Raw genomic sequence first — 51,776 nt, 5'->3', positions numbered from 1 at the left:
GACTACTTGAGTCTTCCAATTTAGGCGGCCTGGCGCAGGGGTCCCACCTCTTCCCATCCCGAACAGAGAAGTTAAGCCCTGCAGCGCCGATGGTACTGGGGTTACACCCGGGAGAGTAGGTCGCCGCCTCATTTATCAAATGCCCCTCTCAAAGGGGCTTTTTTTATGCCTAATTCCTTGCTTCTCCTTCCAGCCTAATACAAGCTTACGTAAAGTTTATTTTTCATTTTTGGATTATTGTTGCAGTTTTGCATCAAATAAAATTCGGATGGCTGTACTCTTCCAAGGATTGACATGGGTTGATAAAGGAAAATCTCAAAAAGGGGACTTTCTATTTGATCAGGGTCGACTTTTACCCCTTGACTCATCAAGAGATTTCAAAGGATTGGAAATAATTAACTCAGAAGGTTGGATTGCCAGCAAAAGTTGGGTTGATCTTCGAGTATCAGCTGGTGAACCGGGCTTGGAACACAAAGAAACAATTCAATCTCTCTGTGATAGTCTTTATGTATCGGGTTTTTCGGCTGCTGTAATTATGCCAAATACTCAACCGGTTATTCAGAACAAAGGCTTGGTGGATTTTATTAAAAACAAATCAGCATCCAGTTCTGTCGAATTGATTCCTCAAGCAGCTGTCACCATTGATTTAAAAGGGGATGATTTTACAGAAATGCTTGATATGCATTATCAATCCGGCGTAACTGTTTTTGGTGAAGGTAAAGAGCCACTATCAAATAGTGATCGATTTTTGAAAACCATCCAATACCTGCAAAAGATCAATGGAGTTCTTTTTGACCACTCTTATGATCCTCTATTAGCAATTTTTGGTCAAATGCATGAAGGTGATGTCTCAACCAAATTAGGATTGAAAGGGATTCCCAGGCTGGCAGAAGAGGTTGCCATACAAAGAAATTTAGAATTAATTCGATATGCTGGCGGTAGGGTTCATTTTCAAACCATCAGCTCAGCAAAATCAGTAGAATTAATCCGGGAAGCTAAGAAAGAAGGATTAAACGTTACAGCAGATGTATCAGTTTTCCAGCTTATTTTTTCTGATGAAGATCTTGTGGAATTTGATACAAATCTGAAGGTTTTACCCCCTTTTCGAGGAAAAGAGGATCAAAATGCACTTATCGGAGGTCTTAAGGATGGGACAATAGATGCAATAGTTTCAAATCATCAGCCGGAGGATTTTGATTCCAAGTTTATGGAATTTGATTTGGCAGCTTTTGGGATGGCTGGTTTACAGACTTTTCTTCCCGCAATGACTCAGCTTGAAAAGAAGTTAGGTTGGGAATTGCTTTTGGAGAAAATCACGGATGGTCCACTATCAGTTTTGGGAAGGTCAGAAGTTGAAGAGATTACAATATTTGATCCTAAGGAAGCTTGGACCTATGATCATGAGAGTAATCGATCGCTGGCTTATAATCACCCTTGGTTTGGGAAAGAGCTAGTGGGAAAAGTGAAATATCGAATTGATAAAGGGTCTTTAGTAAAAATCCATGATTAAATATTTTGGTTCTGCCTATCAATTCGGAACACTTGGAGGAGTCCTTGGATTAATTTCATTTGGCTTTTTATCTTGGTTGGTTCCTGATCCAACAAACTTGAATTTGATTTTTGGATATATAATAACCCCCATTTCCTTATTTTTAGCTCTAAAATTTTTTAAAGAATACACAAACAACGGATACCTGTCATTTGCAGAAGGAATGTCGGTTGGCTTTGTAACCTACATGATCATTGCTTTAATTTCCGTTATTGGCATTTGGGCGATTTTCGAAATTTTCCCTGAGCTTTTCGAAACTGTAAAAGCTTCTAAGCTTCAGGTGATGGAGACAAACCGAGAAACAATCATTTCTCAAGTTGGAGAATCTTCCTATCAAACTACAGAAAGTAGTCTTATGGAAATGAATCCTTTGGATATTGCCTTGAATGATGGCATTTGGAAAATAGTGCCTGGACTGTTTTTTACTATTATTATTTCTATTATTTTGAGGAAAAACCCTAACTAATTTACTATGGAAGAACGTCAAACTCCCGTTCAAGCTGCCATAAGACCAGGTTTGACAATTGGTCTGATTTCTGTCGCCTTGACTTATGTTGCTTATTTTGTGGATTCCACGATGCTCGCATCAGGCTGGTTTGGTTTGGTAGCGCTAGTGTTGTTTTTTGTATTGATCATCTATTTTGGGAGACAATATCGAACAGAGATTGGTGGTTTTATGAGCTTTGGTACAGCCTTTAATTTTGCCTTTATCACCATGATTGTTTCCGGTTTGGTTTCCTTGGTGGGGCAATTATTGCTATTTCATGTAATTGACCCTGCATTGCCAGGTGTCCTTGCGGATCAATCCGTGGAGAACACTCTTGAAATCATGGAGCGTTTCGGTGCCTCTGCTGATTCCTTACCTCCGGAACAATTGGATGAAATCCGTACCAGAACTATGGAGAATTTCTCATTAACTGGGCAAATCAAAAATTTTGGAATCGGATTAATTATCTACGCAATCATTGCTTTAATTTTGGGCGCAATCCTTAAAAAGAGAGACAAATCCCTAGATTACTGATATGCTTCAAATTTCGGCGGTTGTTCCTGTTTTCAACGAGGAAGAATCACTTTCTGAATTAACTCAATGGATTAGCCGTGTGATGAATCACCACGGCTTTTCTTATGAAATTATTCTTGTCAATGATGGGAGTACAGATGGTTCATGGGAAAAAATCGGAAATCTTGCCGAAACGAACGGAAATATCAAAGGGATAAATTTCACTCGTAATTATGGGAAATCTGCCGCCTTAGACGCGGGGTTTAAAAAAGCTCAAGGTAAGGTAGTGATAACATTAGATGCTGATTTGCAGGATAGTCCCGATGAAATTCCCGGACTTTTTGAAATGATTGAAAAGGATGGGTATGATGTGGTTTCCGGCTGGAAAAAGGAACGTCATGATCCTATTTCAAAAACCATCCCTTCGCGATTTTTTAATGCTGTTACACGGTGGATATCTGGGATCAAACTCCATGATTTCAATTGTGGATTGAAAGCCTATAAACTGAAGGTTGTTAAAAACATCCAAGTTTATGGAGAAATGCATCGATACATACCGCTACTTGCTAAATGGAATGGATTTGGGAAAATCGGTGAAAGGGTAGTTCAGCATCAAGCCCGAAAGTATGGGTATTCCAAATTTGGAATTGAACGCTTTTTAAATGGATTTTTGGATTTGATTTCAGTTTCTTTTGTGCATCGGTACAAAAAGAAGCCGATGCATTTTTTCGGATTATTGGGGACCTTGTCTTTCGTATCAGGTTTTTTGATTACGTGTTGGTTGATTTTTGAAAAAATATACGGTTTGAAAAAAGGGCTTCCTGTTCGGGAAATTGTTGATCAGCCGCTTTTCTTTTTGGCTTTAGTGGCTTTGATTATCGGTGTTCAACTTTTTGTAACAGGATTTTTAGCCGAATTGATGACATCCAACCAGTCTAAGGAAACCGAGTATAAAATCGACGAGGAAATCAACTTTGAGTATTGATGTTTTTCTCGATTATAATCCCTGTTTATAATCGTCCTGATGAATTAAGGGAGCTTTTGGAGTCTTTAAGTCTACAGGATAATTCCCATTTTGAAGTAATTGTAGTGGACGATGGGTCTGAATTGAAAGCAGATCAAATATGCCAACAATTCCAAAATTCCTTGGATCTTCATTATTTCTTTCAGGAAAATACGGGGCAGGGTTTTGCAAGAAATCGGGGAATGAAAGCAGGAAAAGGTGATTTTTTTGTGATGTTTGATTCAGATGTAATCGTCCCCCCGGCTTATTTCTCGAAACTAGAAAATGCAATAAAAAATCGCGGTTTAGACGCGTTTGGTGGGCCAGATGCTGCAGCTACAGATTTTTCCACGTCCCAAAAAGCAATGGACTTTGCGATGACATCTTTTTGGACGACAGGAGGGATTCGTGGAAAGATGAAAGATCCTGCAAAATTTCAAGCACGCGGATTTAATATGGGTGTTTCTCGTGAAGTTTTTGAAAAGATTGGAGGCTTTATTGACCCAAATCAAGGAGAAGACATTGAATGGAGTTTGCGGATAAAAAAAGCAGGTTTTAAACTTGAATTGGTCCAGGAGGCATTTGTTTTTCATAAAAGGAAAAACAGTTTGTGGAGTTTTGCCAAACAGGCTTTTTCATTTGGGAGAAACCGAATAAACGTTTCTAGATTTCACCCGGAAGCCATTCAGGTTGTTCATCTTTTGCCCTCTCTTTTTGTGGTCTTTTTGATTAGCCTAGTATTGAGTGGGATGTTAGGTTGGAAATTGTTTTATCTCCAATCCGTGGTATTTGGTTTTTGGGTGGTAGGTGTTTTTCTTTCAGTAACATTCCAAACCAAATCCCTTCCTGTTGGGATTTTGGCAATTTTGGCTTCTATTCTTCAGCTCTCAGCATATGGAGTTGGCTTTATTTGGGAGTTTTTGATAAAGTTATTTAAGGGTTAATTCCCTTTTCGACAAACAAAGACAATCTCATTAGGAGGAAGGGCATATTTTATTATTTGCTCTTCGGGTAAACTTTCAACAAAGCGATTTTCTTCGATAGCCAATCCCGATTCCCGGAGTCGGGCCGCGTAATCCTTTCCGTACTTTCGTACATGATCCCGCTGCCCAAATAGTTTTTCACGCTCAGCTGGGGCAGTCACAGTGGGATCTTCCAAAGTTTTTTCTAGATCATAGATCGGGGATTGAATTACTCCCCATCCGGAAGGCTTGAGTACCCGATTGAATTCGGAACATGCTTTTAAATCACTTTCTACATGTTCCAATACATGGTTACAAAAAATGACATCAAATGAATTCTCTGGAAAGGGGATGTCATGCACATCCATTTTTACTTTGGCTAATGGGGATTCTAAATCAGCAGTGACGTAATCCAAATTAGGAAGCGCTTCAAACAACTCTAGAAAACAATGCTCCGGTGCAATGTGAAGTACGCGAAGCTTGTCCGTAAAGAAGTTGGTTTTCTCTTTTAAAAAAAGCCACATTAACCGATGACGTTCCAAAGAAAGGCAAGTTGGGCAAAGAGCGTTTTCTCGAGCTTGCCGGCCATAGGGTAAAAACTGTTTGAATTCAGAATGGCAAATGGGACATTCGACTCCTTTTCCTTTATTTTTCCAAGCAAAAAACTTCATTACCAAAGGGCTCACTCGTTGTAAAAGTGGCCTTGGTACATATCGAATAACAAAGGAAATGGTTTGTTTGATCATGGCGATGCAATTTAGGTATCCTGATTTTTCTGTCCATTTGTTTTAAGAAGAGATTTAGGAATTTTTCACACCTTTCTATTCCGCTCTTGTTGGTTGATGGAGGTACTATCATTAATTTAGTTGAATTATTTTCAAAATTTAGATACCTATGAAACGCTTTTCGACTGTCATCATTACTCTTCATCTTTTCGGCTTATTTACTTTTGAAAGCTTGGGGCAAGAAACAGTGAGCTATACATTATATGAAATGGTTCAACGTGCAAAAGATCGGTCTCCTGCCTCTCTCCGAGCCAAGACCCGCCGTGAAAATCGCTATTGGCAATACCGATTATTTCGATCGAATTATAATCCTCAGCTCCGATTAAATGGAACCATTCCAAGCTATTCCCAGTCATTTAATAGCATTACCCAGCCAGACGGTTCTATTGAATTTCTCGAAGTTCAGCAAAATTTTATGGACTTGGAATTGGGGCTTCAACAGGTGATCTCTCCCACAGGAGGCGTTATTTCCGTCAATACATCAACCAATCGGTTTGATAATTTTTTGGCTGGTCCTGATGATATACAGACACGATGGTCAGGGGTTCCGGTAAATGTTCGTTTTCAACAACCTTTGTTTGCTTATAATCCCTACAAATGGGATAAAAAAATTCAACCCCTTCTATTTGAGGAAAGTAAACGGGAATATGTGCAAGAAATGGAAGAGGTATCCTTTTTCGTGAGTCAATTGTTCTTTGATTACCTCCTAGCTCAAGTTAATGTTGGAATTGCACAGCAAAACCTAACCAATACTGAGGAGATTTTTTCAATCGAAAAAGCACGCTATGAACTTGGGACGACCTTTGAAGATAAGTTGCTCCAGGTTGAGCTACAGGTTTTACAAGCTCGGCAGGATTTGGCTCAGGCTAAGTTGGATTTGGAGAGCTCCGCTTTGGCTGTAAAATCATTTATTGGCTTGGATCCAAATACAGAAATTGAGCTTGAATCCCCTGAGGAAGTCCCTTTTTTTGAGGTTAATGTGGATGACGCGATTGAATTGGCTTTTCAAAACAGGGCAGAGGCATTAGGTTTCCAGCGGAGAAAGATTGAAGCTGAAGCATTGATGGCTCAGGCGAAAGGTGAGCGATTTGCCGTTCAGTTGAATGCAAGTTATGGATACAATAATGCAGCCTTTGCTTGGAGGGACATTTACCAAAATCCCAATACGCAGGCCTTGGTTAGTTTAGGGTTTTCTGTCCCCATTTTAGATTGGGGGAGAAATAAGGCAAGATTGGCTCAAGCTGAAGCTAATCAGCAACTAGTTGAATATACCGTTCAGCAAGATGAAATTAATTTTGAGCAGGAGATCTTTACGAAAGTGAAGAATTTCTTAATGATCCGAGAGCGACTTCAGGTGACCAAAGTTTCTGACGAGGTAGCTCAAAGGAGATATGAAATCGCTATTAAGCGCTATCAATCAGGCAATGTGTCGATCACCGACCTTTCTATTGCTCAAAACGAAAAAGATACCAACAGAAGAGCCTACTTCAGTGCTTTGAAGGATTATTGGCTGGCCTATTATGAATTGCGAGCCCTGACATTATTTGATTTTGAGAATCAAGAATTGTTGTACAAATCAGAATAAAAAAGGCGGTGTTACCCGCCTTCTTCATATTCCTTGATTTGTTCTTTTAGTTTTTCAATTTCTTTTTCCAGCTTCTCTACTTGCTTTTCTTGCCTTTGGATCGATTTAGTCTCGCTCGAAACTTGTTTTGGAGAAAGCTTTCCGGCTGTGTTGGACTTGTTAAATTTATCTCGACTATTCTGAAGCTTTTTCTTTGCCTTTTTTAGCTTTTCCTCATTCTTAGCTAATTTTTCTTTTGCCTTTTCATACTTTTCAGCTGCTTTGGCATCTTTAAGTTCTTCTTTGGTAGGTTCAATGCTTTGTCCTGACGATTGGTTTGGTGTCAGAAAAAACACAGCCACAAGAAGAAAACCTCCGAGTCCGATTTTTAAATATTTCATAATTGGAAAGGTTTGTATAAAATTATGAAAATCAAATAGATAAGAAAAGAAAGTTGGGTTTATTCAGAAAGGTCCTCTTCACTTTCTCCTTTCTTTGGAAGCCGATTGGCTTTTTTCAAAGCTTCTCGAATAATCCATTCCAGCTGTCCATTGGTACTGCGGAATTCATCGGCAGCCCATTTTTCAATAGCTTTCATGGTTTCTTCGCTGATCCGAAGCGCAAATGCTTTCTTTTTACTCATTGAAATCTTCCTCCTGCCAATAGTTCAAAAAGGCTTTCAATTCTGCGTCTTTCTGAGTCCCGATCATTATTTTCTTTTTTTCACCGGCTAGAATAGAAAGCCCCTTATCTCCAATGATACTGTATGCTTTCGTGGTACGGTTACCCTTTATTCCCCAGCCTCCAAAATCACTGATAGGTGAGTAGCTGATGACTTCTATGGATCGGATTTGGCTTTTGGGAATGGTCCGCCACTTGTTGATAAATGGAATAAACCGATAATGAATGCCAACTTCATCGATCCTGCTGTCTAATCGGATATTCATGAGTAGCAGGAAGGTAAGCCCAACAATTCCGAAAATCGCTGCTATGGCCATCGCCATTTCTGTTGGATCTGAGTTTTGGCTTTTCATAATGGTGAAAACCAAGATAACCATGGGAATTTCGGTCATCAAAATCAAGTACATGATCCAGGTGCCTCGGTATGTTTGGCTCTCATTGAATACCTGCCGTGCCATTTTTATTGATTTAAAGTACCTACATTCAAGACTGGGTTTGCACTTTTATCCGAACAAAGAACTACCATTAGGTTGGAAACCATGGTTGCTTTTTTCTCTTCATCAAACTCGATGATGTCTTTTACTTTAAGATCCTCAAGAGCCATCTCTACCATTCCTACAGCACCCTCAACGATTTTCTGACGTGCAGCTACAATAGCAGTAGCTTGCTGACGCTGAAGCATGGCTGAAGCAATTTCAGAGGCGTAAGCCAAGTGAGAAATCCGAGCTTCAATCACTTTGATTCCTGCATGGTGCAATCGTTCTGAAATCTCCTTTTCCAGTGAATGGTTTACCTCTTCTACCCCGGACCGAAGTGTAACTTCAGCATCCTCATCTTCAAAATTGTCATACGGATACAAACCAGCCATTTTTCTGACTGCGGCATCTGATTGTAAGTGTACAAAGTTTTCGTAGTCCTCTACATCGAAAGTGGCTTTGAAGGTGTCTTCCACTTGCCAAACTACGATCGTTCCAATCATGACTGGGTTTCCAATTTTGTCGTTGACTTTAAGAGGCTTGTTTTCAAAGTTTCTTACTCGCAAAGAAATTTTCTTTTTGGTCATAAATGGGTTAACCCAGAAAAAGCCGTTGGCTTTCACCGTGCCCTTATAATCACCAAAGAGTAACAAGACCATAGCCTTATTTGGCTCGACAATAAAGTAGCCTGGTATGAGCAGGATGAAGACTAGAACGCTGGCTACTCCTAAGATTGGGAGTCCATTCAAAAATGAATAAGGTACCAATGGGATCATAATAAGATCCAAAAGGAGAATCAGGTACCCGGACGATGGTTTGATTATTTTTTCCATATTGATATGATATTAATTTGATATCATATTGAATTACGGAAAAGAAAATGAAAGGTTCAAGAATTTTCAAAAAAAAATCCCTGCAGAACAGGGATCTATTTGTGAGTGTCAGAAGAGATTATTTTTTCGAGAAAAGTGAGTCTACGAATTCCTTTCGATTGAAAATCTGTAAATCGCTCATTTTCTCTCCCACACCAATGTATTTCACGGGGATTTTAAATTGGTCTGAAATTCCGATCACTACTCCACCTTTGGCAGTACCATCTAATTTGGTGATGGCTAATGAACTTACTTCGGTTGCTTTTGTAAATTCCTTTGCCTGTATAAAGGCATTCTGTCCTGTTGATCCGTCTAATACCAATAAGATCTCATGTGGCGCATCAGGAATAAACTTCTGCATAACGCGTTTGATTTTTGAGAGCTCATTCATGAGGTTGACTTTGGTGTGAAGTCTCCCTGCTGTATCTATAATGATCACATCTGCTCCTTGCTCTTTTCCGAGCTTGACAGTATCAAAGGCAACGGAAGCCGGATCAGTATTCATTCCGTGTGAAACGACAGGAACTCCAACTCGCTCTCCCCAAAGAATCAATTGATCTACGGCAGCGGCCCGGAAGGTATCGGCCGCACCTAGGATTACGGATTTGCCATTGCTTTTGAAAAGATTAGCTAATTTCCCAATGGTTGTTGTTTTTCCAACTCCATTGACACCGACAACCATAATGACATAGGGCTTCTGATCCTCAGGAATATCAAAATCCAAAAAGTCCTGTGAATTGTTTTCTTCCAAGAGTGCGATAATTTCTTCTCGAAGGATTGTATCCAATTCTTCAGTGTTGAGGTATTTATCACGGGCAACGCGCTCTTCGATCCTTTCAATGATTTTAATGGTCGTATCAACCCCTACATCAGATGTGATAAGGATTTCTTCAAGTTCGTCTAAAACCTCTTCGTCTACCTTTGATTTTCCAACGACAGCTTTACTGAGTTTGGAAAAAATAGATTGATTGGATTTTTGTAAACCCTGATCCAGGCTTTCCTTCTTTTCTTTCGAGAATAATCCAAAGATTCCCATGATGTGAATTTTTGATGGAAAATAATAAAAAAGTCCCTACTGACCGAAGTACAGAGGGACTTAAATGCATTACGATGCCGTTGGCAAATTATTTTTTCAAAGTTTCCTGAACCATTGTGGTAGGTACCATTTCTTCTTTGAAGGTATAAGCGCCGGTTTTATCAGATTTAACCGCACGGATTACCTTGGCGTAAGTCACACCGCCTTCTTTTTTCAGGGTTGCTACTACTTTCTTAGCCATATCTTCTTTCGTTTACGGATTACTCCGGCTTAGATTATTTAATTTCTTTATGAACAGTGACTTTCTTAAGGATAGGATTGAATTTTTTCAATTCCAATCGCTCGGTCGTGTTCTTTCTGTTTTTAGTGGTGATGTACCGAGAGGTACCTGGCATGCCAGAGTCTTTGTGCTCTGTGCACTCCAAAATCACTTGTACTCTATTTCCTTTCTTAGCCATCTTTCTGAATGTTTATCGCCGAGACTTTATTATTTGATTACGATCATTCCATTATCCTGCGCTTCTTTCAATACCGCAGAGATACCTTTTTTATTAATCGTCTTCAATGCTTTGGTGCTAACTTTCAATGTAATCCAAGCATCCTCCTCTGGAACATAGAAGGTTTTCTTATGAAGATTTGGGTAAAATCTACGCTTGGTCTTGTTATTAGCATGGGACACATTGTTACCTACTTGAGGTCTTTTTCCGGTAATGTCACAAACTTTTGCCATGATTCAGTATCGTAAATGTATGCGTTTCACTAATGAGTCTGCAAATATCGGAACTTTTTGGGAATTAACAACAAAGCCCTAGAAAATATTGCCTGAGTTTTTACCCTTTTGGATAAGGGCAATGCTTACACCCGCTTCCACAGCAGTATCCTCGCTTCCGATGATATTTTTCAGTAAATACCATAAGCCCTTGCTCGTTGAAATAATAGTCCCCAGGTTCTAGCGTTGGAAGCTTCCCGCTATTCTTTTGGCTTTTCATAAGAAGGGCTGTAAGGCAATTGTTATATTTGCGAGAGTCAATTTTAACAGCCCAAAATTACAAAAATTCATGGAGACTATTACTTCTAGCCATCAAGCCATTTCTCTCGAAGACCAATACGGTGCACATAATTACCATCCTTTACCTGTAGTGTTGTCCAGAGGCGAAGGGGTTTTTCTTTGGGATGTAGAAGGAAAGCGATACTATGACTTTCTTTCTGCTTATTCCGCGGTAAATCAAGGTCATTGTCATCCTCGCATCCAGAATGCCTTAATCGAGCAAGCTGGAAAATTGACGCTAACCTCCAGGGCTTTTCATAATGATGTATTAGGTCCATTTGAAAAATATATCACGGAATACTTTGGCTTTGATAAGGTGCTTCCCATGAATACGGGAGCAGAAGGTGTAGAGACCGCAATCAAAATTGCAAGAAAATGGGGCTATGAACGAAAAGGAATAGCCGAAAACCAGGCCAAGATAATCGTTGCTGAAAATAATTTTCATGGTCGAACGACTACAATTATTTCTTTTTCAAATGATGCAAACGCCAGGAAAAATTTTGGGCCTTACACAGAAGGCTTTGTCCGAATACCTTATAATAATATTGATGCCTTAAAAGAGGCTTTGAAAGATCCTTCCGTTGTAGCTTTTCTCGTGGAGCCTATTCAGGGAGAGGCAGGGGTTTATACACCGGCAGATGATTATGTTCGGAAAGTGAAAGAAGCATGTGCTGAAAAAAATGTATTGTTTATTGCGGATGAGATCCAAACTGGTATTGCCCGAACCGGCTCTTTGTTGGCGGTGTGTGGCAATTGCACTTGCGAAGGACACTGTGAGCGACAAGAAACCTATACCAAACCGGATATGCTGATTTTGGGGAAAGCCATTTCAGGAGGGTTTTATCCTGTATCTGCCGTCTTGACGGATAAGGAAATCATGGATGTCATAAAGCCTGGCCAACATGGGTCCACTTTTGGAGGGAATCCATTGGGGACGAAAGTAGCGCTCGCTGCTTTAGAAGTGGTGCGGGATGAAAAGCTCGCACAAAATGCACGCAAGCTGGGGAAGTTGTTTCGGGAGCGGATGCAAAAGATGGTTGAGAAGTATGCAATTGCAAAACTTGTCCGTGGAAAAGGACTGTTGAATGCCGTGGTCATAAATGACAGTGAGGATAGTACTACAGCTTGGGACATTTGTATGAAACTGGCTGAAAATGGACTACTGGCAAAGCCTACTCATGGAAACATTATTCGTTTCGCACCTCCTTTGGTGATGACAGAAGAACAACTGCATGAATGCTGTGATATCATTGAAAAAGTAATTGCGGAATTCAATTAATAGGATTTAATCATTTTGAAGAGGTCGCTTTTCTAAATTCAGGTAAGCGACCTCTCTATTTATTATCAGATGGGAAAAGCTGTAATTTTCGATATGGATGGGGTGATTTGTCATACCAATCCTTTTCATTCCAAAGCCTTTCGGATTTTTTTTGAAAAAAGGAATCTATTTCCGACCGAGGAGGAGTTTGCTCAGCATATGTATGGGAAAAGCAACTCCTATATATTAAGCCATTTTTTGGGGAGAAAGATAGAAGGGGAAGAGCTTTTAATTTTAGAAGATGAAAAGGAAAGTCTATTTCGAGAAATTTACCAGCATCATGTAAGTCCCATTGCGGGTTTCGATTCATTTTTTAAAGAGTTGAAAAAATTAGGATTACGGACTGCCGTAGCTACTTCAGCGCCTTATGCCAACCTAGAGCTAATTGCCGGAAAGCTCGATCTTTTTCTGCATTTGGACTCTGCATTAGCTAGTGAGCATGTTACAAAACACAAACCTGATCCTGAGGTATATCTGAAATCCGCTGAAAATTTATCAGTTTATCCCGACAATTGTATCGTTTTTGAAGATTCTTATTCAGGTGTGATGGCTGCAAAGAATGCAGGCATGAAAGTCGTGGGGGTCTTGTCCTCTCACAAAAAGGAGGAACTTCCAGTCTGCCATGCCTATATCCATGATTATGTGCATTTAAGTCCAGAATTTTTATTTGATCTTCTATGATTTAATAAATCATACTTAGTTCAAGTAATGATTTGTTAACAATCCCTTCATCATAAATAAACGATAAGATTGGACATTTGCATCACTGTACATTTCATTACCCATAAGAAAAACTTATGAAGCGATTTCTGCTCGCTTCATTGCTATTCTATTTAGGAATGGTGATGACGGCTCCTCATGCAAGGGGGGAGCAAGAAGATTCTTTGCTTAATTCTGCAAAGAAGCAAACTGTTGTGCCCAAGGGATGGTATGAAAACCTCCGAATTAGAGGCTATGCTCAATTACGGTACAATGGTTTATTTGAAACCAATCCGGATTTAAAATGTGACCAATGTGATAAATCTTGGGGTGGTGACGGTGGAGGATTTTTCTTTCGTCGAATTCGGATCATTTTTTATGGTCAAATTCATCCAAGAGTGTATTTCTATATCCAGCCTGATTTTGCCTCAGGAGGAGGTAATTTCGGACAAATTAGAGATGCCTACTTTGATGTAGGTTTGGATTCAAAAAATGAATTCAGATTAAGGATTGGTCAATCAAAAGTTCCATTTGGATTTGAAAACCTTCAGTCCAGTTCCAACCGATTGCCCTTAGATAGAAATGATGGGTTGAATTCTGGGATGCCCAATGAACGGGATTTAGGAGTTTTCTTTTACTATGCTCCAACAGAAATTCGGGAGCGGTTCAGCTATTTAACCTCGTCAGGTTTAAAGGGCTCTGGTGATTACGGAATGTTTGGATTTGGGATTTTTAATGGCCAAGGGCCAAATAATCAAGATAAAAATAAAAATGTCCATGTGGTTGGGAGATTTACCTACCCTTATCAGTTCAGCTCAGGCCAAATTTTTGAAGCCTCCTTCCAAGCTTATACCGGAAAATATGTAATCACTAGAAATCCAGCTACCGATTTCACTCAAACCGAGTTTGAAGAATATCGCTATGGTCCTTCACTGATTTTATATCCTCAACCTTTTGGTTTTCAAGCTGAATATAATTGGGGAAGGGGGCCTGAATATGATCCTGCCACAAATGACGTGAAAGATGCACCTCTAAACGGTGGGTATGCTATGTTGAATTATAGAATCCTATCGGGGAGCAAGGTTTTCATTCCTTTTACAAGGTATCAATATTATAAGGGAGGTAAGAAATTTGAACTCGATGCTACAAAACATCGGGTTAAAGAATTAGAGATCGGAGTGGAGTGGCTATTTAATAAAAATTTCGAATTGGTAACGATGTATACCTTTTCGGACAGAACCTTTGAAAACTCTCTGAATCCGGATAATAGACAAAAAGGAAGTCTTTTAAGATTGCAGGCTCAAGTCAATTTCTAAAAAGTTGATTTGATTCTGATTGCTAAAAAGGTGAGGGCCATACCTCACCTTTTTTGTTTTATTTATTTGATAAAAAGGATCGAAGCTTCATTTCTAAAATTCAAGAAGGAATCAAGGCATGGTTTACTATTCCTCAACTTTTGGAGACGGCAAAACCGGAAATTGATTTTGTTAAAATTCATAACCTAGGTACATCAGAATTTCATAAAATAGGGATTATGAAGGAAAAGAAAAGTAGGGGAAGCCATTGAGAAGAAGCATTTCTTGAAATCTCTTTCGATTGGAAGTAGTTCATTGTAACTTTGATTCACATTATTAAATGTTATGAACAGAAGACCTAGGAGAAATCGAAAATCTGAAGCAGTTCGAAACCTTGTTCAAGAAACCAAGGTGGGAGTGGAAGATTTAATCTTTCCCCTTTTCCTTGTTGAAGGTGCTGGAAAGAAAATAGAAGTAGATTCGATGCCAGGTATATTTCGATTTTCTATCGATACCATGCTTCACGAGATCGAATCTTGTTTGAATCTCGGAATTACCACTTTTGATGTTTTTCCAGCTTATCCTGAGTCTTTAAAGGATCCTTTTGCAAAAGAAAGTTATAACCCGGAAACATTTTATCTAAAAGGGCTGCGTGAAATCAAAAAGCAATTTCCTGAAGTATGCTTGATGTCCGATGTAGCCATGGATCCCTATAGTAGTGATGGTCATGATGGTATCATTCAAAATGGAAAAATATTGAATGACGAGACATTAGAGATTCTTGCCAAGATGTCATTAGCACAAGCTGATGCCGGAGTGGATATATTGGGTCCGTCGGATATGATGGATGGGAGAGTGGGGTTTATCAGAGAGGAATTGGATCAACATGGATTTACAGAGGTTTCCATTATGTCTTATACAGCAAAATATGCAAGTGCATTTTATGGACCTTTTAGGGATGCTTTGGATTCCGCTCCAAAGTTTGGAGATAAAAAGACGTATCAAATGGACCCCTCAAATGTGCAAGAAGCCTTAATTGAGGCAGATTTGGATATGGAAGAAGGAGCCGATTTTTTAATGGTGAAGCCTGCCTTGGCTTATTTGGATGTCATAAAATTATTGAAAGATAACTATCCGCTTCCTATAGCAGCCTATAATGTTTCAGGAGAATATAGTATGATCAAGGCTTCCGCTGCGAGAGGGTGGATTGATGAAGATCGGGCTATGATGGAGACACTTACGGCAATAAAACGGGCTGGCGCAAAGATCATTTTAACCTATTTTGCAAAGGACTTTGCAAGCTTAAATCGATAAAATTTTATGAAGGTGAATACCTCATACAAAAGACCCAGATTCTGGGTCTTTTTTTTAAAGTTCTTGTTCTCGTTCGAGCATTAGGATTGCTCCTTGGGAAACAATGTAATATTTTTCTCCTTCATACATCACTTCATGTGCTCCAGACAAAAGGAATATCGCTAAATCTCCCTCTTTTGCTTGTAATGGTACATATTTAACTTTTTCATCATTATCCATCCAAGGCTCATGGTCTTCTACAGGCATTGGGATGGGATAACCTGGGCCGGTTTTTATGATATACCCTTGCTGTACTTTCTCTTTTTCCTGTACTCCAGGAGGAAGATAAAGTCCCGTTGATGTTTTTTCGTTGGGTTTCTTAAGCCGGATAAGTACCCGGTCTCCCACTACGATTAGCTTTTTCAGCTTATTGTCAGGGGTCAATTGCATGGTTTCAAAATCAAAAGTGAAAGAAAGAAAGCCAAGATTCCGATTAGGGAGTCTTGGCTTTTGAATGCCAAAAGCACCCGAATAACTATCGGGTGCTTTGATTATTGGTTTAGCAAAATTACTTCTTGTCTTCGCTAACCTCTTCGTAATCTACATCAGAAACTCCGTCTCCGCTATCGCTAGCACTTGAAGCACCTGCATCAGCTCCTGGCTCCGCTCCAGCTCCTTGTGTAGCGTTGTAGATTTCCTGAGAAGCTGCTTCCCAAGCTTTATTCAATTCTTCCATTCCTGAATCAACCCCAGTCAAATCTTGAGACTGGTGTGCAGCTTTCAATTTGTCCAAAGCTCCATTGATGGCAGTTTTATTACCTTCAGAAAGCTTGTCACCATAATCTTTCAACTGCTTTTCAGTTTGGAAAATCAAGCTGTCAGCTTGGTTAAGTTTCTCGATCTTTTCTTTTTCTGCCTTATCTGCCGCAGCATTTGCTTCAGCTTCTTTCTTCATTCGGTCAATGTCCTCTTGAGAAAGTCCAGAAGAAGCTTCGATCTTGATTTTCTGCTCTTTACCAGTTCCTTTATCCTTTGCAGATACATTGAGGATACCGTTTGCATCAATATCAAAAGTTACTTCGATTTGAGGTACTCCTCTTGGTGCAGGTGGAATATCGGTCAACTGGAATCTTCCGATGGTTCGGTTATCCTTCGCCAAAGGTCTCTCACCCTGTAGAACATGAATATCTACTGCTGGCTGATTGTCGGCTGCAGTGGAGAACACTTCGGATTTCTTGGTAGGAATGGTAGTGTTAGCTTCAATTAATTTGGTCATTACTCCACCCATGGTTTCTATACCAAGAGACAAAGGAGTTACATCCAAAAGAAGCACATCTTTCACTTCCCCAGTCAATACACCGCCTTGAATCGCAGCGCCGATGGCAACAACTTCGTCAGGGTTTACACCCTTAGAAGGCTTTTTGCCGAAGAATTTCTCAACTTCCTCCTGGATCTTTGGAATTCGTGTGGATCCACCTACCAAGATTACTTCGTCAATTTCAGAAGGGTTTAATCCAGCATCCTGAAGCGCTTTTTTACAAGGCTCCATGGTTCGCTTCACCAAATTGTCTGATAATTGCTCAAACTTCGCTCTGCTTAAGTTTCGCACCAAGTGCTTAGGACCCGTCTGCGTAGCAGTGATGTATGGCAAGTTGATTTCAGTAGAAGAGGAGCTGGAAAGTTCGATTTTGGCCTTTTCAGCTGCTTCTTTTAATCTTTGAAGAGCCATTGGATCTTTTCTAAGGTCAATTTGCTCTTCTGCCATGAATTCATCGGCAAGCCAGTTGATGATTACTTGGTCAAAGTCATCACCTCCCAAATGAACGTCACCGTTGGTTGATTTCACTTCGAATACACCATCACCTAATTCAAGGATTGAGATATCGAATGTACCACCACCAAGGTCATACACAGCGATTTTCATATCCTGGTTTTTCTTGTCCATACCGTAAGCCAAAGCAGCAGCGGTTGGCTCGTTGATGATACGCTTCACTTCCAATCCGGCAATTTGTCCGGCTTCTTTGGTTGCTTGGCGCTCTGCATCATTAAAGTAGGCTGGAACGGTAATAACTGCCTCTGTTACTTCTTGACCCAAGAAGTCTTCAGCAGTGCTCTTCATTTTCTGAAGAATCATTGCAGAAATTTCCTGTGGGGTATAGGAACGGTCACCGATTTTAATAGCTACGGTGTCATTTGGTCCTTGCTCCACTTTGTAGGAAGCGTGCTTTTTCTCTTCGGAAACCTCAGAGAATTTTTTACCCATAAATCGCTTAACAGAAGAAATGGTATTCGCTGGGTTGGTGATGGCCTGACGCTTGGCAGGGTCACCTACTTTACGCTCGCCATTTCCGTTGTCAAGAAATGCAACGATAGACGGGGTAGTTCTTCTTCCTTCACTGTTTTGGATGACTACAGGCTCATTTCCCTCCATTACGGCTACGCAGGAGTTGGTGGTACCCAAGTCAATGCCTATAATTTTTCCCATGATTATAAATTTTATTTAGTTTCAAATTCAGTTATTTCCTACGCTTCAATGCTTATGCCAGCCGATATTTTCGATTTTTTTGTGTCACAATGTCAGATTCAATGGCAGTTTGAGCTTTTTATTCCTTCAATATGGCACCCTGGGTTTTTGAAAAGCTGAGATTGTGGCAGGATTTTTTTTGATTTGAATGCAACCTTATGAGCGTTTCATTCATCTTTTTGATATGAGAGAATTTTTTGGCAAGAAACGCAGTCAAGACCGGTTAAAATGGACCATGATCTTACTTTTATTGGTCGTTTTTGGGATGATGTCCCGAATCGGTTTTGGACTTCTGCTTCTAAAACAGTGGTTTTTTTAAAACAATCACCCCACAGCAAATCAATATTCAGGGTAGACAGGTTAACTTGCTAACCTTACTTTTATAAATATGGATCTACTTATTATTAAGGATATTTATATCTATCCCATCAAATCATTAGGAGGAATTCGTTTAGAAGAAGCAATGGTGGAGGAAAAAGGGTTTCGTTATGATCGCCGTTGGATGCTGATTGATGAGGAAGGGGTTTTTGTGTCCCAGCGTTCCTTTCCAGCCTTGGCTTTACTTCAGGTAGCACTTGCCCCGGAAGGGCTTTCAGTTTTTCATAAACAGAACGCGAAAAAATCAATTTTAATCCCCTATAACTTAGAAAGTGATGAGGCGGTGTCGGTGGTTGTGTGGGATGATACGATGACTGCCAAATTGGTTGATGCCAAGTTTAATCGGTGGTTTTCCGAATTTTTAGGAAAAGAAGTTCGACTTGTAATTATGCCAGATTCCACTCGAAGGTTAGTCAGTCCTAAATATGCAATCAACAAAGAAGCCGTCAGCTTTGCAGATGGCATGCCCTACTTGCTAATTGGTCAGGAATCTCTAAACGACTTGAATAGAAAGTTGGAGGAACCGGTATCAATGGACAGATTCCGACCCAATTTAGTTTTTTCGGGTGGAGAGGCATTTCAGGAGGACTCTTTAAAAAAGATTAAAATAGGGGCGGTCGAATTTCAGATAGTAAAGCCTTGTGCGAGGTGTGTGATGACTACTGTAGATCAAGAAACTGGTGAAATTGGCAAAGAGCCACTCCGTACCCTCTCCTCTTATAGAACCAAAGCAAATAAGGTCCTTTTCGGACAAAATATGGTTGCTTTGGGTGAAGGAGTTGTTAGAATAGGTGATGCTCTTTTTCCAATTGAATAATCGGCTTAGCGAAATTCTTTCACGGTCTGGATAAAGACTTTGACCATCTCCGGATCAATATCAGGATAAACTCCATGTCCCAAATTGGCGATGTGTCGGCTTCCTCGAAACTGCTTCATCATATTTTGAGTAGCCTGTCGTACTTGCTCAGGAGATCCGTAAAGAGCTGCTGGATCGAGGTTTCCTTGAAGGGTTTTGTTAGCTCCAATCAAGTTTCGGGATTCAGCAACTCCCATATTCCAATCCAAGCCGATTGTCTCACAATTTAATTTACCCATAGCCTCCCGTGCAAAGAAGGCACCCTTTGCAAAAACAGTTTTTGGAACCTCTTTGATTGCATCACAAATCTGTGAAATGTATCGAAGGGAAAATTCTTCATATTGATCTGGGCCTAGAATTCCAGCCCAAGAATCAAAAACTTGAATCAAATCGGCTCCTGCTTCAATTTGAGCTTTTAGATAGTTGATCGTACTATCGGTAATCATTTGAAGAAGGCGATGCGAAAAATCTGGTTGTCGGTAAAGCATAGCTCTGGCTTTTGAAAAAGTCTTGCTTCCGCTTCCTTCAATCATATAAGCAAAAATCGTCCAAGGCGCACCTGCAAATCCAATTAAAGGGACCCTGCCATTTAAATTTTTCTTGGTGATCTCGATAGCCTTGATCACATAGCTTAAATCATTCGCGCCGTCTGCAATCCGTAATTTTTTTAGATCCTCTTCGGAAGAAACCGTGTTTGGGAACCAGGGGCCTCTTTTTTCAACCATTTCATAAGGTAAACCCATGGCCTCTGGAATTACCAGGATATCGGAAAAAATAATAGCGGCATCTACTCCCAAAAGATCTACAGGTTGAATGGTTACTTCAGCCGCCAATTCAGGGGTTTGGGCTAATTCAATAAATCCTGAAACTGATTCACGAACGGCGCGATATTCTGGGAGAATACGACCCGCTTGTCGCATCAGCCATACTGGCGTTCGTTCTACTTTTTCACCTTTTGCTGCTCGAAGCAGTAGATCATTCTGGAGTTGCATGCTGCAAAGATAGGAAGCAAATAATATTTGGAATGAAAAAAAACAGGATTGAATTCATCGTTCAATCCTGTTGTAGTAAATAGTTGGTTTAGTAATGTGGTATTTAATTTTTTGATTTAGGTTTCAAAGGGATAAAATCCTCTTCTTCTAAGCCTAGTAACTTGGTTACAGCTTCGTAATCCGAGAAGTCAATACGGGAACCAGCAAAATCTGCCGGTACAATTACGATTCGAAAGAGTTGATTGTCTGTCCAATCCGAAGCGAGAAGACTATAATCTATCGGCCCGTCCAAAAAGACTGAGAAGTCAAATCGTGTAAAGTCATAATTGTACATCAAAACACCTTCTTCAAAGAAAATAGTTTGTGGAAGTGGTCTCCAGATAGGCGTATTTCCATCTTGTTCCCATCGAAGGTAGATCAATACCACATCACTTTCTAAAATGGCAGGATCAAATTCAAACAACTCACGGTAATCGTTAGCTTCAGTAAAATCCACGTCTACTTCAAAGGCTTCCCCTACAATAGTGACGCCGTCTAGTCCATCTTGTCCTGGAGGGCCCGGAGGTCCAACAGGGCCTTCACAGGCTTGGAATGCAACCATAGTTGCGAAACCAAATATTGCAATTAGTTTTTTCATAAAATTTTATTTGGCTTAGTAATAATTAATGTCACGAAAATTTCAGAAATAGGTTTGGTTAAAAAATGTAAAAAGGTTTTAATCTTTCATAGGAGCAATCACATGTACCTCATTTTCAGAGACTATCTTATCAATAAAAATTTCAGATAATTCCAGATTTGCAGAATCTGCAAAGGCATTTATGGCATTTTTCACCTTTTCAGGCCCTGGCATTACCCAGCGATTTCCATGAATTTTGGCAAGTAAATATTTACTTTCTTCGAAAATTCGTTGTTCGAATTCTTCACCTACTAGCAATTGATCCAAGCCCACAAAGACTTCCATAGTGTCTAATTTTCCTGCAGGTTCTACTTGATAAATCGTATGAAGAAAACTACCTGGTCGAAGTGCTTTTTCTGTTTCAATTTTTTCAAATGCAGTTCGCAAAGAAGGGTCTTGGGGAGTTCCTCGATAATGGATTCCGGAGAGCGGGGCAGGTTTTTGATTAATCAGCGAAATTTCAATGGGGTTATTGCCGCCCAGATAATTGAACAAGAATAAACCTCCCAGCCCCAAAACCGCAAGAGAAATAAGGATTATAATAAACTTATTTCGCATGATTTAGAATAAATACCGAACTCCTATTCCTCCTTGACCTTTGATATGGCCAACACGATCCAGTAATTCCAAAAACATTCCGACCTCCGCAAATACTGAAAGGGGTAATTCGTCAAAATAGTATTCGCCTCCTACAAAAGCCTCAGGACCAAAATCAACATTACTTCGTTGTTCATTGAAAGTTCCCCCATTCTCACCCGCACCAAGATTGTAGGTATAATTTACCTGAGTAGTCCGAAGTTGTGCTCCTGCTCCTGCATAACCCAATAAATAACCTTGGGAGATGTCAAAAACATCAGTGAAATCTTCATGATAGGCTACACGCCCATGGATAGAGACGCCCTTGCTCGCACTGTGACCGATATAGAAAGCATTGGAGCTAGGAGGGTTGTTTTCAAAATCTCGCTGATAATAACCGGGACCATTAATTCCGCCACTTCCAATCATCACTTCCCAAGAAAAGTAATCATCAAAGAAATCTTTGTATGTCAAACTGAACGGTTCTCCAAGTCGGATTCCAGCTCCTCTTTCCTGTGCTAATCCTAAAAAAGGCAATAGGAATAGCAAAAATGCTAATCTGTGTTTCACGGTATTCTAGTTGGTTTAGGTTAGTTCAAGCAAATTCCAGGCTAGATTGCCATGGTCTTGAGTTGCATTTGATGCAATTGGGTGTAATAGCCTCCTTTTTCAAGAAGTTCATCATGTTTACCCTGTTCTACAATTTCTCCCTTATGCAAAACAATAATTTGATCGGCCTTTTGGATCGTGGACAATCGGTGAGCAATCACGATTGAGGTTCGTCCCTTCATCATTTTTTCAATAGAGTCTTGGATTAGCTCCTCTGTTTCAGTGTCAACAGAACTGGTAGCCTCATCTAAAATGATAATTTCTGGGTTGTAGACCATCGCTCGGACGAAGGAAATTAATTGCCGTTGTCCTACTGATAAGGTGGCACCTCTCTCCATCACATTGTAATCCAAACCTCCCGGAAGGCGTTCTATAAATTTGCGGGCTCCCACCATTTCGGCAGCTTCCAATACTTGTTCGCGGCTGATATTGGGGTTCCCAAGGGTGATGTTGTAGTAAATGGTATTTGAAAACAAGAAAACATCCTGAAGTACCACGCCGATGTGTTTTCGCAAGGTACCTAGTTCAAAATCCCGAATGTCGGTTCCATCAATGATAATTGCACCTTTGTTGATTTCATAAAAGCGAGAAAGGAGATTGATGACCGATGATTTCCCGGCTCCAGTAGCACCAACAAGCGCAATTGTCTGCCCGCTTTTGACAGAAAAATTGATGTTTTTCAGTACATAGTCTTCATCCACGTAAGCAAACCAAAGGTCTTTAAATTCAATATTGCCTTTGATCTTTTCAGGTTTAAAATCTCCCTCATTGGCAATATGTTCATCGCTGTCTAAAAGTTTGAAAATCCGGGAAGAACTGACTACGCCCATTTGAAGCGTGTTAAAGCGATCTGCAATCATCCGGATAGGTCTGAAAAACAATTGCAGGTACATAATAAAGGAGATCAAGACTCCGACTTGAAGTTCCATTCCCAAAACGCCCACAGCACCATACCAAACAACCAAGCCGATTCCGATTGCCTGAATGATTTCTGCAACAGGAAAGTAAATGGAATAATATAAAACGGATCGAATATGGGCTGCTCGGTGCTCTCGATTGATTTCCTTGAATTTTTCAAACTCCCGATCCTCTCGGTTGAAAATCTGGACAATATTCATCCCCGTTATGTGTTCCTGAAGAAATGAATTCAAGTTGGAAACAGCATTCCGAACATCGTTGAAGGTGACTTTGATTTTTTCCTTGAAAATATAGGTTGAGATAATCATCAGCGGAAGCGTACATAGACTGACGAGTGTAAGCTTCCAGTCAATGTAAAACATCACACTCAATATGGTCACCAATTGAAGAAGATCACCGATGATGGCAGCCAATCCTTCGCTAAATACATCCGCTAAAGTTTCTATATCGGAAATATTTCGAGTGACCAGTCTTCCAATGGGGGTGTTGTCAAAGAATTTGAGTTTAAGTCTCAATAAGTGGTCGAACAATTTGATGCGGATATCCCGAATGATAACCTGACCGATCCATCCCGAGTAGTAGGTATGAGCCCATTGAACGACAGCCTGCAGGATCATCAGCCCAATCAATATATAGACCATTCGGACTAAGCCTTGACTATCCCCGATGGCAATGTGCTCGTCAATGGCTATCTGTATGAAATAAGGTCGGGTGGGAGCTAAAATTGCCAAGGAAATGGTCAAAAACACCAAAAAGTAAAATTGAAGTTTGTAGGGCTGCACATAGCGATACAGCTGCTTCAATACTTTGGTGTCTACAATTTCACCGGATGAGGTTTTTTCTTTCTCTAAGCTCAAGTCTTTTCAGTCTATGTAAATTTCTCGGGGGTAAATTACCCGATTTAGAAAAAGCCCTTTTGCTGGGGCTGCTTTTCCTGCATTGCTTCGATTTTTGGACAGGATTATTTCCCGCATACTTTCGGGAGATTTTTTTCCAAGGCCGATTTCTATCAAAGTTCCAACAATTGTGCGTACCATCCCACGCAAAAATCGATTGGCGGTTATATGAAATAACAATTCCTCTTCTTTTTGTTCCCAACGGGCAGAGAGAATATGACAACGGAAATGATTGACTTCCGTTTGGACTTTGCTAAATGCTTCAAAATCCTGCTCTCCAATAAGGTATTGGGTAGCTGTATTCATTCTTTCCAAATCGAGTTTTCCAAAAAGCGTCCAAGCCAGTTCATCCATGAAGGGATTTTTTTGGAAAATTATTCGATAAAAATAAGACCGCTCAAGGGCATCAAATCGAGCATGCGCATCCGGTTTGACAGGTCGAATTGCTTTAATTCCTATGGATTTGGGAAGTATGCCATTCAAGCCCTTGATTAATTTTTCAGGATCGAAATCTGAATCCGAATCAAAATGACAAACTTGATGACTGGCATGAACCCCAGTATCCGTTCTCCCACTGCCCATGATGGTCATGGTTTTTTTGAAATAGGTGGACAGCGCTGATTCTATGGATTCTTGAACCGAAAATGCATTTTGCTGGATCTGCCAACCGTGAAAAGGCTTCCCGTGATAGCTTAATTCCAAGAAAAAGCGGTTTGTATGGCTCATAGCCCACAAAGATACAATTCCCCTAGGATTCCTTGTTCCAGTTTTTGGAATTACCTTGTGAAAGCGAGGATTTGGGCTTTTCTTTGCCTAAAAATTATACGATCATGATACAGCGAATTCAATCCATTTTTTTGTTTTTGGTAGTGATTTGCATGGGGGCTAGCCTCAGTACCCTTTACTGGAATCAAATTCAATCCGATGGTGGCAATACTTGGGAGTTGACCGCCTTTATGCTTACTGAACTGGATGGTTCCGGTGAAGTTGTCACCTCCAAATCGACTTGGTATATGGCTACCATGGCGTCTTTTTCAGGACTTTTGGCTTTGATTTCCATTTTCCAATATAAAAAACGGACCCGTCAGATGATGTTCAATATGATCAATAGCTTGATCATGGTGGGATTGGTTGTGGCTGTTTTTTTAACCACCAATAAGGTGAATTCCGAAATCAATGCGGTAGAATCAGGGTCCTACCAGGCTGGTTTTTGGGTGATTTTAGCTGCGATGGTATTTAATATGCTAGCCAATCGGTTTATTCGAAAAGATGAAGCCTTGGTTCGGTCGGTAGATCGGATTCGATAAGTAAAATATTTAGAGCCGGCTATAAGCCGGCTTTTTTATTGAATAATGTGACAAAACTCAAGCAATTTTCTCAGGGCATTTTTTATTTTTCGACAAATCAATGACAAAGCCATGAAATTCGAAACAAGAGCCATTCATAAAGGGAACCATATCACTGATAATACGGGCTCAGTAGTCCAACCTATTACCCTGAGCACCACTTTTGAACATGGAAATGAGGCAGGTTTACTATATACCCGTGCCGGTAATCCTAATCGACTGGCTTTAGAAGAACTCATTGCTTCCCTAGAGCAAGGAGTGGATGCTGCGGCTTTTTCATCAGGAAATGCAGCCGGTACTGCGGTATTTCAGGCTCTCGAGCCTGGGTCTCATATTATCGCGCCAGATGATATGTACCACGGCCTTCACAATTCTATGACCATGCTTTTCAAGGGAATTCATGAAGTGAGTTTTGTGGATATGAGCAAATTGGAAGAAATCAAAAAAGCAATTCGCCCAACTACTCGACTCTTTTGGGTAGAAACCCCTTCCAACCCTTTATTGAAAATAACGGACATTCGAAAAGTGGCAGAGCTTGCTCATGAACAAGGAGCAATTTTAGCTTGTGATAACACCTTCGCGACACCCGTTTTTCAAAATCCGCTGCTTTTGGGGGCAGATATTGTCATGCATAGCAGTACCAAATATTTTGGAGGCCATAGTGACTTATTGGGAGGAGCTTTGGTTACGAAAGTAAAAAATGATTTTTGGACACGAATCAGAACTGTGCAACGAGTAGGTGGAGCCGTTCCATCCCCTACAGATTGCTATTGGTTAGGTCGAAGTATTAAATCGCTTGCCTATCGAATGAAAGGTCATGCGGAGCATGCGGCCATTTTAGCGGAATATTTTCTTGCCCATCCAAAGGTTGAAAAGGTTTTCTACCCCGGCCTTACCAATCATCCCGGCCATGCTATAGCTGCATCTCAAATGAGTGGTTTTGGAGGAGTGGTTTCCATTCAAGTGAAGGGAGGGGCTGCCGCTGCGGATAAGTTAATCAGTGAGCTTCACCTCTTTGCAAATGCCACCAGTTTGGGAGGCATAGAAAGTTTGATTGAGCGTCGGGCTGCTGTAGAAGGTCCTGATACCTTGACTCCTCAAAATCTCATTCGTGTATCCGTAGGATTGGAGCATACGGATGATCTTTTGACTGATTTAGATCAGGCTTTCTCAAAAATATAACGGTGATGGAGACTTTAGGGAATCAATAAAAAGTATTCTTTTGCATGTTTTTTTTACTCAAAACATCAATTTTTAAAGAAATTTATTAACTTCTGTTTCATTTTTAACTTAATCCCCGCTTATGCCTGCACAACCCTTAGAGTTGATTTTAGGGAGGCAATTTGTCGATACCCTTTCTCTGCCGGCCTTTTTGGTTGATCCAGAAGGTAACTTATTGTTTTATAATGAGCCTGCAGGGGTGATTTTTGGGTTGAACTTTGGAGAAACTGGCGGAATGCGCGTTGAGGAATGGTCTACTGTTTTCACCCCTTTTGATGAATATGGAAAGCCTATAGATCCGGAAGAACTCCCTTTGGTCAAAACGCTTCGTAACCAAACCCCGAATTCAGGTTCTTTCTATATCCATAGCATGAATGGGGATAAAATTCATATTAAAGTAAATTCTTTTCCAATAATTGCTAGGCCTGAGCGGTTTTTAGGTGCGTTGGCTTTGTTTTGGAAGACAGACCCATGATGAAAATAAGAGTCTGGGGTTGTCGCGGTTCACTCCCTGCGCCAGGACCAGAGAATAATTATTATGGAGGGAATACATCCTGTGTCGAAGTCACTGATGGAGAGACCTGTTTAATTTTGGATGCAGGGTCAGGTATTCAGCGATTAGGACGCTTTATTGATCCCAAGATTAAGGAAATCCATATTTTACTAACCCATCTGCATATAGATCATACCATGGGGATGGGGTTTTTCCTACCATTGTATAATCCTTCCGTAAAAGTGCATTTTTGGGGGCCAAGTTCATCGGTTACCCCACTATTGTTGCGGCTACGAAGATATTTCTCTCCTCCCTTTTTTCCAGTCCGGTTGGCTGATTTACCAAATCACCCGGAAATTCACGAACTGGCTTTCAATGATTTTTCGATCGGCGAATTTCAAATTCATTCCGAATATGTATGCCACCCAGGCCCAACCTTAGGTTTTCGAGTCCGATTGGGTAAAAAGACCTTCGCTTACATTCCGGACCATGAAGTCCGATTGGGATCAACCCACTTTCCAACCAATCCAGAGTGGACCAGTGGATTTGAGCTGGCAAACAAAGTTGATTTACTATTCCATGACGGGGGCTACACGGTTCCTGAATATGAGCAGAAGTTAGGTTGGGGCCATAGCGCTGTGGAAGATACCTTGGATTTTGCAACGCTTTGTCAAGTGAAGCATTTGGCAATCTTTCATCATGAACCCAATAACACCGATGCCCAACTAGAATCAATATTTGCTGATAGCATGAAGGGAAAGGATTTGGGATTTGAAGTTGAACTTTGTCGGGAAGGCGCAGAGTATTTCCTGTGATATTATCCTGGATATTGACCTAAGTTTGATCCAATCCTGGTCATAAATTTGATTTTCACTCGGTATTTTCCCTTTTTGTAGCATTCTAACTTAATTTTTGAATATGAAGAAAGTGTTGGTCGCAACAGGTGGTGGGGATTGCCCTGGATTGAATGCGGTGATTCGAGGAATTGCAAAACGCGCTTCCCGAGAGAAAGACTGGGAGGTTTGGGGGAGTTATGAAGCCTTCAATGGAATTATGGATAGCCCGCCAAGAATCGTAAAGTTGGATGAATCCAATACAGGTGGTATTCATGTACAAGGAGGTACCATTATCGGAACTACTAATAAAGGAAATCCGCTTCGGTTTCCGGTCAAACAAACTGATGGTTCGGTAAAATTGGAAAATCATCTCCAGTTGTTAATTGATAGAATCAAGGAATTGGGATTTGATGCGGTGATCAATATAGGAGGCGATGGTTCTCAGGAGATATCCCAAGCATTATTCGAGGCAGGAATACCTATTGTTGGAGTTCCCAAAACCATTGACAATGATCTTTCTTCTACTGATTTCACTTTTGGATTTCAGACTGCGGTTCAGATAGCTTCTGATTCCTTGGATCGACTAGTGACGACAGCGGCAAGTCACCACCGGGTCATGATTATGGAAGTGATGGGACGCAATGCGGGCTGGATTGCTTTGTATACCGCTATATCTGGAGGTGCAGAAATCTGTTTGATTCCTGAAATACCCTATGATTTAGATAAAGTCATTCAAAAGATCCGAGCGCGATATGATGATGGAAGAGGCTTTGTGAATATTGTGATTGCTGAAGGTGCTCATGCGAAAGATGGCACCGTAACAGGTGTGGAGGGTGAAGCAGGAAGGCAATCGGTTCGGTTAGGAGGAGTTGCTTTTACCTTAAGCCAGCAGTTAAAAGATGCAGGATTACAAGCTGAAATCAGGGAAACGGTATTGGGACATATCCAGCGTGGAGGAACTCCGATTGCTTTTGATCGGGTCATTGCTTCTGTTTTTGGAGTGAAGGCGATGGAATTGGTTTTGAATCAGAAATTTGGGCAATTAGTTGTTTTGAGAAATAATGATTTCAGTGCTGTTCCAATTAAAGAAGCTATCAGTACCTATCATGTGGTGGATCCAAAAGGAACCCTAGTACAAGCAGCAAAAGGTTTGGGGATTTGTTTTGGGGGTTAAAAAATTCGGATTCCTTTGGCCATCAAGCCAGCTAAGACAGGGATGATGGATAACAGAATTAATTCCATTCGAATGGACCAAATAATCCCCTGAGGGATCAAAACTTTTTGACTTTGCTTTCCTTTTGCTTGTCGAATAAAAAAGATAGTTGGATAAATAGAAATTAGTCCAATCAAAATAAACAGAGTCAATTTGAGATGGAAGGTTGGGTTTTGACTGTAAAACTCAGTGGGTTTTCCATACCCTCCCAACCAAAGTGAAAGACCTACAATAAGTAAGGAAAGAGCAGAAATCCCATAAACGGCATCGATTCGGCTAAGCAATTTGATTTGTTTCTTTGTAAGGCTCTTGTCGAGAAGAAAAAATTCTGCGAATAAAGTTCCGGCTAGTGTAAATACCGAGATAAAGTGGAGGTAACGAAGGAGGAGTTCCATAGTCTCATGAAATTGAATCTAAAAAAGGTATAAAAATTAATTCAAATCTTTTTTGACTCTAATTAAGAATTCTCCTCCTTCGCCTAGGTTGGTTTGGTTTAATCAATTGGGATAGTCAGTGTTAACGAAGGATAGGCCTTAGGAATGGTTCCCACATATTCCGGTATATTCATGGGTTGATACCTGAAACTCAATTCTGCCGCTTTTTTTGCATTGTTTCCTGAACTGATAAAAACAGGAATACTCGCCAACATGGCGGCTCCACCTGCCAAAACCATCACTCCGCCGGCATTTGAAGCGTCCACTTCACTTTTTGAACAACCGAAAATGCAGAAGTTTTCAGAAAAGATAATAGCACCAGTAGTGGTTACTGCTGCCCCAGCTCCAAGTAGAATCCAAGCTGTAGTTTTTTGCTTTTTACTTTTTTCCAAGTAATCCTGTTTGGTCATTTGCTGAGCAAAGCTTGGATAAGCTGCTCCAATGAGGGTCGCCACAACGAATATGGCGATGAACAACTTTTTCATGATTTATTTCTTTAAAGGCCAGACTTATTCTAGTTACTGAAACTAGTATCTGACAATAATAAATCACCTGATTTTTGGATATAGAAAAGTTGATTTTAATCAGAGATTGATACAAAAAAATAAACCCCTCGAATCGAGGGGCTTGTTATTTATTTGGAATGTGAATCGGATTAGATTTTAATTCTCTGGATACCAATTTCGTAGTCTAACATCTACATTAGGTGCTTGGCCCTGAACGAGGGTTTTGAATTTTTCTACATCACTAAGTCCGTTTGTTCCTCTGTAGTGGTAAGGATAAACAATGGTAGGTTTGAATTCGGAAACAGCGCTGGCCGCTTGATCCACATCCATCGTATAGGGTAAGTTCATGCATACAAAGGCTACGTCAATATTTTCCAGGGCTCTCATTTCTGGAATATCTTCCGTATCTCCTGAGAAATAAAAACTCTTTCCTCCTAATTCAACGATATAGCCATTTCCTCTTCCTTTGGGGTGTCTGCTATCATCGGTTTCAGGCAAATTGTACATGGGGATGGCCTCAATTCTGCTCCCCAAAATAGTTTCTATATCCCCATTTCCAAGGACGATGATGCTTCGATATTTTTCAGCCGGAAGCTTTTCCGCAACAGCTTGAGGTGCAACAATCACTGCTTGTGATAAATCGAGTCCATCAAGCGTTTCTTGGTTGTGATGATCGCCGTGGATATCTGTGATCAATACTAGATCTGCTGGATTTTGAGATTGAAAGCGCTCAGCTCCCCCGTATGGGTCTACATAGATCGTCATGTCTTTGTAGTCCAGTACCAATGAACCGTGAAGGATAGGTGTGATTTTGACGTCTTGATTATCTGTTTGGATTAAATCTTGGGCAGAAACTGCACTCGAAACGGATAGAAGAAATAAAACAAGTAATTTTTTCATCGGATCGGTTTTAAAAGGGTTTAGAAAAGCAATCAATTGATTAAGTATATAAGCCTAGATATAACCAATTCAAAACTCAATATGTTTTTATTCCTTTTCTCTTAAAATATTCAATAAGAGAGGTGTGTTAAATACTATTCAAAAGGAAAGGAGCCCAATATTTTGGGGCGCGGAATTGTTCGCCACCCTGTCCTAAAGCCAACGCTCGTTTAATATTGTTAAGCCCGGTAAATGTATCCTCTCCATCCACATTTACCATTTTGAATAAGTTTTCTTAGATCAAAAAGCTTTACCCTTATCCATTTAAAAAGGCTTTCTTTTCAATTGGTGAAAAGAAGTCCATGATTTCAACCGATTTTGGGATTGATCATTTTTATTCTTCCAAATGAAATCAATAGTTTGATTTGAAACTCTTATTTCAAACCAATATCCCTAATCCTAGACAATTCTCAAGAAGAAAGAAGGAATGGCTTTGATCAAAAGGGTTGGTATTTCGAATATTTTGGAGGGAGCTGCCGAATCACAGAAGATGAAGCTTGAAGCCTGAGCTAATGGAGCTAGATTGAATGGGGTGGGTGATTTCCGGATTTGGCAAAATTTATCCGTATATTCCCTGAGACTTCCGGGCCTCAATAAGCTCGAAAAGTTCTTTTTTCTTTCAAATGAAGTTTAAGTTCAGAATTTTCAAATTTAAATACTACGTTCATGTTACAGTCAGTTTTTAAAAAGTGGTGGGTAATTCTTTTGCAAGGTTTGCTTTTCATAATTCTCGGGATCTACGTAATGCGTCATCCAGCTGATATGTTGGCGGGCCTATCCTTTTGGCTGGGAATTTTGACCTTGGTAGCAGGTGCTACAGGGCTCTTAGGCTATTTATTTGCTCCCAAAGAAGAAAGAGAAAATCAATCTCTTTTATGGAGTTTGCTAACGGCCATTCTAGGTGTGTTGATGTTGGCAAATTTGATGGCTACCATGAAACTAATCACCATTTTCTTTGGTCTATGGTTCCTTTCTACGGGTATATTTCTGTCGATTCAAGGATGGGGCTTGCGAGAGGCTATGAATTTTGGATGGGTTATTTTTGGATTGGGAGTGATGGCCGTCATTGGAGGGATTATGATGGTTTTTGATATTGGAAAAGGGGCCGTTGGGGTCAGTGTATTCTTAGGGCTTCAAGCGGTCTTGCTAGGATTAGGTTTTGTGATTCTGGCATTTTTAAAGCGTTTTGTCGTAAAGAAGCTCAAAGGAGTTTAGTCGAGGAGCCTATCATAAGGCTACTGGTTCTAGACAAACTAATGGTAAGGAGGGGAAGGGTACAGTCCTTCTTCTCTTGTGTACCTGAGGTTCCTGATTTGTACTTTAAGTTTATCCATTCATTTTTTGATTATTGAAATTTAAAAGATTCTCGAAAACGATTGGGCTTTCTATTTACAGATCAATAAAAAAATAGTTTTGGCCCCTATAGTATTGCCAAATCAATGACCAGTATAAGCTACTGTCTGAGGACGATATGGGACAGGTTTTCTATATCTAAACCTTGTAAAGGAAGTGATAGCATATTACATGATCAGAAAAAATCACCCTGCCCATCCCTCGCGGTCTAAGCTTCGATATTGGATTGCCTCTGCCAGATGTTCCACTTTAATTGTTTCACTATCGGCAATATCAGCAATGGTTCGGGCTACTTTCAAAATCCGATCGTAGGCACGGGCACTTAATCCCAGGCGCTCCATCGCGGTTTTCAGCAAAGCTTTTCCGGCTTCGTTGATTTGGCAGACCTCCTTAACCATATGGGAAGGCATCATGGCATTGCAGTAGACTTCCGGGTTGTTTTGGAAGCGCTCTTTTTGTTTTTCTCGTCCTTGAATCACCCGCTCCCGGATGGATTTGCTGGACTCAGCCTTTCGGGTGGAGGTCATTTCGTCAAATTTCACCGGCGTGACTTCCACGTGGAGGTCGATCCGATCCAATAAGGGTCCGCTGACTTTATTGAGGTAGCGTTGCACAATTCCTGGTCCACAGACACATTCCTTTTCAGGATGGTTGTAATAACCGCATGGGCAGGGATTCATACTGGCGATAAGCATGAAATTGGCAGGGTAGTCCACGGATATTTTTGCGCGGGAAATCGTGACTTTTCGTTCTTCCAAAGGTTGTCGCATCACTTCCAAAACAGTTCGCTTGAATTCGGGTAATTCATCTAAAAACAGCACGCCATTGTGTGCCAAGGAGATTTCTCCAGGTTGGGGATTACCACCACCTCCTACAAGCGCCACGTCAGAAATGGTGTGATGTGGACTTCGAAAGGGTCTATTAGCTAAAAGCGATGCGTTTTTTCCAAGTTTGCCAGCAACAGAATGGATTTTGGTGGTTTCTAAGGCTTCTTGCAACGAAAGTGGAGGAAGGATAGAGGGAAGTCGCTTGGCCAACATGGTTTTTCCGGCACCGGGAGGTCCAATCATGATGACATTGTGTCCGCCTGCTGCAGCGATTTCCATGGCGCGTTTGATGTTTTCTTGTCCTTGCACATCGGAAAAATCAAACTCAATATCATCCAAAGAATGATAAAAGATCTCCCGTGTATCGGTGACCAAAGGGGTGATTTCAAGATTTCCCTGTAAAAATTCAACAGCTTCATTTAGGGTTTCGACTCCGATAATATCCAGATTGTTGACGATGGAAGCTTCCTTGGCATTTTCCAAGGGAAGAATAAACCCTTTGAATCCCCGTTTACGAGCTTCGATAGCGATGGGAAGCACACCTTTTATAGGCCTTAAATTACCATCGAGGGAAAGCTCACCCATGATTACATACCGATCCAATTCAGGAAAATCTACCTGCTCAGATGCTTGAAGAATTCCCATGGCGATGGGAAGGTCATAGGCTGAACCCTCTTTGCGAATATCAGCAGGAGCTAAATTAATGACGACTTTTTGCCTGGGCATTCGGTAGTTGAAATACTTGAGTGCCGATTCCACTCGCTGTTGGGATTCTTTAACAGCAGAATCCGGAAGGCCTACCATGAAAAAGCTGGTGCCCTGACCTACATTGACTTCAATTGTGATGAGATTGGCGTCTACTCCTGAGACTGCACTTCCAAAAGTTTTTGCAACCATAAAAAAAGGAAACCGTTTTGGTTTCCTTAATATACAGTTTTTGAATGTAAACCTTAATTATTCGGTGAAATTTTGTCTCGGAGGAATGCTGCTTCCTTCAGAATCTGAAGGTGGTTGAGTCTCCTGAGATTTTGGTTTTTCTGTAGTCTTTGGATGTTCAAAGTCATAAATTTTTGCTTTGAGTGCATTCATTTCATTTTCCATCTTTTTGACTTTGCCTTCTAAAGATGACTTTACGCCTTTTCCGACTAGCCAAGAGATCAAAAACAAGACTAATCCTGTCAGTAAAATTTTAACCACAGAATCGGAGGTGACTTCGGCGATTCCTACTAAACCTGCCATGGTATCGAAGGAAATGAAAAATATGAGTAAACCTGCAAAATAGACCAGTAAAATGATTTGGAGAATTCGGTGAAACTTCCGCATAGTGGTGATTATTATTTTCTTCGAATATAACTAAACGGACTGAATACTGGAAAGCTTCTGGTAAAGTCCTTTTTGCTTGAGTAATTCAGCATGGGTTCCCCGTTGAATGATTTGACCCTGATCGATTACCAAGATTTCATCCGCATGCTGAATGGTACTTAGTCGATGAGCGATTACCAGCGTGGTTCGGTTTTTCATTAATTGAGTCAAGGCTTCCTGTACCAGCTTTTCGGATTCGGAATCCAAAGCGGAGGTTGCTTCATCCAAAATTAGAATAGGTGGATTTTTTAATACGGCTCGGGCAATGCTTAAGCGCTGCCGCTGCCCGCCTGAAAGTTTACTTCCCCGTTCTCCAATGTTGGTCTGATATCCGTTTTCCATCTTTTCGATAAACTCATGGGCATTGGCGATTTGTGCCGCTTCCATAACCTGCTTTTCGGTAACGCCTTCCAAGCCGAATGCGATGTTGTTGAAAACGGAATCGTTAAATAAGATGGATTCCTGGGTGACTATTCCCATGTACTTTCGGAGGGAAGCCAAATTCAATGATTTGAGATTGATTCCATCGATCAAGATTTCACCATGGGTGGGATCATAAAATCTTGGAACCAAATCTGCCAAGGTAGATTTTCCTCCCCCTGAAGGGCCGACCAAGGCGATGGTCTTTCCTTTCTCCAACTTGAAATTGATTCCTTGTAAGACTTTTTTATCACCATAGGAGAAATCCACATTTCGAAATTCAATTTCTTGTTGAAAGCCTGTAAGCGTTTGAGGATGGGCTGGAGAGGTAATGGCCGGTTGGGTATCGACTACTTCAAAAATCCGCTCAGCGGATGCAATACCCCGCTGTACGCTGGAAACAGCACGTGAAATTTCTTTGGCTGGATTGAGGACTTGGGTAAAGATGATGATGTAGGTAATGAAATCCGAAGCACTTAAATTGGAATTTCCGCTAAGTACCAGGCTCCCACCATAAATCAGAATACCAGCTACTACGGTTACCCCCAAAAACTGTGAAATAGGAGAGGCCAATTCGTTTTTTCGGGCCATGTTCACATTGACAGCCGCATAGTTATCTGTTTCCTTATCGAACTTGCCAAACATGAAGGATTCTGCATTGAAAGCCTTGATGACGCGCATTCCCCCCAAAGTTTCATCCAAAATATTTACGATTCGTCCTAAGCTTTGCTGGCTTTCTACTGCCTTTCTTTTAAGCCTTCTCGTGATTCCTCCAATGATGGCGCCAGAAATAGGAATTAATAGAATAGTAAACAGGGTTAATTTGACGGACATAAAAAATAAGACGGCGAAATATAGAATGATTGTGGCCGGTTCCCTGAAAACGACCCGAAGAGACTGCACGATGGTGTTTTCTACTTCCTGTACATCATTGGTCATTTTAGACATCAAATCTCCTTTGCGCTCATTTGAAAAATAACCTAAATGAAGCCCGCTCACCCGATTGAAAATATCGGTTCGCATGCCTTTGATGACCTTGGCACGAACTTTTGCTAAAACCACACCAGACAAGTAGGTGAATAGGTTGGAAAGAAAAACAGAAAAGACAATGACGGTACAGACGAAGGCTAAAGTCCCCACTTTTCCATAACCGTCCTGGATTTTTAGAAAATAATGATTGAAAAGCCCCGTAAAGTATTCCAAAGTAAATTGAAATTGAGGGAGTTCCCTGAATTTTTCCAAAGAATCAGTAGCTACCTGTTCAAAGATCACATCAAAAAGCGGTTTGAGTAAGGTGAAATTGATCAAACCGAAAATGATGGATAGAAGGGTGTAGCCGATATATGTGGGTACGAACTTGCCGAATGGACGGGCGTAGGACAAGATCCGTAAGTAAGTTTTCATGCAGGAAAAGTTCCGAATTTGGCTCGCAATTTACGGAAAAATCAGGAAGCCATTCGAGTTTGAAATTGGGACAAAATATTCCTTGATCTTCTTAATCCATTAATAATTGAACTCAGGACGGATAAAATTCCAGCGAATTGCCAATTGGATAAATTGAGAACTCTCCGGCGAGGAAAGATCTTGAGCTGTTCTTCTTCTGAAAATATGGGTGCCGTCAATGAATAAATTGTGCTTGAGCATGTAGCTTGCCACTAGGTTTGTTTGGATAACCTGATTTTCGATTCCTTGTCCGGTGACATTCCCAAATAATCCAGTCGGACTGCCTTCCAATCTGTTTTTCAAAATATCGCCTCCCCAATTGGTTTCAGCATCAGGATCAGTTCCGTACAATTGGTAGTTTCCAAGTAGTGTTAATCGAAGCTTTGGAATAGGTTGATAGCGGACGATGCCGACAAATTCCTTAAAATTAGCCCCCAAGGGGTGCGTCAGAGGAGTTCTCCAGTTGGTGTAGGATTGATGGTCAAATTTTTCTTGAAAGGTATAGGGTCGGGCTGTGTTGAATTCCAATTGCAAGTCTAGATTGGAGATTTCAAAAGCATTGATGTATTTATAGCCTGCCTGCACCCCATATTTATTTCGCTTGGATCCTTTTCCATCAATTCCAAAAAACTCTGAAAACACAAATTCATCCAAGGCAAATTGTCCATAAAGTTGCATTCCAGGTATCAATATCCACTTGGCGTCCATCCCAAGCATAACCTTATCAGGAGTTCCTAGCTGTTGCTCCACCCATCGGAAGAAAACCACAGGATTGAAATAGTTGAAATTGACCTTGTCGGTCATCACGGACTCAAAGAATCCCAAATTGAGTTTTTTGCCAATGTTGAATCCTAGGCGATGCATGGAGAAATACTTCTGGGGATATCGTCCGTCTGTGGGCCTTCCCCGGTCATAAAAAACATCCGCCGTCATTTGAGTCCAGAGGTTTGTCAATTGGAATTTCCCGATTTTGGTGTTGAGTTTGACAAACATGTATGGATTGGAAAAGTCCGAGAGTAAAAAGGATCGATAGCCTTCTCCAATGAAATTACGATCGTGTCCTACCTGCGCCTGAATACTTTTTGTCAAATGAAAATTGACATGTCCTCTTGCTGAAAAGTAGCTATAACCATCGCTGTTGTATTCTTTCCAAAAGCCTTCTCCAGGGACAGCGCCTCGATATTCTGCATAGTTTTTAACCCAGCTTGGGAAAAATACTTCTGAAGTGGTGAGGTAGGTAAAGAAACTCACCTTTTTATCTACTGCTCCCCGAACAACAAAGCCACGGGAAAGTTGGGCAGGGTTTTGATCCTGATCTGTTTCCATGCCCCCCGCTAAATAGATGACAGGACTTAGGTGAATGTCGAATTCATCACTATAAGAATGGGCAAAATCTCCAGGTCGGCGATAGAGCTTTTTTAGAAAGGGTTTTTTGGATTCTTCTGTTTCTTGGGTTACAAATTCCCAATTGTCTTGTGCCAGGTAGGAAAGATTAAAACGGTCGGATGCACTTTTGATAACTGGATCTTGAGCTAGACTATCCAGATATTTACCTAATAAGTCCCGACGGTAGGGTTTGTATCCCGTATGAAAAAAGGGATTGTTTTTTCCCTGTAAGATTTCGTAGCGATCGATCAGATGATAGTAATCCCGTTCAAATGGGACATAACTTCCTTGTGAATAGGAGGAATGATAGGAAGTAAGCCCAAGGATGAAAAGAATGAAGAAGAATTTTCCGGCTTTGAGAAAAACAGCTCTATTCATAAAAGGAAGTTCAGCTTAGAAAGTGTTTTTTGGGATTTCCCCACAATCGATTTGAAAAATAGTAGTTTTGGGTCTGATTGCGGAGGGTTTTTAAAGTTTTATCTTAAAAATTCGAGATGCCTTCGATTATTTTTTATAAAGATTTGGTGGCTTATTTCAAAAAGGATAACTTTGTGCCTCATTTGAGCAAGCGCAGACAAAAACACTGAAGATATGAAAAAAGATATTCATCCAAACTACAGACCAGTAGTGTTTTATGACACTTCTTCTGAGTTTAAATTCTTGACCCAATCTACCATCGAAACCAACGAAACGATCCTTTGGGAAGATGGTAATGAATATCCGCTGTACAAGATCGAAGTTAGTTCCGAGTCTCATCCTTTCTACACTGGAAAGAAGATGTTGTTGGATACTGCTGGTCGAGTGGAGAAATTCAACAGAAGATACGCGAAGAAATAAGTCGATACAAAGACTGTTCAAAAAGTCTCCCGGAGCATGGATTCCGGGAGACTTTTTTATTTTTGCCACATGGAAAATCTGCTTTTATTTGATGACCCGTCTATTCGAGGGGCTTTGCTTCCCTTTACTTTTACTCGCCCGATTGCTGCTATTCGGATAGGGATATTGACCATTGCTGAGAAATGGGAAAAAATTTCAGGCAAGGAAGTTTCTTTTTTGACGCAAGATTATTTGCAGGAAAAATATCCCCGAAATGAAGGTGCGCGTTTGGCTATCAATGGCGGGTTGATCCCAACGGCTGAAATCATTCAAGAAATTCAAGGTCTTAAAGAAGGGCAAGCACTTTATGCAGGAAAAACTTTACTTGCCTGCTACATCGGTGAGACGGAAAAGAATTTAAGTGCCGCTACTCAAAAGGAAGTGGTTCAGCTTCATGCCGACCCCCAGCTTCTAACCAAGACCTGGGAGATTTTTCAGCATAATGGAACAGAGATCAAACGTGATTTTGACTTATTGACCCGTGGTAAAAAAAGTCAGGAAATTTCAGATCCTCACACCAAGGTTTATGCCCCTGAAAATATTTTTATTGAAGAAGGAGCCTTGATTCGGGCAGCGGTTTTGAATGCCGAAAATGGTCCTATCTACATCGGAAAAAACACGGAAATTCAAGAAGGGTCGCTTATTCGGGGTCCATTCGCCCTTTGTGAAGGATCGACGGTTAATATGGGGGCCAAACTTCGAGGAGATACCACCGTTGGTCCGCATTCCAAAGTAGGAGGAGAAGTATCGAATTCGGTGATTTTTGGTTATTCCAATAAAGGTCATGAAGGTTTTCTTGGGAATTCGGTCATCGGAGAATGGTGTAATCTGGGAGCAGATACCAATACCTCCAATTTGAAAAATAATTATGCGCCCGTAAAGCTTTGGGATTATGTCCGTGGAGGCTTTTCAAATACTGGGCTTCAATTCTGTGGATTAATGATGGGGGATCATTCCAAGTGTGGAATCAATACCATGTTCAATACAGGAACGGTTGTCGGAGTAGGAGCCAATATTTTTGGGGATGGTTTTCCAAGGAACTTTATTCCGTCTTTCGCATGGGGTGGGGCTGCAGGTTTTTCCACCTTTCAGTTTCCAAAATTTGCCCAAACTGCTCAAGCTGTCATGGCGAGACGAAAAGTAGCTTGGAATCAAGTGGAAGAAGAAATGCTCCAGAAAGTTTTTGATTTAACCAAGAACTACAGAATTTGGGAAAAATAATCCCTTGACGCGAAAAGCATGCAGTTTGCACAAATCCCTGGATTAAAAGAGACGAAAGAACGATTGACCAAGGCGGTTCAGCAGAACCATTTGGCGCATTCCTTATTGTTTCATGGCCCGGAAGGTTCGGCTTCCTTAGGTATGCCTATAGCTTTGGCGACCTATTTATATTGTGAGAATCGAACGGAAGAAGATTCCTGCGGTCAGTGTGGTTCCTGTCAGCGAATGGCCAAATTGGTCATGCCGGATTTCAATTTTGTTTTTCCTCGGGTGAGCCTTACCAAAGAAGAAGAAAAAAAGGCAGATGAAGTCAATGCGAAGCTGGTAGCCAATTTCCGTGATTTTTGCACCCATCAGACCTATGGGAATATCCAAGACTTCATTCATTTAAATCATTTTGAAAAGAAAAAGCTGAATATCTCAGTAGGTGCCGCACGGGAAGTGATCCGTTCTTTGGCGCTGTCTTCTTTTGAAGGGAGTTATAAAATCATGATGATCTGGGGGGTGGAATACCTCAATATTGAAGCTTCTAATGCCCTTTTGAAAATATTGGAAGAACCCCAGCCTGGAACCTTCTTCATGTTGGTCACTAGTCAACCGGACCAATTGCTAACGACAATCTTGTCCCGAACCCAAAAAATAAATGTTAGGGGTTTTACGGATGAGGAGATTCAGAATTTCTTGGTTGAATCCGGGAAATGTGATGAGCAAGTTGCTAAACAGGTCTCTATGATTGCCGACGGAAATATTCGGGCTGCTTTGCGCATGGTTGACCAGGTGGAAGATCGGCAGGTCATCTGGGTTCGTGACTGGTTTCGACTTTGTGGAATCCGAAGATTTAGTGAAATTTTCGATTTAGCAGAGAAATTTCAAAAGACAGATTTGGATTTTCAGCGGTCTATTTTCCAAACCGGGATGAACGTTGCTCGAGAAATTTTGCTTCACAATGCGCAATTGGATCAAATGCTCCGGACGCAGGGAGAAGATCGGGATTTCGTCGAAAAAATTGCCACCCATGTTTTGGACGAAGATGCTGCTTCGGAATTGTATGAAAAATTCAATGAGGCGATTTATCATTTGGATAGAAATGGAAATGCTAAATTGATTTTCACGGATCTTTCCATGGATATTCTTTTGCTACTAGCGCGCTATGCAAAAAAAGCAGCCTAATAAAATCATTGGTCGGAAGGAAAAAATCAACCTCTTTGGGTTGGGGCTTTCTGCGGTTTGGGCCAAAGTGGATACGGGTGCCTACACCAGTGCCATTCATGCTGAAAATATCCGAGTTGAAGAGCGGGATGGAAAACGAAAATTGGTTTTCCAGGTATTGATGCCAGGCCATCGAAAGTTTACGGGAGAGGAAGTTGTTTTTGAAAAATTCCGTGAGAAAAAAGTGAAAAATTCCTTCGGTCAGGCAGAATTCCGTTATCTCATTGAAACTGAGATCGAGCTGGCAGGAGAACGGTTTATCGCGGAATTTACCCTAACTGATCGCTCAAAAATGAAAAATGCTATTCTTTTGGGGAGAAAAATCCTCAAAGGACGCTTCTTGGTCGATGTTGACCAGATAAATCTTTCTAAAAATTATAATCACGACTAGTCATGAAGATCGCTGTGCTTTCTCGAAACTCAAATTTATACTCTACAAGAAGACTTGTAGAGGCGATCCAAGCGGCTGGTCATGAAGCGTTAGTGGTCGATCACAGTATTTGTGATTTGATTATTGAGCAGGAGGGACCTTCTATTATTTTCAAAGGTCAAAAATTAACTGATATTGATGCGATTATTCCCCGAATTGGTGCTTCTGTGACATTTTATGGAACTGCAGTAGTCCGCCAGTTTGAGTTGATGGGAGCGTTTTCTGCGAATAATTCCCAGGCCATCGTACGAAGTAGGGATAAGCTGAGGAGTTTGCAGATCCTTTCAAAGGCTGGGCTGGGAATGCCAAAAACGGCCTTCACCAACTTTTCCAAAGGTGGAGAAAAACAAATAATCGAGCATGTTGGCGGAGCTCCCTTGATTATCAAATTATTGGAAGGCACACAAGGCTTGGGTGTGGTGCTGGCGGAAACAAAGAAAGCAGGCCAATCGGTGATCGAGGCGTTTCATGGTTTGAAGGCCCGTATCATTGTTCAAGAATTCATCAAAGAAGCAAAAGGAGCTGATATCCGAGCCTTTGTAGTGAATGGAAAGGTAGTGGGTGCCATGAAGCGACAAGGAGCGGAAGGTGAATTTCGTTCCAATCTTCATCGCGGAGGGAAAGCAACCATCATCAAACTCAGTCGAGCCGAACGGGCTGCTGCACTCGGGGCGGCGAAGGCTTTGGGGCTGGATGTGGCCGGAGTGGATATGTTGCAATCTTCCCGCGGACCTTTGATTTTGGAAGTGAATAGTTCCCCTGGTTTGGAAGGAATTGAAAAAGCGACAGGAATCGATATTGCGGGAGCAATTATAAAATTTATTGAAGAAGGAGTTCAGAAGAAATCTCCCAAGCGAGGAGCAGATCAATGAGAAAAATTAAGATTGGGACGAGAGGGAGCAAATTGGCGCTCTGGCAGGCATATCATGTTCAGGATTTGTTGAAAAGTGCAGGTCTTGAGTCCGAAATTATAATTATCGACACCAAAGGTGATCAGATTTTGGATGTGTCCATTTCAAAGATCGGATCCAAGGGGGTTTTTACGCAGGAGTTAGAAGATCAATTGTTGGATGGCCGAATAGATATTGCGGTTCATTCCGCAAAGGATATGCAGTCCAACTTACCCGATGAGTTTGAGATCATTGCCTTTACCCAGCGGGAACAGGCCCATGATGTATTGCTGTCTCATAAATCTGGGATTTCTTTGAAAAATACAGGTAAGCCACTGGTTTTAGGAACTTCTTCTACACGTCGGGTGGCTACCTTGAAGCATTTTTATCCCCACATCAAAACGGTAGAAGTCCGAGGTAATCTCCAAACCCGAATCCGAAAAATGGAGGAAGGCTTGTGTGATGCTTTGTTGCTAGCCTTCGCCGGAGTACACCGAATGGGATATGATGAAAAAATTGTCGAAAATCTTTTATTGGAGGAGTTTATTCCTGCTGTAGGTCAAGGTTCAGTGGCGATTGAGTCCTCCAAAAACTTAGATACTACCATTCGAGAACAAATCATAAAGGCTTGCAATGACCTCTCTACTTCCTATATGCTTCGTGCGGAACGGGCGTATCTTCGGGTTTTAGAAGGAGGTTGTAGCATTCCTGTTTTTGCTCTTGCATCTGAAAAACAAGGCAAGCTTCAATTAAAGGGAGGGATTGTAAGTTTGGATGGGCAAAAAAGAATCTGTTTTGAAGTGGAGGGAGAAAGGGAAAATCCCGAAAAACTTGGTGAGCAATTAGCTCAGGAGGTATTGGAAGCAGGCGGACAGGAAATTCTTGTTGATATCAAATCAAAATTAAATACATGAGTAAGAAATATCATTGGTTTTGGGTCCTTGTTTTTTTGGGATTTTTGGGCTGCGCTGGCCAAAAGGAACAAGTAATTCGAATCGATACCCGGTATGGAGAAATCGTGGCGGTTCTTTTCGATGATACTCCCGTCCATAAATCCAACTTTATCGAATTAGCTGAGGCAGGTAGATTTGATTCTACTGAATTTCACCGGGTCATTCCGGAATTTATGGTGCAGGGTGGGGATGTTTTCTCAAAAGAAGAAATGCCCGCTGAGGAATGGCCTACTTTGCCAGCAGAGATTCGGCCAAACCATTTCCACAAAAAAGGGATGATAGCTGCCGCTCGTCAGGGGAATAATATTAACCCAGAGCGCAGATCCAGTGGATCCCAATTTTACATTGTTTTGGGACAAGTTTATGATGAATTGGAGCTTACTACCGATATGGCGAAACTGCAGGCTGCATTTATGCAATATGTACAATTGCAAAGCCAGGATTCGCTTCGAGCCACTTATACGCAACTCTACGAACAACAAGACTTTGATTCCCTGACGCGATTGATTCTATCCAAGAGGGATGAAATAGAGCAGTCACTTAACCTCAAATTGACCAAAGACCTTTCTGCTGAACAGTTGGAAGCTTATACCACGGTAGGGGGGACACCTCATTTGGATGGAGAGTATACTGTTTTTGGAGAGGTGATTCAAGGCTTGGAAGTTGCTGAAAAAATTTCTTTGGAACCTCGAGGTTCTCGAGATAAGCCCTTGGATCCCATTTACATGACTATCAGAGTGGAAGCGATGACTCCAGCACAAATCGAACGTGAATTTGGATATATCATAGAGGATGGGAAGTAAAAAACGAATATTTATCACTGGAGCGAATGGTTTGTTGGGGCAAAAGCTTATTTACCGCTTGCTAGAGAAAGGTGATTTTGAAATCATAGCCAGTGGAAGAGGGCCTTGCCGCTTGAAGGAAAAAAGTTTTGAATACGTTTCTCTGGATATAGAGGATGAAGAAGCCGTAAAAAAGACGCTTGAAAAGTACCATCCTGATATTATCATTCATGGAGCAGCCATGACACATGTTGATGTCTGCGAGCAAAATCAAGAGGCTTGTTATCGTGCGAATGTACTGGCTACCAAATACCTATTAGATGCATCCCAGCATTTCCAGCCTCATTTTATTTTCGTTTCTACAGATTTTATTTTTTCTGGGAACAAGGGACCATTGACCGAAGAAGAAGATCCAGATCCAGTCAATTATTATGGACAGACCAAGCTGGATGCTGAGGAATTGGTTCGTTACTCAAACTTAAAATGGACGATCGCAAGAACCGTTTTGGTTTTTGGAATTTCTCCAGGCTTGAGTCGGACCAATATTGTTTTATGGGTAAAGGAAAGCCTAGAGCAAGGAAAAACCATCCAAGTAGTGAATGATCAATTCCGTACCCCAACCTTGGCTGAGGATTTAGCGGAGGGCTGTATTTTGATCGCTGAAAAGGGAGCGGAAGGAGTTTTCAATATTTCCGGACCCGACTTTTTAACGCCCTACGAAATGGCTATCGAGACAGCGGATTTCTTCGGTTTGGACAAGAGCCTTATCCAAGAAACAGACTCCACTCGATTTGTCCAACCTGCTAAAAGACCTCTTCGAACCGGATTTATCATTGAAAAAGCTCGAAAGGAGTTGGGTTATGAGCCGAAAACTTTCCGAGCGGCAATTGGTATTTTAGCAAAACAAATTATCTTAGCCAGCTCTTAAAAAGCAGTTATTTCCCAAAAATTTAACAATCGCATTATCTATGGCAGTAAGCGCAACTCCCGATTCAAGGGGACAATTCGGCTCTAGCTTAGGGTTTATTATGGCCGCGGCTGGTTCAGCAGTTGGCCTAGGAAATATTTGGAGATTTCCATACCTGACAGGTGAAAACGGAGGTGGAGCCTTCGTGTTTGTTTACCTGATCTGTGTTCTTTTCATTGGTTTGCCATTGCTTTTCAATGAGATCGCACTCGGTAGAAAATCCGGTAAAAACCCAATCGGAGCGATTCGAGATACTGGTGGTAATAAATTCTGGCAACTAGCAGGTGTACTTTGTGTGATGGTCTGCTTTTTTGTTTTTAGCTACTATTCGGTGATTGCTGGATGGACAGTTGGCTATATTGTTACTGAAATTATCAATATCCCTGTGAATTTTGAGGAGTTCGTTCAGACTCCTTTGTATGTAATTCCACTCACCTTCTTATTTATTTTGATTACCATCCTAATTGTATTGGGAGGAATTTCTGGTGGTATTGAAAAGGCAGCGAAGTTTTTGATGCCTATCTTGTTCATTATCATCATTTTCATTGCTGGTCGATCAGTAACTTTGGAAGGTGCTGAAGCTGGAATTCAATATTATTTGAATCCTGATTTTTCAAAAATCAATGGAACTGTAGTTCTTCAAGCACTTGGTCAGGCATTCTTCTCGATGTCTGTAGGCTGGGGATTGATGATTACATTCGGATCGTATTTGCCTAAAGAATCCAACATCATTCAGTCTTCTGGATGGATTGCAGGGATGGATACCATGGTCGCTCTATTGGGTGGTTTGATGGTATTCCCAGCGTTGTTTGCTTTGTTGCCAGGAAAAGACCCTGCCGCAGGTCCAGCCTTGGTTTTCGATGTATTGCCTCGAGTATTTGATGCGATGCCAGGTGGAAGTGTCATCGGAGCTTTGTTCTTCTTGCTTTTAATGGTTGCAGCTTTGACTTCCACTATTTCCATGTTGGAAGTACCTGTATCTTATCTAATTGACGATAGAAAGTGGAACCGAACCAAGGCGACTTGGATCGTAGGGATTGCAGCGATGTTGATGTCTATTCCTTCTGCCTTGTCATCCATTCCGGGTAACTTCTTCGCAGAAATTCGATTTAATTTCTTGAGTAATCCTATCGAAGGATTCTTTGGAGCGATGGACTTTATCTTCGGTACGTTCGCCGTAATTGTGATTTGTTTGATGCTTTCCCTTTACACAGGCTGGGCTCAGAAAATCGGCGAATTTGCGGATGAGTTAGCAATGGGTGCTCCTAAGTTCCAAGGAATATATCGAAAGGGATGGATCTTCTTTATAAAGTGGGTTTGTCCAATTGTAATTATCCTTTTGATTCTAAATATGGTAGGCTTGTTTGGAGCTCCTCAAGCGGCCTAAATCATATCTTTATCTTTAAGAAATGGCTGTCTTTTTAAAAAGGCAGCCATTTTTTTATAGTTTTTTCATGAAACGTGTTTTTTGGAACGATTCTTTCGTTAAAGAATGTAGAATCACACGGTAAAGGCATGCGAGTACTTTTGGTTGATGATGATGCAATGCATCTTTTGATTTTAAAGCGGATTTTCGAAAACTCGAAGGATACGGTCGTAACCGCCAAAAATGGTCGGGAAGCCCTTTTAGTTTTAGACTCCAATTCAGATTTTAATGTGATTTTGACGGATATCAGCATGCCCGTCATGGATGGGGTTGAGCTTTTGGCTAAAGTGAAGGCAAATGGAAAAACCAAAGGGATTCCTGTGATCGGCTTTACTTCTGGCGATGTGAATTACTACCGTGAGATTTCAACCGTTCCTTTTGACTCTTTGGTCCCCAAACCGCTGGACTTTTCTGATTTGCGAATAATTGCCGAGGAGAAGGCAAGATTTCAGGTGAATTGATCAGGGGGAACTTGCCTCCTGTATAATTTTGAAGAGTTTTCACGTTTATATTTCTCAAACGATAACTGCGTATGAAAAAAATAATCTTGTTTTTCGTTCTTTTTGGGCTTGCTTCTGTGGGCTTTTCTCAAAATTTTGGTTTTGGAATTAAAGCTGGATTGAGTAGTTCAAAACTGGATTTTAAGTCTACTCAATTTGTGCCAACTGATGCTCAGACGGGATATCATTTGGGAGTTTTTGCCCGAGTAGGTGGTGCTGGACTTTATGTTCAGCCTGAATTATTATTTACCCAAACCAGTGGTCAATTTGAATTGAACCTGCAAGGAAACAGTGGTTCTGAGAAATATCAGGCTGATTTCAATCGAATTGATCTTCCCGTAATGGTTGGTTTTAAATTCCTCAAATTCCTCCGTGTCCAAGCGGGACCAATTGCTTCATTTAATATCGATTCCAATCTAGAAAACTCAGTAGGAACTGTCATGGATGTTGATTTTAAACAAGCGACATTTGGTTACCAAGCAGGCCTAGGCTTTGATATCGGGAATTTGTACATCGATGCTAAATATGAAGGGGGCTTAAGTAATCTCACTGAAAACATAAGCAACTTTTCAACAGATAACCGGCTTAATCAATGGGTTTTATCTGTTGGATTTAAAGTATTCTAAAAAAAGAGGCCGATCAAAAGATCGGCCTCTTTAATTTTAATCCATTACTTTTTGTTTGGGAGTGGCAAGTTCATGGATTTGCTCTAGCTCTACAATATAAACGCTTCGTCCATGGGTGCCGATCACTAGATCATTTTCGCGTTCCTGAATGACCATGTCATAAATGGCTACGTTTGGAATTTCACCTTGAAATAGATTCCAATTATTTCCTCCATCCATACTTACAAATAATCCATGATCTGTTCCTAAATACAGAATGCTTGGATTGCTATGATCCTCTACAATGATATTGGTGGACTCCTCCGGTAGATTTCCTTTGATGGAAGTCCATGTCTTACCATAGTTGGTGCTTTTGAAGACATAGGTTTTGAACTCGTCGTATCGATAGCCATTCAAGGTGATGTAAACTACTCCTTCCTGATGCTTGGATGGGGCAATCGAACTCACCCATCTGTCTTCCGGAAGTCCGGCATTCAATGATTCCCAGTTTCCGCCGTTGTTTCGGGTAATCCAAACATTTCCGTCGTCTGTCCCTGCATACAAAGTTCCGAATTCAAAAGGTGACTCTTCGATTACGGTTAAAGTAGCAAAAGGAACATTTCCGCTCTTTTCATTTTTTGTAAGATCGGGTGAAATGGTGGTCCAAGTACTTCCCTGATCTAAACTTTGGTAGACATACTGGGAACCCATGTAAATGATATCTTGATTATGATGACTCAATCTGGCAGGGGTTCTCCAATTCCAGCGATTCGGGTCATCGCCAATGTCATGTCCTGGTGTAATCCTTCTTCGGTCTCCAGAGGCTTTATCGATTCGGAAATAGTTTCCAAACTGGAATCCCGTGTAAACAATGTTATTGTCTCGAGTATCTACTGCCACGACCATTCCATCACCACCCATTAAAGATTCCCAGCGGTCAGCTGGATCATTTTTAGAGCTTCCAAACCATACGCCATTGTCTTGCATTCCCCCATAGACATTGTAAGGAGATGCATTATCGGTCATAATGGAATAAAACTGAGAGATCGGCATTTGGGTATTCAAATGATCCCAGATTGCTCCACCTCCATAGCTTCTGTAGAGACCACCGTCATTTCCGAGAAGAATATGTTTTCCATCATTTGGATTGATCCACATGGATTGATGATCGGAGTGAGGACGGCCTACCGAATCCGTGCGTGAGAAGTTTTTTCCCCCATCTCTTGAAACCAATAGAGGAACACCTAGAACAAAAATCTCATCTTCATTTTCCGTGTTTACTCGAACTTCTCCGAAATAATACCCATAGGTGTTATAGAGTCTGCTTAAGTCTGATTCAGAAACTTTCTTCCAGGATTTTCCAGCATCCTCCGAACGAAAGACTTCTGCTCCAATAATTGAATTATTGGTCAAAGCAGCATTCGCATCGTTCGATTCTTTGTTGTAGTCAGCGATTTGGGCTGTTGTGATTTTACCAGTCCGAAGTTGTCGTTTGATTTCGGTTGGCGTGTATTTGGAAGCAAATTGATTTCTACGAAGGAAAGAATTCAATCGGTCATCCTCCAAAGCCAAAGCTTCCTCAACTGATAATTCCTTGAAATCCTCAAACTTCAGCGGGTTCTCCTCCTGTTGACCTCTTCTTCTTGGTTGCTCAGGTTCTTTATCTGAAGGACCTTGATTATCATGCAGGGCATAGACGACATTGGGATTGCTTTTTGCAAAATCAAAACCGATCCGACCTACATATTCGTTTTGAGGAAATCCTTCAACGGCTTTTTTCCAGGTTTTTCCCCCGTCTTCGGATCGCCAGATTGCCGATCCTTCTCCATTTCCAATGAAGTCATGGGCTTGTCTGAATCGTTCCCAAGAAGCGGCTAGAAGAATATCTGGGTTTTCGGGATGAACTTTGATGTCAATGATCCCAGTATTATCGTCAATGTAGAGCACTTTCTTCCAAGATGCTCCGCCATCGGTGGTCATGTAGAGTCCTCTTTCCTTATTTTTTGAATAGAGCCCACCCATTGAACCTACCCATACGATGTTGGGATTTGTTGGGTGAATTTGGATTTGGCCTATATGCTGAGAATGGGGAAGCCCCATGAATTCCCAGGTTTTTCCTGCGTCAGTGGATTTATATACTCCAGCGCCTGCATAGGTGGATCGACTGGAATTATTTTCTCCTGTTCCCACCCAAAGAATATTATTGTCCGAAGGAGACAGCGCCATGTCTCCAATACCTAAAGCACCTTGATGATCAAAAATCGGAGTAAAGGATTGTCCATTGTCCTCTGTTTTCCAGACGCCTCCTGAGGCTGCAGCGATGTAGAAGGTATTGGGGTTTTGCGCAACCTCAATATCCACTATTCGTCCAGACATATTTGTTGGCCCAATGTTTCGGGCCTTGAAGCTATTCAGTGGGGTATTGGCTAGCATTTCGCGATGTTTTTCAACCGCTACTATCAATTCTTTTTCAGTGGTGGGCTTGACTTCTTGGGCTGTAACGGTACCCAAACTGAGTAACCCAGCTGCGGCCCATATCAGGTAGGTCGATGATTTTTTCATAGAAATTTTATTGATCAGAATGAAATATAAACAATCACGGGCAAAACCGATTGGCTTTGCCCGCAAAAAGGAAATGGAATAGATGAATGGTTTTATTGGCTGACTAATCTCGTCTTATAAATGACCGAATAATCATTTTCAGCTTCCTCAAAATTGAGGGAAAACCAGATTTCGTCTTTGGAGATATACTTGCTTAGAGTGCCCAAAATTTCGGGCGTTTCGATATTGGGACTAATCAATGAACCGTCAAAAAGAGTATACCCACCGTCATTTAATTTTTCTGCTTCTACAAATATTTCATTAAAGTCATCCCCTCCGGCATTTATTACTTCATTAGCTTCTTCTTCTGTCAAGCCAGTAAGATATCGAATCAAAAATTTTCCGTCTTCTGTAGGGAAAATTGAAAGGTTTACTCCCAAGAAAAAATCCCTAAGATTAAATCCTCCACTTGCTGGCTCTTCACTAATTTTTCGTTCGATGAACTCAGAATAAGGGATTTCTTTGACTTTTGCAGGTTCCACCAAATTGGATAAGTGGTAGGTGAATAATTTGGGTTCGTTTCGGTATAGGATGTATAAGGAATCCTGAGATACATTAAAAATTGGATAAAAGTCTAGACTGCCAAATTCCTGTGTTTCACTACTATACTTGGATTCTTTTGGAAAAGGAATTGCAGGTTCAAATTTTTCAGTTTTTAAATCCAAAACCTCCAACCGGTTAGATTCCTTTTGAAATGCTAATCCTTGTTGACTTAAATCGCTATTCCTTCCTGGTAAGTACACGTACACTTTTTGTCCAGATACCCAATGGACTTGATTGAATGGGACCACAAAACTAGCCAATCCTTGGAAATCAGGTTTGAATACTTTCTTGATTTTCCCCGACAATTCGTAATTGACAATACCTTGGCTTCCCGGGATAAGAATGGATTCATTATCTAGAAATTTACCCAATCCAGTTCGGTTCCCTTGGATTGATTCTGGATCCTCGCCACTTCGATAGTATTTATGCTTAATATCTCCTTGCTTATTGGCAACAAAAATGGTGTCTGTATTTTGATCAATCATAAGATAGTTTTCACCATCCGGACTGATATCCATCAAAATGAGATTTCCCAAATAATCAACAATCAAGGAGTCGTAGATTTCGAACCCAAGATTTTGCTCCGAAAGAGGTTTATTTAGAATCTCATTTTCTTTTTCCGTACAGGAAAGAAAAAGTGTATAGCTAGCGATCAAAAATATTATACGACTTCTCATCCTTATCTTAATTCATATTTATAAATTCTAACAAAATCTTCCTCTACTTCTTCAGAGGGTTCTTTTTGGAACCAGAGTGCGTTTCCAGCAGCCAAGAATCCTCCAGTTTCTACTCCTTCTGGCAAGGCTACGTTTCCTAGAATTTGAAGTGTTTTTAAGTCAAAAATCAAGAATCCTTTGTTAACCTCTTCCTGGAGTTTTTCAAAGAGTAATTCGGCTTCCTCTTCTTTGCCTGATTGCCAGAGTTCTCCAGCTTCTTCTGTTTTTTCGGGATCCATGCCAGCATAATAATGGATAAGCAGATAATCACC

Annotated in this window: 56 protein-coding genes and 1 rRNA gene (1 of these 57 running past the window's edge); 29 read left to right on the top strand and 28 right to left on the bottom strand. The window is 41.0% G+C overall.

Going from position 1 to position 51,776, the window contains the following annotated elements:
• Positions 1 to 20 precede the first annotated feature (20 nt).
• From rrf to HWE15_RS01270, 6 genes are all read left to right on the top strand, one after another.
• Positions 21 to 132 (top strand): 5S ribosomal RNA (gene rrf, locus HWE15_RS01295).
• 136 nt (positions 133 to 268) lie between these two features.
• The gene (locus HWE15_RS01290; protein ID WP_290505686.1) at positions 269 to 1,510 is read left to right on the top strand and encodes a dihydroorotase; all 1,242 of its coding nucleotides are present in this window, start codon (positions 269 to 271) and stop codon (positions 1,508 to 1,510) included.
• Positions 1,503 to 2,015 carry a DUF4199 domain-containing protein gene (locus tag HWE15_RS01285; protein WP_290505685.1) on the top strand — a complete coding sequence of 171 codons (513 nt, stop codon included), beginning with the start codon at positions 1,503 to 1,505 and terminating at the stop codon, positions 2,013 to 2,015. The genes HWE15_RS01290 and HWE15_RS01285 overlap by 8 nt, the downstream gene beginning before the upstream one ends.
• 6 nt (positions 2,016 to 2,021) lie before the next feature.
• Positions 2,022 to 2,570 (top strand): DUF4199 domain-containing protein, encoded by a 549-nt coding sequence (locus tag HWE15_RS01280; RefSeq protein ID WP_290505684.1) that lies wholly within the window; start codon positions 2,022 to 2,024, stop codon positions 2,568 to 2,570.
• 1 nt (position 2,571) lies between these two features.
• The gene (locus tag HWE15_RS01275; protein ID WP_290505683.1) at positions 2,572 to 3,534 is read left to right on the top strand and encodes a glycosyltransferase family 2 protein; all 963 of its coding nucleotides are present in this window, start codon (positions 2,572 to 2,574) and stop codon (positions 3,532 to 3,534) included.
• On the top strand, positions 3,534 to 4,496 hold the full coding sequence (locus HWE15_RS01270; RefSeq protein ID WP_290505682.1) for a glycosyltransferase: 963 nt from the start codon (positions 3,534 to 3,536) through the stop codon (positions 4,494 to 4,496). The genes HWE15_RS01275 and HWE15_RS01270 overlap by 1 nt, the downstream gene beginning before the upstream one ends.
• On the opposite strand, the gene HWE15_RS01265 is transcribed toward HWE15_RS01270, so the two are convergent.
• Positions 4,493 to 5,257, bottom strand: coding sequence for a class I SAM-dependent methyltransferase (locus HWE15_RS01265; RefSeq protein WP_290505690.1), 765 nt, complete (start codon positions 5,255 to 5,257; stop codon positions 4,493 to 4,495). The two genes, HWE15_RS01270 and HWE15_RS01265, sit on opposite strands and share 4 nt — an antisense overlap.
• Positions 5,258 to 5,408: 151 nt before the next feature.
• Between HWE15_RS01265 and HWE15_RS01260 the strand changes: the two genes are divergently transcribed.
• The gene (locus HWE15_RS01260) at positions 5,409 to 6,884 is read left to right on the top strand and encodes a TolC family protein (protein WP_290505681.1); all 1,476 of its coding nucleotides are present in this window, start codon (positions 5,409 to 5,411) and stop codon (positions 6,882 to 6,884) included.
• Between the two features lie 11 nt (positions 6,885 to 6,895).
• Here HWE15_RS01260 and HWE15_RS01255 read toward each other — a convergent pair whose 3' ends face one another.
• The 9 genes from HWE15_RS01255 to HWE15_RS01215 all read right to left on the bottom strand — a co-directional run bounded on the left by HWE15_RS01255 (position 6,896) and on the right by HWE15_RS01215 (position 10,917).
• Positions 6,896 to 7,264, bottom strand: coding sequence for a hypothetical protein (locus tag HWE15_RS01255; protein ID WP_290505680.1), 369 nt, complete (start codon positions 7,262 to 7,264; stop codon positions 6,896 to 6,898).
• A gap of 59 nt (positions 7,265 to 7,323) precedes the next feature.
• Entirely contained in the window at positions 7,324 to 7,506 is a 183-nt protein-coding gene (locus HWE15_RS01250) for an Arc family DNA-binding protein (RefSeq protein WP_290505679.1), read from the bottom strand.
• Positions 7,499 to 8,002 carry a hypothetical protein gene (locus tag HWE15_RS01245; protein ID WP_290505678.1) on the bottom strand — a complete coding sequence of 168 codons (504 nt, stop codon included), beginning with the start codon at positions 8,000 to 8,002 and terminating at the stop codon, positions 7,499 to 7,501. Before HWE15_RS01245 ends, HWE15_RS01250 begins: the two co-directional genes overlap by 8 nt.
• A gap of 2 nt (positions 8,003 to 8,004) precedes the next feature.
• Positions 8,005 to 8,853: an SPFH domain-containing protein gene (locus tag HWE15_RS01240; protein WP_290505677.1), complete on the bottom strand. Its 849-nt coding sequence runs from the start codon at positions 8,851 to 8,853 to the stop codon at positions 8,005 to 8,007.
• 118 nt (positions 8,854 to 8,971) lie between these two features.
• Positions 8,972 to 9,928, bottom strand: coding sequence for a signal recognition particle-docking protein FtsY (ftsY, locus tag HWE15_RS01235; protein WP_290505676.1), 957 nt, complete (start codon positions 9,926 to 9,928; stop codon positions 8,972 to 8,974).
• An 88-nt stretch (positions 9,929 to 10,016) separates the two neighbouring features.
• Complete coding sequence (locus tag HWE15_RS01230) at positions 10,017 to 10,169, bottom strand: DUF4295 domain-containing protein (protein ID WP_189584633.1); 153 nt, start codon at positions 10,167 to 10,169, stop codon at positions 10,017 to 10,019.
• A 34-nt stretch (positions 10,170 to 10,203) separates the two neighbouring features.
• Positions 10,204 to 10,386 (bottom strand): 50S ribosomal protein L33, encoded by a 183-nt coding sequence (gene rpmG, locus HWE15_RS01225; protein ID WP_259414097.1) that lies wholly within the window; start codon positions 10,384 to 10,386, stop codon positions 10,204 to 10,206.
• A gap of 29 nt (positions 10,387 to 10,415) precedes the next feature.
• The gene (gene rpmB, locus HWE15_RS01220) at positions 10,416 to 10,658 is read right to left on the bottom strand and encodes a 50S ribosomal protein L28 (RefSeq protein WP_290505675.1); all 243 of its coding nucleotides are present in this window, start codon (positions 10,656 to 10,658) and stop codon (positions 10,416 to 10,418) included.
• Between the two features lie 100 nt (positions 10,659 to 10,758).
• The gene (locus HWE15_RS01215) at positions 10,759 to 10,917 is read right to left on the bottom strand and encodes a DUF5522 domain-containing protein (protein ID WP_290505674.1); all 159 of its coding nucleotides are present in this window, start codon (positions 10,915 to 10,917) and stop codon (positions 10,759 to 10,761) included.
• 69 nt (positions 10,918 to 10,986) lie between these two features.
• Here HWE15_RS01215 and rocD point away from each other — a divergent pair, with 69 nt between their 5' ends.
• The 4 genes from rocD to hemB all read left to right on the top strand — a co-directional run bounded on the left by rocD (position 10,987) and on the right by hemB (position 15,602).
• Complete coding sequence (rocD, locus tag HWE15_RS01210; RefSeq protein ID WP_290505673.1) at positions 10,987 to 12,255, top strand: ornithine--oxo-acid transaminase; 1,269 nt, start codon at positions 10,987 to 10,989, stop codon at positions 12,253 to 12,255.
• Positions 12,256 to 12,324: 69 nt separating this feature from the next.
• Positions 12,325 to 12,975: an HAD family phosphatase gene (locus tag HWE15_RS01205; protein ID WP_290505672.1), complete on the top strand. Its 651-nt coding sequence runs from the start codon at positions 12,325 to 12,327 to the stop codon at positions 12,973 to 12,975.
• A gap of 116 nt (positions 12,976 to 13,091) precedes the next feature.
• Complete coding sequence (locus HWE15_RS01200) at positions 13,092 to 14,309, top strand: porin (RefSeq protein ID WP_290505671.1); 1,218 nt, start codon at positions 13,092 to 13,094, stop codon at positions 14,307 to 14,309.
• 324 nt (positions 14,310 to 14,633) lie between these two features.
• Positions 14,634 to 15,602 (top strand): porphobilinogen synthase, encoded by a 969-nt coding sequence (hemB, locus tag HWE15_RS01195; protein WP_290505670.1) that lies wholly within the window; start codon positions 14,634 to 14,636, stop codon positions 15,600 to 15,602.
• A gap of 54 nt (positions 15,603 to 15,656) precedes the next feature.
• Here the strand turns inward: hemB and HWE15_RS01190 are convergent, their stop codons facing one another.
• Together HWE15_RS01190 and dnaK are read right to left on the bottom strand one after the other, a co-directional pair.
• On the bottom strand, positions 15,657 to 16,031 hold the full coding sequence (locus tag HWE15_RS01190; protein WP_259414082.1) for a co-chaperone GroES family protein: 375 nt from the start codon (positions 16,029 to 16,031) through the stop codon (positions 15,657 to 15,659).
• A gap of 118 nt (positions 16,032 to 16,149) precedes the next feature.
• A complete protein-coding gene (gene dnaK / locus HWE15_RS01185; protein ID WP_290505669.1) occupies positions 16,150 to 18,066 on the bottom strand; it encodes a molecular chaperone DnaK in 1,917 nt (638 codons plus the stop codon).
• A 427-nt stretch (positions 18,067 to 18,493) separates the two neighbouring features.
• Here dnaK and HWE15_RS01180 point away from each other — a divergent pair, with 427 nt between their 5' ends.
• Positions 18,494 to 19,300, top strand: a complete 807-nt coding sequence (locus HWE15_RS01180) for an MOSC N-terminal beta barrel domain-containing protein (RefSeq protein ID WP_290505668.1) — start codon at positions 18,494 to 18,496, stop codon at positions 19,298 to 19,300.
• A gap of 5 nt (positions 19,301 to 19,305) precedes the next feature.
• Here HWE15_RS01180 and hemE read toward each other — a convergent pair whose 3' ends face one another.
• From hemE to truA, 6 genes are all read right to left on the bottom strand, one after another.
• Positions 19,306 to 20,331 carry a uroporphyrinogen decarboxylase gene (gene hemE, locus HWE15_RS01175; protein WP_290505667.1) on the bottom strand — a complete coding sequence of 342 codons (1,026 nt, stop codon included), beginning with the start codon at positions 20,329 to 20,331 and terminating at the stop codon, positions 19,306 to 19,308.
• A gap of 103 nt (positions 20,332 to 20,434) precedes the next feature.
• Positions 20,435 to 20,968, bottom strand: coding sequence for a hypothetical protein (locus HWE15_RS01170; RefSeq protein ID WP_290505666.1), 534 nt, complete (start codon positions 20,966 to 20,968; stop codon positions 20,435 to 20,437).
• A gap of 78 nt (positions 20,969 to 21,046) precedes the next feature.
• Entirely contained in the window at positions 21,047 to 21,565 is a 519-nt protein-coding gene (locus HWE15_RS01165) for a hypothetical protein (RefSeq protein ID WP_290505665.1), read from the bottom strand.
• Positions 21,566 to 21,568: 3 nt separating this feature from the next.
• On the bottom strand, positions 21,569 to 22,153 hold the full coding sequence (locus HWE15_RS01160) for a hypothetical protein (protein ID WP_290505664.1): 585 nt from the start codon (positions 22,151 to 22,153) through the stop codon (positions 21,569 to 21,571).
• 41 nt (positions 22,154 to 22,194) lie between these two features.
• The gene (locus HWE15_RS01155) at positions 22,195 to 23,967 is read right to left on the bottom strand and encodes an ABC transporter ATP-binding protein (RefSeq protein ID WP_290505663.1); all 1,773 of its coding nucleotides are present in this window, start codon (positions 23,965 to 23,967) and stop codon (positions 22,195 to 22,197) included.
• Positions 23,968 to 23,973: 6 nt separating this feature from the next.
• Positions 23,974 to 24,732 (bottom strand): tRNA pseudouridine(38-40) synthase TruA, encoded by a 759-nt coding sequence (truA, locus tag HWE15_RS01150; protein WP_290505662.1) that lies wholly within the window; start codon positions 24,730 to 24,732, stop codon positions 23,974 to 23,976.
• A 104-nt stretch (positions 24,733 to 24,836) separates the two neighbouring features.
• Here truA and HWE15_RS01145 point away from each other — a divergent pair, with 104 nt between their 5' ends.
• From HWE15_RS01145 to HWE15_RS01125, 5 genes are all read left to right on the top strand, one after another.
• Complete coding sequence (locus tag HWE15_RS01145) at positions 24,837 to 25,313, top strand: DUF4293 domain-containing protein (RefSeq protein WP_290505661.1); 477 nt, start codon at positions 24,837 to 24,839, stop codon at positions 25,311 to 25,313.
• Between the two features lie 111 nt (positions 25,314 to 25,424).
• On the top strand, positions 25,425 to 26,534 hold the full coding sequence (locus HWE15_RS01140; RefSeq protein ID WP_290505660.1) for an aminotransferase class I/II-fold pyridoxal phosphate-dependent enzyme: 1,110 nt from the start codon (positions 25,425 to 25,427) through the stop codon (positions 26,532 to 26,534).
• 121 nt (positions 26,535 to 26,655) lie between these two features.
• Positions 26,656 to 27,048 carry a hypothetical protein gene (locus HWE15_RS01135; RefSeq protein ID WP_290505659.1) on the top strand — a complete coding sequence of 131 codons (393 nt, stop codon included), beginning with the start codon at positions 26,656 to 26,658 and terminating at the stop codon, positions 27,046 to 27,048.
• A complete protein-coding gene (locus HWE15_RS01130; RefSeq protein WP_290505658.1) occupies positions 27,045 to 27,881 on the top strand; it encodes an MBL fold metallo-hydrolase in 837 nt (278 codons plus the stop codon). Before HWE15_RS01135 ends, HWE15_RS01130 begins: the two co-directional genes overlap by 4 nt.
• Positions 27,882 to 27,984: 103 nt before the next feature.
• Positions 27,985 to 29,076 carry a 6-phosphofructokinase gene (locus HWE15_RS01125; RefSeq protein ID WP_290505657.1) on the top strand — a complete coding sequence of 364 codons (1,092 nt, stop codon included), beginning with the start codon at positions 27,985 to 27,987 and terminating at the stop codon, positions 29,074 to 29,076.
• On the opposite strand, the gene HWE15_RS01120 is transcribed toward HWE15_RS01125, so the two are convergent.
• From HWE15_RS01120 to HWE15_RS01110, 3 genes are all read right to left on the bottom strand, one after another.
• Positions 29,073 to 29,510 carry a DUF2214 family protein gene (locus HWE15_RS01120; RefSeq protein WP_290505656.1) on the bottom strand — a complete coding sequence of 146 codons (438 nt, stop codon included), beginning with the start codon at positions 29,508 to 29,510 and terminating at the stop codon, positions 29,073 to 29,075. The genes HWE15_RS01125 and HWE15_RS01120 overlap by 4 nt on opposite strands.
• A gap of 98 nt (positions 29,511 to 29,608) precedes the next feature.
• The gene (locus tag HWE15_RS01115) at positions 29,609 to 30,034 is read right to left on the bottom strand and encodes a hypothetical protein (RefSeq protein WP_290505655.1); all 426 of its coding nucleotides are present in this window, start codon (positions 30,032 to 30,034) and stop codon (positions 29,609 to 29,611) included.
• 177 nt (positions 30,035 to 30,211) lie between these two features.
• Positions 30,212 to 30,955 (bottom strand): MBL fold metallo-hydrolase, encoded by a 744-nt coding sequence (locus HWE15_RS01110; RefSeq protein ID WP_290505654.1) that lies wholly within the window; start codon positions 30,953 to 30,955, stop codon positions 30,212 to 30,214.
• A gap of 705 nt (positions 30,956 to 31,660) precedes the next feature.
• Here HWE15_RS01110 and HWE15_RS01105 point away from each other — a divergent pair.
• Positions 31,661 to 32,209 carry an HdeD family acid-resistance protein gene (locus HWE15_RS01105; RefSeq protein WP_290505653.1) on the top strand — a complete coding sequence of 183 codons (549 nt, stop codon included), beginning with the start codon at positions 31,661 to 31,663 and terminating at the stop codon, positions 32,207 to 32,209.
• Positions 32,210 to 32,532: 323 nt separating this feature from the next.
• Here HWE15_RS01105 and HWE15_RS01100 read toward each other — a convergent pair whose 3' ends face one another.
• From HWE15_RS01100 to HWE15_RS01085, 4 genes are all read right to left on the bottom strand, one after another.
• Positions 32,533 to 34,071 (bottom strand): YifB family Mg chelatase-like AAA ATPase, encoded by a 1,539-nt coding sequence (locus HWE15_RS01100; protein WP_290505652.1) that lies wholly within the window; start codon positions 34,069 to 34,071, stop codon positions 32,533 to 32,535.
• 57 nt (positions 34,072 to 34,128) lie between these two features.
• Positions 34,129 to 34,497: a hypothetical protein gene (locus HWE15_RS01095; protein WP_290505651.1), complete on the bottom strand. Its 369-nt coding sequence runs from the start codon at positions 34,495 to 34,497 to the stop codon at positions 34,129 to 34,131.
• Between the two features lie 30 nt (positions 34,498 to 34,527).
• Entirely contained in the window at positions 34,528 to 36,360 is a 1,833-nt protein-coding gene (locus tag HWE15_RS01090; protein ID WP_290505650.1) for an ABC transporter transmembrane domain-containing protein, read from the bottom strand.
• A 99-nt stretch (positions 36,361 to 36,459) separates the two neighbouring features.
• Positions 36,460 to 38,163, bottom strand: coding sequence for a hypothetical protein (locus HWE15_RS01085; protein WP_290505649.1), 1,704 nt, complete (start codon positions 38,161 to 38,163; stop codon positions 36,460 to 36,462).
• Between the two features lie 213 nt (positions 38,164 to 38,376).
• On the opposite strand from HWE15_RS01085, the gene HWE15_RS01080 reads away from it, so the two are divergent.
• The 11 genes from HWE15_RS01080 to HWE15_RS01030 all read left to right on the top strand — a co-directional run bounded on the left by HWE15_RS01080 (position 38,377) and on the right by HWE15_RS01030 (position 47,665).
• Positions 38,377 to 38,622 (top strand): type B 50S ribosomal protein L31, encoded by a 246-nt coding sequence (locus tag HWE15_RS01080; RefSeq protein WP_290505648.1) that lies wholly within the window; start codon positions 38,377 to 38,379, stop codon positions 38,620 to 38,622.
• Between the two features lie 69 nt (positions 38,623 to 38,691).
• Entirely contained in the window at positions 38,692 to 39,882 is a 1,191-nt protein-coding gene (locus HWE15_RS01075; RefSeq protein WP_290505647.1) for a GlmU family protein, read from the top strand.
• Between the two features lie 18 nt (positions 39,883 to 39,900).
• A complete protein-coding gene (locus HWE15_RS01070) occupies positions 39,901 to 41,052 on the top strand; it encodes a hypothetical protein (RefSeq protein ID WP_290505646.1) in 1,152 nt (383 codons plus the stop codon).
• Entirely contained in the window at positions 41,033 to 41,482 is a 450-nt protein-coding gene (locus HWE15_RS01065; protein WP_290505645.1) for a RimK/LysX family protein, read from the top strand. The genes HWE15_RS01070 and HWE15_RS01065 overlap by 20 nt, the downstream gene beginning before the upstream one ends.
• A 2-nt stretch (positions 41,483 to 41,484) precedes the next feature.
• Positions 41,485 to 42,393 carry a 30S ribosomal protein S6--L-glutamate ligase gene (gene rimK / locus HWE15_RS01060; RefSeq protein WP_290505644.1) on the top strand — a complete coding sequence of 303 codons (909 nt, stop codon included), beginning with the start codon at positions 41,485 to 41,487 and terminating at the stop codon, positions 42,391 to 42,393.
• Positions 42,390 to 43,325 carry a hydroxymethylbilane synthase gene (hemC, locus tag HWE15_RS01055; protein WP_290505643.1) on the top strand — a complete coding sequence of 312 codons (936 nt, stop codon included), beginning with the start codon at positions 42,390 to 42,392 and terminating at the stop codon, positions 43,323 to 43,325. The genes rimK and hemC overlap by 4 nt, the downstream gene beginning before the upstream one ends.
• Entirely contained in the window at positions 43,322 to 44,167 is an 846-nt protein-coding gene (locus HWE15_RS01050) for a peptidylprolyl isomerase (RefSeq protein ID WP_290505642.1), read from the top strand. The genes hemC and HWE15_RS01050 overlap by 4 nt, the downstream gene beginning before the upstream one ends.
• Positions 44,157 to 45,074, top strand: a complete 918-nt coding sequence (locus HWE15_RS01045) for an SDR family oxidoreductase (protein WP_290505641.1) — start codon at positions 44,157 to 44,159, stop codon at positions 45,072 to 45,074. The genes HWE15_RS01050 and HWE15_RS01045 overlap by 11 nt, the downstream gene beginning before the upstream one ends.
• Positions 45,075 to 45,114: 40 nt before the next feature.
• Positions 45,115 to 46,500, top strand: coding sequence for a sodium-dependent transporter (locus HWE15_RS01040; protein ID WP_290505640.1), 1,386 nt, complete (start codon positions 45,115 to 45,117; stop codon positions 46,498 to 46,500).
• Between the two features lie 128 nt (positions 46,501 to 46,628).
• Complete coding sequence (locus HWE15_RS01035) at positions 46,629 to 47,000, top strand: response regulator (protein ID WP_290505639.1); 372 nt, start codon at positions 46,629 to 46,631, stop codon at positions 46,998 to 47,000.
• Between the two features lie 71 nt (positions 47,001 to 47,071).
• Positions 47,072 to 47,665, top strand: coding sequence for a porin family protein (locus HWE15_RS01030; protein WP_290505638.1), 594 nt, complete (start codon positions 47,072 to 47,074; stop codon positions 47,663 to 47,665).
• A 36-nt stretch (positions 47,666 to 47,701) separates the two neighbouring features.
• Here HWE15_RS01030 and HWE15_RS01025 read toward each other — a convergent pair whose 3' ends face one another.
• The 3 genes from HWE15_RS01025 to HWE15_RS01015 all read right to left on the bottom strand — a co-directional run.
• Complete coding sequence (locus HWE15_RS01025) at positions 47,702 to 50,206, bottom strand: glycosyl hydrolase (RefSeq protein ID WP_290505637.1); 2,505 nt, start codon at positions 50,204 to 50,206, stop codon at positions 47,702 to 47,704.
• 92 nt (positions 50,207 to 50,298) lie between these two features.
• Positions 50,299 to 51,465, bottom strand: a complete 1,167-nt coding sequence (locus tag HWE15_RS01020; protein ID WP_290505636.1) for a hypothetical protein — start codon at positions 51,463 to 51,465, stop codon at positions 50,299 to 50,301.
• 2 nt (positions 51,466 to 51,467) lie between these two features.
• Positions 51,468 to 51,776, bottom strand: partial view of a hypothetical protein gene (locus tag HWE15_RS01015; RefSeq protein ID WP_290505635.1) — the 3' end only. It continues 888 nt past the right edge of the window; 309 of the gene's 1,197 nt are visible here — the last part of the coding sequence; its start codon lies off the right edge, out of view; it ends in the stop codon at positions 51,468 to 51,470.

This window comes from Algoriphagus sp. (genome assembly GCF_013373065.1).
Lineage (GTDB): Bacteria > Bacteroidota > Bacteroidia > Cytophagales > Cyclobacteriaceae > Algoriphagus.
This window is presented reverse-complemented; position numbering and strand designations above follow the sequence as displayed.

Excerpts from the sequence above, each read along its gene's own strand:
- HWE15_RS01290 (WP_290505686.1), top strand. The coding sequence starts at position 269 with ATGGCTGTACTCTTCCAAGGATTGACATGGGTTGATAAAGGAAAATCT.
- HWE15_RS01285 (WP_290505685.1), top strand. The coding sequence starts at position 1,503 with ATGATTAAATATTTTGGTTCTGCCTATCAATTCGGAACACTTGGAGGA.
- HWE15_RS01280 (WP_290505684.1), top strand. The coding sequence starts at position 2,022 with ATGGAAGAACGTCAAACTCCCGTTCAAGCTGCCATAAGACCAGGTTTG.
- HWE15_RS01275 (WP_290505683.1), top strand. The coding sequence starts at position 2,572 with ATGCTTCAAATTTCGGCGGTTGTTCCTGTTTTCAACGAGGAAGAATCA.
- HWE15_RS01270 (WP_290505682.1), top strand. The coding sequence starts at position 3,534 with ATGTTTTTCTCGATTATAATCCCTGTTTATAATCGTCCTGATGAATTA.
- HWE15_RS01260 (WP_290505681.1), top strand. The coding sequence starts at position 5,409 with ATGAAACGCTTTTCGACTGTCATCATTACTCTTCATCTTTTCGGCTTA.
- HWE15_RS01255 (WP_290505680.1), bottom strand. The coding sequence starts at position 7,264 with ATGAAATATTTAAAAATCGGACTCGGAGGTTTTCTTCTTGTGGCTGTG.
- HWE15_RS01250 (WP_290505679.1), bottom strand. The coding sequence starts at position 7,506 with ATGAGTAAAAAGAAAGCATTTGCGCTTCGGATCAGCGAAGAAACCATG.
- HWE15_RS01245 (WP_290505678.1), bottom strand. The coding sequence starts at position 8,002 with ATGGCACGGCAGGTATTCAATGAGAGCCAAACATACCGAGGCACCTGG.
- HWE15_RS01240 (WP_290505677.1), bottom strand. The coding sequence starts at position 8,853 with ATGGAAAAAATAATCAAACCATCGTCCGGGTACCTGATTCTCCTTTTG.
- ftsY (WP_290505676.1), bottom strand. The coding sequence starts at position 9,928 with ATGGGAATCTTTGGATTATTCTCGAAAGAAAAGAAGGAAAGCCTGGAT.
- HWE15_RS01230 (WP_189584633.1), bottom strand. The coding sequence starts at position 10,169 with ATGGCTAAGAAAGTAGTAGCAACCCTGAAAAAAGAAGGCGGTGTGACT.
- rpmG (WP_259414097.1), bottom strand. The coding sequence starts at position 10,386 with ATGGCTAAGAAAGGAAATAGAGTACAAGTGATTTTGGAGTGCACAGAG.
- rpmB (WP_290505675.1), bottom strand. The coding sequence starts at position 10,658 with ATGGCAAAAGTTTGTGACATTACCGGAAAAAGACCTCAAGTAGGTAAC.
- HWE15_RS01215 (WP_290505674.1), bottom strand. The coding sequence starts at position 10,917 with ATGAAAAGCCAAAAGAATAGCGGGAAGCTTCCAACGCTAGAACCTGGG.
- rocD (WP_290505673.1), top strand. The coding sequence starts at position 10,987 with ATGGAGACTATTACTTCTAGCCATCAAGCCATTTCTCTCGAAGACCAA.
- HWE15_RS01205 (WP_290505672.1), top strand. The coding sequence starts at position 12,325 with ATGGGAAAAGCTGTAATTTTCGATATGGATGGGGTGATTTGTCATACC.
- HWE15_RS01200 (WP_290505671.1), top strand. The coding sequence starts at position 13,092 with ATGAAGCGATTTCTGCTCGCTTCATTGCTATTCTATTTAGGAATGGTG.
- hemB (WP_290505670.1), top strand. The coding sequence starts at position 14,634 with ATGAACAGAAGACCTAGGAGAAATCGAAAATCTGAAGCAGTTCGAAAC.
- HWE15_RS01190 (WP_259414082.1), bottom strand. The coding sequence starts at position 16,031 with ATGCAATTGACCCCTGACAATAAGCTGAAAAAGCTAATCGTAGTGGGA.
- dnaK (WP_290505669.1), bottom strand. The coding sequence starts at position 18,066 with ATGGGAAAAATTATAGGCATTGACTTGGGTACCACCAACTCCTGCGTA.
- HWE15_RS01180 (WP_290505668.1), top strand. The coding sequence starts at position 18,494 with ATGGATCTACTTATTATTAAGGATATTTATATCTATCCCATCAAATCA.
- hemE (WP_290505667.1), bottom strand. The coding sequence starts at position 20,331 with ATGCAACTCCAGAATGATCTACTGCTTCGAGCAGCAAAAGGTGAAAAA.
- HWE15_RS01170 (WP_290505666.1), bottom strand. The coding sequence starts at position 20,968 with ATGAAAAAACTAATTGCAATATTTGGTTTCGCAACTATGGTTGCATTC.
- HWE15_RS01165 (WP_290505665.1), bottom strand. The coding sequence starts at position 21,565 with ATGCGAAATAAGTTTATTATAATCCTTATTTCTCTTGCGGTTTTGGGG.
- truA (WP_290505662.1), bottom strand. The coding sequence starts at position 24,732 with ATGAGCCATACAAACCGCTTTTTCTTGGAATTAAGCTATCACGGGAAG.
- HWE15_RS01145 (WP_290505661.1), top strand. The coding sequence starts at position 24,837 with ATGATACAGCGAATTCAATCCATTTTTTTGTTTTTGGTAGTGATTTGC.
- HWE15_RS01140 (WP_290505660.1), top strand. The coding sequence starts at position 25,425 with ATGAAATTCGAAACAAGAGCCATTCATAAAGGGAACCATATCACTGAT.
- HWE15_RS01135 (WP_290505659.1), top strand. The coding sequence starts at position 26,656 with ATGCCTGCACAACCCTTAGAGTTGATTTTAGGGAGGCAATTTGTCGAT.
- HWE15_RS01130 (WP_290505658.1), top strand. The coding sequence starts at position 27,045 with ATGATGAAAATAAGAGTCTGGGGTTGTCGCGGTTCACTCCCTGCGCCA.
- HWE15_RS01125 (WP_290505657.1), top strand. The coding sequence starts at position 27,985 with ATGAAGAAAGTGTTGGTCGCAACAGGTGGTGGGGATTGCCCTGGATTG.
- HWE15_RS01120 (WP_290505656.1), bottom strand. The coding sequence starts at position 29,510 with ATGGAACTCCTCCTTCGTTACCTCCACTTTATCTCGGTATTTACACTA.
- HWE15_RS01115 (WP_290505655.1), bottom strand. The coding sequence starts at position 30,034 with ATGAAAAAGTTGTTCATCGCCATATTCGTTGTGGCGACCCTCATTGGA.
- HWE15_RS01110 (WP_290505654.1), bottom strand. The coding sequence starts at position 30,955 with ATGAAAAAATTACTTGTTTTATTTCTTCTATCCGTTTCGAGTGCAGTT.
- HWE15_RS01105 (WP_290505653.1), top strand. The coding sequence starts at position 31,661 with ATGTTACAGTCAGTTTTTAAAAAGTGGTGGGTAATTCTTTTGCAAGGT.
- HWE15_RS01100 (WP_290505652.1), bottom strand. The coding sequence starts at position 34,071 with ATGGTTGCAAAAACTTTTGGAAGTGCAGTCTCAGGAGTAGACGCCAAT.
- HWE15_RS01095 (WP_290505651.1), bottom strand. The coding sequence starts at position 34,497 with ATGCGGAAGTTTCACCGAATTCTCCAAATCATTTTACTGGTCTATTTT.
- HWE15_RS01090 (WP_290505650.1), bottom strand. The coding sequence starts at position 36,360 with ATGAAAACTTACTTACGGATCTTGTCCTACGCCCGTCCATTCGGCAAG.
- HWE15_RS01085 (WP_290505649.1), bottom strand. The coding sequence starts at position 38,163 with ATGAATAGAGCTGTTTTTCTCAAAGCCGGAAAATTCTTCTTCATTCTT.
- HWE15_RS01080 (WP_290505648.1), top strand. The coding sequence starts at position 38,377 with ATGAAAAAAGATATTCATCCAAACTACAGACCAGTAGTGTTTTATGAC.
- HWE15_RS01075 (WP_290505647.1), top strand. The coding sequence starts at position 38,692 with ATGGAAAATCTGCTTTTATTTGATGACCCGTCTATTCGAGGGGCTTTG.
- HWE15_RS01070 (WP_290505646.1), top strand. The coding sequence starts at position 39,901 with ATGCAGTTTGCACAAATCCCTGGATTAAAAGAGACGAAAGAACGATTG.
- HWE15_RS01065 (WP_290505645.1), top strand. The coding sequence starts at position 41,033 with ATGCAAAAAAAGCAGCCTAATAAAATCATTGGTCGGAAGGAAAAAATC.
- rimK (WP_290505644.1), top strand. The coding sequence starts at position 41,485 with ATGAAGATCGCTGTGCTTTCTCGAAACTCAAATTTATACTCTACAAGA.
- hemC (WP_290505643.1), top strand. The coding sequence starts at position 42,390 with ATGAGAAAAATTAAGATTGGGACGAGAGGGAGCAAATTGGCGCTCTGG.
- HWE15_RS01050 (WP_290505642.1), top strand. The coding sequence starts at position 43,322 with ATGAGTAAGAAATATCATTGGTTTTGGGTCCTTGTTTTTTTGGGATTT.
- HWE15_RS01045 (WP_290505641.1), top strand. The coding sequence starts at position 44,157 with ATGGGAAGTAAAAAACGAATATTTATCACTGGAGCGAATGGTTTGTTG.
- HWE15_RS01040 (WP_290505640.1), top strand. The coding sequence starts at position 45,115 with ATGGCAGTAAGCGCAACTCCCGATTCAAGGGGACAATTCGGCTCTAGC.
- HWE15_RS01035 (WP_290505639.1), top strand. The coding sequence starts at position 46,629 with ATGCGAGTACTTTTGGTTGATGATGATGCAATGCATCTTTTGATTTTA.
- HWE15_RS01030 (WP_290505638.1), top strand. The coding sequence starts at position 47,072 with ATGAAAAAAATAATCTTGTTTTTCGTTCTTTTTGGGCTTGCTTCTGTG.
- HWE15_RS01025 (WP_290505637.1), bottom strand. The coding sequence starts at position 50,206 with ATGAAAAAATCATCGACCTACCTGATATGGGCCGCAGCTGGGTTACTC.
- HWE15_RS01020 (WP_290505636.1), bottom strand. The coding sequence starts at position 51,465 with ATGAGAAGTCGTATAATATTTTTGATCGCTAGCTATACACTTTTTCTT.